Annotated in this window: 55 protein-coding genes (1 of these 55 running past the window's edge); 34 read left to right on the plus strand and 21 right to left on the minus strand. The window is 45.9% G+C overall.

Going from position 1 to position 57671, the window contains the following annotated elements:
- Positions 1–497, plus strand: a 497-nt coding sequence (locus tag ABDW16_RS19700; protein WP_343672115.1) for a M28 family peptidase, incomplete at its 5' end; no start/stop codon positions are given.
- A 71-nt stretch (positions 498–568) separates the two neighbouring features.
- Positions 569–853, plus strand: a complete 285-nt coding sequence (locus ABDW16_RS19705) for a pyrimidine/purine nucleoside phosphorylase (RefSeq protein ID WP_343672117.1) — start codon at positions 569–571, stop codon at positions 851–853.
- Positions 854–886: 33 nt separating this feature from the next.
- On the opposite strand, the gene ABDW16_RS19710 is transcribed toward ABDW16_RS19705, so the two are convergent.
- Positions 887–1288, minus strand: coding sequence for an NUDIX domain-containing protein (locus ABDW16_RS19710; protein WP_343672119.1), 402 nt, complete (start codon positions 1286–1288; stop codon positions 887–889).
- A 96-nt stretch (positions 1289–1384) separates the two neighbouring features.
- Here ABDW16_RS19710 and ABDW16_RS19715 point away from each other — a divergent pair, with 96 nt between their 5' ends.
- Together ABDW16_RS19715 and ABDW16_RS19720 are read left to right on the plus strand one after the other, a co-directional pair.
- Entirely contained in the window at positions 1385–2266 is an 882-nt protein-coding gene (locus ABDW16_RS19715) for a glucose 1-dehydrogenase (RefSeq protein ID WP_343672120.1), read from the plus strand.
- 185 nt (positions 2267–2451) lie between these two features.
- Positions 2452–3648, plus strand: a complete 1197-nt coding sequence (locus ABDW16_RS19720; RefSeq protein WP_343672122.1) for an NAD(P)-dependent oxidoreductase — start codon at positions 2452–2454, stop codon at positions 3646–3648.
- A gap of 42 nt (positions 3649–3690) precedes the next feature.
- Here the strand turns inward: ABDW16_RS19720 and ABDW16_RS19725 are convergent, their stop codons facing one another.
- From ABDW16_RS19725 to ABDW16_RS19740, 4 genes are all read right to left on the minus strand, one after another.
- Positions 3691–4737, minus strand: coding sequence for a mechanosensitive ion channel family protein (locus tag ABDW16_RS19725; protein WP_343672123.1), 1047 nt, complete (start codon positions 4735–4737; stop codon positions 3691–3693).
- A gap of 21 nt (positions 4738–4758) precedes the next feature.
- On the minus strand, positions 4759–5484 hold the full coding sequence (locus tag ABDW16_RS19730; protein ID WP_343672124.1) for a methyltransferase: 726 nt from the start codon (positions 5482–5484) through the stop codon (positions 4759–4761).
- Positions 5485–5486: 2 nt separating this feature from the next.
- Positions 5487–6491 (minus strand): tRNA (adenosine(37)-N6)-threonylcarbamoyltransferase complex transferase subunit TsaD, encoded by a 1005-nt coding sequence (tsaD, locus tag ABDW16_RS19735; RefSeq protein WP_343672125.1) that lies wholly within the window; start codon positions 6489–6491, stop codon positions 5487–5489.
- A gap of 115 nt (positions 6492–6606) precedes the next feature.
- A complete protein-coding gene (locus tag ABDW16_RS19740) occupies positions 6607–7854 on the minus strand; it encodes an ABC transporter permease (protein WP_343672127.1) in 1248 nt (415 codons plus the stop codon).
- Between the two features lie 107 nt (positions 7855–7961).
- On the opposite strand from ABDW16_RS19740, the gene ABDW16_RS19745 reads away from it, so the two are divergent.
- Complete coding sequence (locus tag ABDW16_RS19745) at positions 7962–9545, plus strand: peptide chain release factor 3 (RefSeq protein ID WP_343672128.1); 1584 nt, start codon at positions 7962–7964, stop codon at positions 9543–9545.
- Positions 9546–9816: 271 nt separating this feature from the next.
- On the opposite strand, the gene ABDW16_RS19750 is transcribed toward ABDW16_RS19745, so the two are convergent.
- From ABDW16_RS19750 to ABDW16_RS19770, 5 genes are all read right to left on the minus strand, one after another.
- Positions 9817–10302 carry a DUF6265 family protein gene (locus ABDW16_RS19750; RefSeq protein WP_343672129.1) on the minus strand — a complete coding sequence of 162 codons (486 nt, stop codon included), beginning with the start codon at positions 10300–10302 and terminating at the stop codon, positions 9817–9819.
- Positions 10274–12199 carry a menaquinone biosynthesis decarboxylase gene (locus ABDW16_RS19755; RefSeq protein WP_343672130.1) on the minus strand — a complete coding sequence of 642 codons (1926 nt, stop codon included), beginning with the start codon at positions 12197–12199 and terminating at the stop codon, positions 10274–10276. Before ABDW16_RS19755 ends, ABDW16_RS19750 begins: the two co-directional genes overlap by 29 nt.
- A 232-nt stretch (positions 12200–12431) precedes the next feature.
- Positions 12432–12758: a hypothetical protein gene (locus ABDW16_RS19760; protein ID WP_343672131.1), complete on the minus strand. Its 327-nt coding sequence runs from the start codon at positions 12756–12758 to the stop codon at positions 12432–12434.
- 63 nt (positions 12759–12821) lie between these two features.
- Complete coding sequence (locus ABDW16_RS19765; protein WP_343672132.1) at positions 12822–13088, minus strand: hypothetical protein; 267 nt, start codon at positions 13086–13088, stop codon at positions 12822–12824.
- A gap of 259 nt (positions 13089–13347) precedes the next feature.
- Positions 13348–14196: a DUF6089 family protein gene (locus ABDW16_RS19770; protein WP_343672133.1), complete on the minus strand. Its 849-nt coding sequence runs from the start codon at positions 14194–14196 to the stop codon at positions 13348–13350.
- A gap of 483 nt (positions 14197–14679) precedes the next feature.
- Here ABDW16_RS19770 and ABDW16_RS19775 point away from each other — a divergent pair, with 483 nt between their 5' ends.
- From ABDW16_RS19775 to ABDW16_RS19790, 4 genes are all read left to right on the plus strand, one after another.
- Entirely contained in the window at positions 14680–15609 is a 930-nt protein-coding gene (locus ABDW16_RS19775; protein WP_343672134.1) for an AraC family transcriptional regulator, read from the plus strand.
- Positions 15610–15752: 143 nt separating this feature from the next.
- Complete coding sequence (locus ABDW16_RS19780; RefSeq protein ID WP_343672136.1) at positions 15753–16835, plus strand: AI-2E family transporter; 1083 nt, start codon at positions 15753–15755, stop codon at positions 16833–16835.
- The gene (locus tag ABDW16_RS19785; RefSeq protein ID WP_343672137.1) at positions 16832–17407 is read left to right on the plus strand and encodes a GNAT family protein; all 576 of its coding nucleotides are present in this window, start codon (positions 16832–16834) and stop codon (positions 17405–17407) included. Before ABDW16_RS19780 ends, ABDW16_RS19785 begins: the two co-directional genes overlap by 4 nt.
- A gap of 285 nt (positions 17408–17692) precedes the next feature.
- On the plus strand, positions 17693–18184 hold the full coding sequence (locus ABDW16_RS19790) for an N-acetyltransferase family protein (RefSeq protein WP_343672138.1): 492 nt from the start codon (positions 17693–17695) through the stop codon (positions 18182–18184).
- Positions 18185–18194: 10 nt separating this feature from the next.
- Here ABDW16_RS19790 and ABDW16_RS19795 read toward each other — a convergent pair whose 3' ends face one another.
- Positions 18195–18854 (minus strand): metalloregulator ArsR/SmtB family transcription factor, encoded by a 660-nt coding sequence (locus ABDW16_RS19795; protein ID WP_343672140.1) that lies wholly within the window; start codon positions 18852–18854, stop codon positions 18195–18197.
- Positions 18855–18978: 124 nt separating this feature from the next.
- On the opposite strand from ABDW16_RS19795, the gene ABDW16_RS19800 reads away from it, so the two are divergent.
- From ABDW16_RS19800 to ABDW16_RS19835, 8 genes are all read left to right on the plus strand, one after another.
- Positions 18979–19536 carry an NADPH-dependent FMN reductase gene (locus ABDW16_RS19800; RefSeq protein WP_343672141.1) on the plus strand — a complete coding sequence of 186 codons (558 nt, stop codon included), beginning with the start codon at positions 18979–18981 and terminating at the stop codon, positions 19534–19536.
- Between the two features lie 30 nt (positions 19537–19566).
- Complete coding sequence (locus ABDW16_RS19805; protein WP_343672142.1) at positions 19567–19896, plus strand: iron-sulfur cluster assembly accessory protein; 330 nt, start codon at positions 19567–19569, stop codon at positions 19894–19896.
- A 45-nt stretch (positions 19897–19941) separates the two neighbouring features.
- On the plus strand, positions 19942–21384 hold the full coding sequence (sufB, locus tag ABDW16_RS19810) for a Fe-S cluster assembly protein SufB (RefSeq protein ID WP_343672144.1): 1443 nt from the start codon (positions 19942–19944) through the stop codon (positions 21382–21384).
- Between the two features lie 56 nt (positions 21385–21440).
- Positions 21441–22205 carry a Fe-S cluster assembly ATPase SufC gene (gene sufC / locus ABDW16_RS19815; protein WP_343672145.1) on the plus strand — a complete coding sequence of 255 codons (765 nt, stop codon included), beginning with the start codon at positions 21441–21443 and terminating at the stop codon, positions 22203–22205.
- A 38-nt stretch (positions 22206–22243) separates the two neighbouring features.
- Positions 22244–23569: a Fe-S cluster assembly protein SufD gene (gene sufD, locus ABDW16_RS19820; protein ID WP_343672146.1), complete on the plus strand. Its 1326-nt coding sequence runs from the start codon at positions 22244–22246 to the stop codon at positions 23567–23569.
- Between the two features lie 81 nt (positions 23570–23650).
- The gene (locus ABDW16_RS19825; protein ID WP_343672148.1) at positions 23651–24898 is read left to right on the plus strand and encodes a cysteine desulfurase; all 1248 of its coding nucleotides are present in this window, start codon (positions 23651–23653) and stop codon (positions 24896–24898) included.
- A gap of 157 nt (positions 24899–25055) precedes the next feature.
- Positions 25056–25481 carry a SufE family protein gene (locus ABDW16_RS19830; protein ID WP_343672149.1) on the plus strand — a complete coding sequence of 142 codons (426 nt, stop codon included), beginning with the start codon at positions 25056–25058 and terminating at the stop codon, positions 25479–25481.
- Positions 25478–25780 carry an iron-sulfur cluster assembly protein gene (locus ABDW16_RS19835; protein ID WP_343672150.1) on the plus strand — a complete coding sequence of 101 codons (303 nt, stop codon included), beginning with the start codon at positions 25478–25480 and terminating at the stop codon, positions 25778–25780. The genes ABDW16_RS19830 and ABDW16_RS19835 overlap by 4 nt, the downstream gene beginning before the upstream one ends.
- A 197-nt stretch (positions 25781–25977) precedes the next feature.
- On the opposite strand, the gene ABDW16_RS19840 is transcribed toward ABDW16_RS19835, so the two are convergent.
- A complete protein-coding gene (locus tag ABDW16_RS19840) occupies positions 25978–26613 on the minus strand; it encodes a hypothetical protein (RefSeq protein ID WP_343672151.1) in 636 nt (211 codons plus the stop codon).
- Positions 26614–26733: 120 nt separating this feature from the next.
- Here ABDW16_RS19840 and ABDW16_RS19845 point away from each other — a divergent pair, with 120 nt between their 5' ends.
- The 4 genes from ABDW16_RS19845 to ABDW16_RS19860 all read left to right on the plus strand — a co-directional run bounded on the left by ABDW16_RS19845 (position 26734) and on the right by ABDW16_RS19860 (position 34829).
- Complete coding sequence (locus ABDW16_RS19845; RefSeq protein ID WP_343672152.1) at positions 26734–27243, plus strand: hypothetical protein; 510 nt, start codon at positions 26734–26736, stop codon at positions 27241–27243.
- Between the two features lie 120 nt (positions 27244–27363).
- Entirely contained in the window at positions 27364–28470 is a 1107-nt protein-coding gene (locus tag ABDW16_RS19850) for an efflux RND transporter periplasmic adaptor subunit (RefSeq protein WP_343672154.1), read from the plus strand.
- Positions 28471–28501: 31 nt separating this feature from the next.
- The gene (locus ABDW16_RS19855) at positions 28502–33139 is read left to right on the plus strand and encodes an efflux RND transporter permease subunit (RefSeq protein WP_343672156.1); all 4638 of its coding nucleotides are present in this window, start codon (positions 28502–28504) and stop codon (positions 33137–33139) included.
- A 118-nt stretch (positions 33140–33257) separates the two neighbouring features.
- Positions 33258–34829 carry a response regulator gene (locus tag ABDW16_RS19860; RefSeq protein ID WP_343672158.1) on the plus strand — a complete coding sequence of 524 codons (1572 nt, stop codon included), beginning with the start codon at positions 33258–33260 and terminating at the stop codon, positions 34827–34829.
- A 203-nt stretch (positions 34830–35032) separates the two neighbouring features.
- On the opposite strand, the gene ABDW16_RS19865 is transcribed toward ABDW16_RS19860, so the two are convergent.
- Positions 35033–35599 (minus strand): chemotaxis protein CheB, encoded by a 567-nt coding sequence (locus ABDW16_RS19865; RefSeq protein ID WP_343672160.1) that lies wholly within the window; start codon positions 35597–35599, stop codon positions 35033–35035.
- 60 nt (positions 35600–35659) lie between these two features.
- Positions 35660–36511 carry a protein-glutamate O-methyltransferase CheR gene (locus ABDW16_RS19870; RefSeq protein ID WP_343672161.1) on the minus strand — a complete coding sequence of 284 codons (852 nt, stop codon included), beginning with the start codon at positions 36509–36511 and terminating at the stop codon, positions 35660–35662.
- A gap of 376 nt (positions 36512–36887) precedes the next feature.
- On the opposite strand from ABDW16_RS19870, the gene ABDW16_RS19875 reads away from it, so the two are divergent.
- Entirely contained in the window at positions 36888–37697 is an 810-nt protein-coding gene (locus tag ABDW16_RS19875; RefSeq protein ID WP_343672162.1) for a hypothetical protein, read from the plus strand.
- Positions 37698–37816: 119 nt separating this feature from the next.
- On the opposite strand, the gene ABDW16_RS19880 is transcribed toward ABDW16_RS19875, so the two are convergent.
- From ABDW16_RS19880 to ABDW16_RS19890, 3 genes are all read right to left on the minus strand, one after another.
- Entirely contained in the window at positions 37817–40045 is a 2229-nt protein-coding gene (locus tag ABDW16_RS19880; RefSeq protein WP_343672163.1) for a cation:proton antiporter, read from the minus strand.
- A 145-nt stretch (positions 40046–40190) separates the two neighbouring features.
- The gene (locus ABDW16_RS19885; RefSeq protein ID WP_343672165.1) at positions 40191–40559 is read right to left on the minus strand and encodes a hypothetical protein; all 369 of its coding nucleotides are present in this window, start codon (positions 40557–40559) and stop codon (positions 40191–40193) included.
- Positions 40560–40585: 26 nt separating this feature from the next.
- Positions 40586–41038 (minus strand): MarR family transcriptional regulator, encoded by a 453-nt coding sequence (locus ABDW16_RS19890; RefSeq protein ID WP_343672166.1) that lies wholly within the window; start codon positions 41036–41038, stop codon positions 40586–40588.
- A 117-nt stretch (positions 41039–41155) separates the two neighbouring features.
- On the opposite strand from ABDW16_RS19890, the gene ABDW16_RS19895 reads away from it, so the two are divergent.
- The 8 genes from ABDW16_RS19895 (at position 41156) to ABDW16_RS19930 (ending at position 52063) form a co-directional block, all read left to right on the plus strand.
- Positions 41156–41725 (plus strand): YeeE/YedE thiosulfate transporter family protein, encoded by a 570-nt coding sequence (locus ABDW16_RS19895; RefSeq protein WP_343672168.1) that lies wholly within the window; start codon positions 41156–41158, stop codon positions 41723–41725.
- Positions 41722–42132 carry a DUF6691 family protein gene (locus tag ABDW16_RS19900; protein ID WP_343672170.1) on the plus strand — a complete coding sequence of 137 codons (411 nt, stop codon included), beginning with the start codon at positions 41722–41724 and terminating at the stop codon, positions 42130–42132. Before ABDW16_RS19895 ends, ABDW16_RS19900 begins: the two co-directional genes overlap by 4 nt.
- Before the next feature lie 382 nt (positions 42133–42514).
- Complete coding sequence (locus ABDW16_RS19905; RefSeq protein WP_343672172.1) at positions 42515–43288, plus strand: SDR family oxidoreductase; 774 nt, start codon at positions 42515–42517, stop codon at positions 43286–43288.
- Between the two features lie 273 nt (positions 43289–43561).
- Positions 43562–44368 carry a phytanoyl-CoA dioxygenase family protein gene (locus ABDW16_RS19910; RefSeq protein ID WP_343672174.1) on the plus strand — a complete coding sequence of 269 codons (807 nt, stop codon included), beginning with the start codon at positions 43562–43564 and terminating at the stop codon, positions 44366–44368.
- A 193-nt stretch (positions 44369–44561) separates the two neighbouring features.
- Positions 44562–46409, plus strand: a complete 1848-nt coding sequence (locus tag ABDW16_RS19915) for a contractile injection system protein, VgrG/Pvc8 family (protein WP_343672176.1) — start codon at positions 44562–44564, stop codon at positions 46407–46409.
- Between the two features lie 297 nt (positions 46410–46706).
- Positions 46707–50909, plus strand: a complete 4203-nt coding sequence (locus tag ABDW16_RS19920; RefSeq protein WP_343672177.1) for an RHS repeat-associated core domain-containing protein — start codon at positions 46707–46709, stop codon at positions 50907–50909.
- A gap of 18 nt (positions 50910–50927) precedes the next feature.
- Positions 50928–51494: a hypothetical protein gene (locus ABDW16_RS19925; RefSeq protein ID WP_343672179.1), complete on the plus strand. Its 567-nt coding sequence runs from the start codon at positions 50928–50930 to the stop codon at positions 51492–51494.
- The gene (locus ABDW16_RS19930; protein WP_343672180.1) at positions 51491–52063 is read left to right on the plus strand and encodes a hypothetical protein; all 573 of its coding nucleotides are present in this window, start codon (positions 51491–51493) and stop codon (positions 52061–52063) included. The genes ABDW16_RS19925 and ABDW16_RS19930 overlap by 4 nt, the downstream gene beginning before the upstream one ends.
- On the opposite strand, the gene ABDW16_RS19935 is transcribed toward ABDW16_RS19930, so the two are convergent.
- Complete coding sequence (locus ABDW16_RS19935) at positions 52056–52451, minus strand: helix-turn-helix domain-containing protein (protein ID WP_343672181.1); 396 nt, start codon at positions 52449–52451, stop codon at positions 52056–52058. The two genes, ABDW16_RS19930 and ABDW16_RS19935, sit on opposite strands and share 8 nt — an antisense overlap.
- A gap of 331 nt (positions 52452–52782) precedes the next feature.
- Here ABDW16_RS19935 and ABDW16_RS19940 point away from each other — a divergent pair, with 331 nt between their 5' ends.
- Genes ABDW16_RS19940 through ABDW16_RS19950 form a run of 3 tightly spaced genes read left to right on the plus strand, consistent with a single transcriptional unit; the run spans position 52783 to position 54313 of the window.
- Positions 52783–53355 carry a YceI family protein gene (locus tag ABDW16_RS19940; protein WP_343672183.1) on the plus strand — a complete coding sequence of 191 codons (573 nt, stop codon included), beginning with the start codon at positions 52783–52785 and terminating at the stop codon, positions 53353–53355.
- A 14-nt stretch (positions 53356–53369) separates the two neighbouring features.
- Positions 53370–53903, plus strand: coding sequence for a YceI family protein (locus tag ABDW16_RS19945; protein ID WP_343672184.1), 534 nt, complete (start codon positions 53370–53372; stop codon positions 53901–53903).
- A gap of 17 nt (positions 53904–53920) precedes the next feature.
- Positions 53921–54313 (plus strand): hypothetical protein, encoded by a 393-nt coding sequence (locus ABDW16_RS19950; protein ID WP_343672185.1) that lies wholly within the window; start codon positions 53921–53923, stop codon positions 54311–54313.
- A gap of 70 nt (positions 54314–54383) precedes the next feature.
- Here the strand turns inward: ABDW16_RS19950 and ABDW16_RS19955 are convergent, their stop codons facing one another.
- The 3 genes from ABDW16_RS19955 to ABDW16_RS19965 all read right to left on the minus strand — a co-directional run bounded on the left by ABDW16_RS19955 (position 54384) and on the right by ABDW16_RS19965 (position 56626).
- Positions 54384–54818 carry a VOC family protein gene (locus ABDW16_RS19955; RefSeq protein WP_343672186.1) on the minus strand — a complete coding sequence of 145 codons (435 nt, stop codon included), beginning with the start codon at positions 54816–54818 and terminating at the stop codon, positions 54384–54386.
- Between the two features lie 55 nt (positions 54819–54873).
- Positions 54874–56223 carry an acyl-CoA dehydrogenase family protein gene (locus ABDW16_RS19960; RefSeq protein ID WP_343672188.1) on the minus strand — a complete coding sequence of 450 codons (1350 nt, stop codon included), beginning with the start codon at positions 56221–56223 and terminating at the stop codon, positions 54874–54876.
- 142 nt (positions 56224–56365) lie between these two features.
- On the minus strand, positions 56366–56626 hold the full coding sequence (locus ABDW16_RS19965; RefSeq protein WP_343672189.1) for a hypothetical protein: 261 nt from the start codon (positions 56624–56626) through the stop codon (positions 56366–56368).
- A 235-nt stretch (positions 56627–56861) separates the two neighbouring features.
- On the opposite strand from ABDW16_RS19965, the gene ABDW16_RS19970 reads away from it, so the two are divergent.
- Positions 56862–57671 carry the 5' portion of a HAMP domain-containing sensor histidine kinase gene (locus ABDW16_RS19970; RefSeq protein WP_343672191.1) on the plus strand. 525 nt of this gene lie beyond the right edge of the window, so only the first 810 of its 1335 coding nucleotides appear in the window; its start codon is at positions 56862–56864; its stop codon lies off the right edge, out of view.

Below are 57671 nucleotides of genomic sequence, written 5' to 3' on the forward strand. Positions count from 1 at the left end.
GTGCCCTGTTCGTATGGCATGGGGCAGAAGAACGGGGATTGTTGGGTAGTTATTGGTTTGCAGAACACCCCACTGTGCCAGCAGCATCGCTGGTGGCAGTGCTGAATGCCGATATGATAGGTATGAACTCGCCTGACAGCGCGGCGCTGCTGGGATCAACACCGCCCCACCTCAACTCGTCTGACCTGGTAAATATTGCACTTGCAGAAAACACCAAAGGACCAAAATTCAAGCTGGATACAGCATGGGATAAGCCTTCTCACTTTGAAGGATTCTATTTCCGCAGCGATCATCTGCCCTATGTGCGAAAGAATATACCAGCAATATTTTTCACCACCCTCACACATCCCCGTTATCATACACCAGCCGATGAAGCTGCAACTATCAATATTGAGAAGTTAACAAAAATGACATGGTGGATGTATTTGACAGGGTTCAATGTGGCAAATGCTGCTAACAGGCCCAAAATAGTAGATGGGTTTAAGTTGGAGAAATAAAGAATCATTTCAATACATTACCTGAAATCAGGGAATAAATTAATTTTGCCCTTTAAAATAAAAATCAAACTATGAGTACAGTATCGCACAATGTATATTTTGAAGGGAAAGTGCAAAGCCTGGGTATCGAGGTAGAGAAAGGAAAAGCCACTGTAGGCGTGATGAAAAAAGGGACTTATGTATTTAATACCGGTTCGCCCGAAACCATGGTAATTATTTTAGGCAACCTGAGTGCACAGGTGAAGGGTGGCGACTGGATCAAATATACAAAAGGCGATAGCTTTGAAGTAGCCGGAAATTCTTCTTTTGAAGTAAAGTGCGATACAGATGTAGCTTATATCTGCTACTATAATTAAGCAGCTATAACGCCGGAGCTGCTGTCTCCGGCGTTATACCAGCCCATCTTCCTTCAATTTCTCAAACGCTATCAGCACTCCGGGTACCTGGTGCTCCTCTTTCTTATACTCCTCCAAATCAAAATACCTGACATCCCCTATCTCTGCCGAAGGCACCACTTCCTGCTTTAACTCATGCAGGAAGCAATCCTGCTCCATTATCAACTCCACCTCGCCAAATGCAGGTGCTGTAATATGATAATACCATTTCAACTCTTCCTGTGGAATTAAAATATTCAGTTCCTCCTGTACTTCTCTCTGCACAGCCTCCACAGCCGTTTCCCCGGCATCCATCTTCCCGCCTGGTAAATACCATGCCTGCTTGTTCTTACTAAAAGCCAATAATAATTTCCTGTTTTGTACGACTACCAATCCGGCTGTATATATACACTTCATCCTACAAAAATAAAAATATCGCCCAATTAAAGATTATGATCCCTCCTCCTCATGGCATAATAATCGCACAATACCTACTATAAAAAACATAATACCATGGCAAATACATCGTTACAAAACCCGGTTAAAAAACATCCATCCGGATTTCCGCCACAGGAACAATCCCTCCCTGGCTCTGAACAGCAAATGCAACCCAGGCCCGATCATGGTGAGGAATCATACAAGGGCAGTGGTAAACTCGCCGGTCGCAAAGCCATCATCACAGGCGCAGATTCAGGCATTGGCAAGGCAGTTGCGATCGCCTTTGCCCGGGAAGGGGCAGATGTGGTGATCTCTTACCTGAATGAGGAAGAAGATGCAAAAGATACGGCTAAGTTTGTAGAACAGGCAGGACAGAAAGCAATACTGGTGCCTGGTGACATCAGTAGTGAAGAACATTGTAAACAGATAGTGGACAAAGCGCTCCAGGAATTCGGCAGCATCGATATTATTGTCAACAACGCTGCTTTCCAGGTTACACATGAGTCACTGCAGGATATACCCAGTGATGAATGGGACCGTACTTTTCAAACGAATGTGCATGCCATGTTTTATATCCTCAAAGCCGCAGAACCGCATCTGAAGCCAGGCAGCAGCGTTGTCAATACCACTTCCGTGAATGCATATACCCCTAAGCCTATATTGTTGCCATATACGGTTACAAAAGCGGCTATACAGAACTTTACGGCTACGCTTGCACAGTTATGGGGCGAACGGGGTATCAGGGTCAACTGTGTAGCCCCCGGCCCCATCTGGACACCATTGATTCCGGCCAGTTTTTCTGCTGAACAAACCGCTGAATTTGGAAAGAATTCACCAATGAAACGGGCAGGTCAGCCTGCTGAACTGGCACCGGTGTATGTGTTGCTGGCATCTCAGGAGGCTAGTTATGTATCAGGGGCTACTGTACCGGTTACAGGCGGGCAACCGACAATTTAAAGAGTGGATAATTACAAAAATGGAGCGCATTCAAAAATGAAGCGCCCCATCCACCTGTTACCTGCAATACAATTTTTAGTAATGCCGTATTATTGAAACCAATTCAAACCATATACCATCAAAAATTCCAGCCGGCACTACTTCCTGTATTTTTTCCGATATTTGGCCTACACCAAATCGCCAGTATGTTATATATCGCACTGATAAGAGAAGAAAAACTGCCCCATGACAACCGCGTCGCCTTTACCCCACAACAATGTCAATGGATTGCCCGTCACTACCCACAAGTGACCATCGTCGTACAGCCCTCCCCATGGCGCTGCTATAAGGATGAAGAATATGAACGGGCCGGCATTACCCTGTCCGAAGATCTTTCTCACTGCCAGATTTTGCTGGGTATTAAAGAAGTGCCTGCCGAAAAATTACTGCCCGGCAAAACATATTTATTCTTTTCTCATACACGGAAAAAACAACCGCAAAATCAGCAGATGCTGAAAACAATCCTGGAAAAGAAGATTAACCTCATCGATTATGAGTGCCTCGTTCACCCGGATGGACAGCGGATCCTCGGGTTTGGTTTCTTTGCAGGGGTGGTGGGCGCACACAATGGGTTGCTCGCTTATGGCCGGAAAACGGGAACATTCTCACTTACGCCGGTGTATGCCTGTCATGATTTTAAAGAACTGATCAATCATTATTTCGGGGCCAAATTACCACCGCTTAAAATTGTGATTACCGGTTCAGGCAGGGTGGCTGCAGGTACCCTGGAAGTAATGGGATTGCTGGGGATTAAATACCTGCCACCAGAGGAATTCCTCATTAACTCCTATACCTACCCGGTATATACACAGTTAAAAGCCGGTGAACTATACCTGCGGAAATCTGATAAGACTTATAGTCGTGAAGACTTTCACCTGCACCCGGATCAATATGATTGCCGGTTTTTGCCTTTTGTGACAGCGTCGGATATTCTCATGAATGGGATTTACTGGGATGAACGCATTCCACCGTTGTTTACATGGGCAGACCTGGAAAAGAGTAATTTCAGGATCAGGGTGATTGCCGATATTACAGATGATACAAACGGGTCGGTGCCCTGTAATCTGGGTGACTGTACCATTGATGATCCTGTGTACGGTGTAGACCGCCATACAAGACAACAGACAGCTCCATACCTGCAGGATACAGTCGATATGATGTGTGTGAGTAACCTGCCGAACGAACTGCCGCGGGATGCCTCGCAATATTTCGGAGATCAGCTGATGAAGTATGTGTTCGACGATTTGTTAAAGGCGGAAAGTCATGTTATTCTCAATGCTACTATTGCTTCAAATGGGACGCTTACAGAGCGGTTCAGTTATTTGGAGGATTATGTATCATAAAATAGTAAAGAGCGCGGACCAAACGTTCCGCGCTCCTTACTATCAATTACCCGCATTCAATATCGTCTGTGTCGGATAAGCAAACTGAATATTCCGCTCCGCAAACGCTCTGAATATCGCAAAGTTGATCGCCTGGTGTATATCCATATACTTATTATAATCACCTGTCAGCACATTATACACCACCTCAAACTTCAAACTATATGCCCCATAACTCGCAAAATGCGCTCTGTCAAATGCAACCCCTTCCTGTGCAGTGATAATCTCCGTCAATAATGCAGGTATCTCTTCTATTACCTCCGCCGGCGTTTCGTACACCACATCCAATATAAACGCAATCCTGCGCTTTTCCATCCTTTTGAAGTTGTGAATACGGGAATCCGTCAGCGCCTTATTGGAGAAAATCATTTCCTCTCCACTCGTACTGCGGATGCGGGTTGTCTTCACCCCAATCTCCATTACCGTACCACTCTTATCCCCCACCAGGATCGCATCGCCAATCTCAAACGGTCTGTCAAAAAAGATCACGAAATAACAAAACAAATCACTCAGTATGTTCTGCGATGCCAGTGCAATGGCCACACCACCAATACCCAGACTCGTGATGATCGTCGTGACATTGTACCCGAAATTATCCAATAAGAATACGATCGCAATACACCATAATACCAGGTTGACAATCATCAGTACCCCCTTGACTTCGCTCCTTTTTGGATCTGCATAATGCCTTTTCTTCAGGTAAGAAATTAATGAATACTCTATCACCATCGTCAGCACCCGCAATACAAAAAAAGTATTCACCAATACCAGCACCCCGCGTAATCCGCCGGCCACCTTATCGGGCAGTGTGAGATAATGAATGCCGCCATAAATCACCGAAATATACAGCGCCGGCATTATCGCGCGGTCTATCACGCTGATCAGGAAATCATCTACTGTATTGACGGTTTTCTCCGCCCATTTCCTTAACCTGTGTAATATGATACTCTTAACGATGCGCAGGACAACCAATCCAACTACGATAATTCCCAACGCAATGACATAGGCATACAAAGTATTCCCCCAAAAGATCTGATTTAAACCTTCCATGCTGTGATGTTCTAACTAAATTTATAAATACAAATAATAAGGCTGTAACAATGCCCTGAATGCGGCTGTGTAATCATTCCCAGCTTCCTTTATAGCCATTACCTCTTCATTGCGGGGCACATTTTCCCGTCCGAAAACAGCGATGGTGCGGAACTTGTCATGATTCACACTTTGCTTTACGTGCAGTACTTTGCGGGGATAAAATCCTTTTTGTGTGGCTAATACTTCAAAAGCGGCATAAGGCTTATAGGGTAACAATACGGAGAAAACGCCGGTAGGCGCAAGATGCTGATCTATTATATGTAATAACTCTTCATAGTTCAGGGTGGTGGTATGCATGGCCTGATTCCTTAACTGATCCGGACTTTTTAAGTCTGATTCATAAAAAGGTGGATTGGTGATGATGAGGTCATATTGAGCATCTAATGATAAGGAACGGGCATCGCCCACCAAAATGTTTAACCGGGAGGCCCAGGGAGATACGGTAAAATTTCGCGCCGCCTGACCTGCAGCTGCGGTATCCAGTTCTATGGCAGTGATAGGTGATAAGGGAAAACGCTGCGCCAGCATCAGGCTCAATAAACCTGTGCCGGTACCAATATCTAAAATCCGGGGGGTCGGTAATACATTGGTATCCACATACCACCCCGTATACGCTCCCTGCAAACAGGCATCTGTACACACTTTCATGGCACAATCTTCCTGGTTGACTGTAAACTGTTTGAAACGAAAAAATTGATTCGCCATACCTAAAATGCTGCTCTTGCTCCAGGCACTGCATCCAGCCCCACAAACTCCTTTGCCTGGTATTTATAATATGCTGTTATGGCTATCATAGCTGCATTGTCCGTACAATATTCAAACTTAGGAATGTAAGTCTTCCAACCATACTTCTCACCATTGGCTTGCAACGCCCTTCTCAACCCACTATTCGCACTCACGCCACCGGCAATACCAATCTCTTTAATCCGCGTTTCTTTACTTGCCTTCACCAGTTTATTCATCAGTATACTGACAATCCTGTGCTGAATAGACGCACAAATATCCGCCAGATTATTTTGCACAAAATCTGCCTCCTGCTGCTGCTTTTCCTGCAGAAAATAAAGAATGGATGTCTTCAACCCGCTAAAACTGAAATTCAGTTCCGGGATCTGTGGCTCAGGGAATTTAAACCGGTTCGGGTCTCCCTGTTGCGCATATTTATCAATCAAAGGACCACCCGGATAAGGCAGGCCCAGTAATTTAGCACTTTTATCAAAAGCCTCACCCGCTGCATCATCCAGTGTTTCCCCAATCACTTTCATTTGTAGCGGACTATCCACCCGCACTATCTGCGTATGCCCACCGGATACAGTCAGGCACAAAAACGGAAATGAAGGAACAGGATCTTCGATGAAATTGGCCAGTACGTGGGCCTGCATATGGTGAACAGCTATCAATGGTTTGTTCAGCGCCAGCGCCAGTGACTTGGCAAAGCAACTACCTACCAGCAAAGCGCCTATCAGGCCGGGCGCCTGTGTAAACGCAATGGCATCCAGTTCTTCCTTACGAATGCCCGACTGCTTAAGGGCATAGTCTACCACCGGAACGATATTCTCCTGGTGAGCGCGGGAGGCCAGTTCCGGCACCACACCGCCATATTGCTCATGAATAGTCTGGTTAGCTATATAATTGGAAAGGACCTTTCCATCTACCAGCACAGCAGCACTGGTTTCATCACAGGACGACTCTATCGCGAGTATTTTTACTGACATGACTGCAAACTTAAAAAGAAAATCCGCTTCTACCTAAGGTAAAAGCGGATTTTCGCAGGGGGATCAATCCGAAGAGAATCCCCCTATATCGATTAAACAACATCCAATTCTCCCATCACGTGCTCCTGATCGCCACCACCGGATCCAGCTTCGACGCCGACCATGCAGGAATAAACCCTGCTATCACCCCCACCACCGTACTCACACTCAATCCTATCATAATATTCTTCATCGTCAGCGCCACCGGAAATACATCAAACATATTCAGTACCAATGTAATCATATATACCAACAACAACCCCAATCCACCTCCCACCAGGCACAACATGATCGCTTCCAGCAAAAACTCCATCAAAATCACCTTCTTCCTCGCCCCAATCGCCTTTTTCAACCCAATAATATTCGTCCGCTCCTTCACCGTCACAAACATAATATTCGCAATCCCAAACCCACCTACTATCAGGGCAAACATCGCTATGATCATCCCCCCTATATTGATCTTGATAAAGATACTCTCCAGGTTCCCGGACGCCGATGTGATCTCATTCAATGAAAAATCATCCTCCTCCGTAGGGCGCAACCTGCGCACAGCCCGCATCACTCCGGTCAGCTCATCCTTCATCTCCTTCACAGATACCCCCGGCTTTGCCTTTATGGTAATAAACGGATCCCCATACAACCGCTCATCTACCACCGTTTTGCCAAAGGCATAAGGCACCATCACCGTATTATCATAGTTAATGGCATCCATGCCAGACCCTTTTTTCTTCAGTACGCCAATCACCTTCACCGGCCTGCCGGCCACCCGGATCACCTTGCCCAGCGCGGCTTCAGGACTCCCAAACAACCCATCCCAGATATTCCCCCCCAGGATGGCCACATTCGCCCCATCATTCTCCTTCCCGGCAAAATACCTGCCCCCGATAATCTTCAGGGACTGGATTTTAATATAATCCTCCGTCACGGGCAGGAACTCCACCCCTTCCATAGATTCACTTTTATAATCGATCCGCTTATTGCCGGATGAAAACGCAAATGCCGCGAACTGCACAGTATGGGTCTTTTCCGTCATGTAACGCAGCTCTTTGTACTCCGGCTGCGGACGGTTCACAAACTTCCACCACGGCATATCCGGCCCCCCATCCCATGGCCACTTCTGAATAAAAATCACATCAGACCCCAAAGCCTCCAGGCCTTTACGGATATTACTTTCCAAACTATTTGTAGCAGTAAATACAGCGATGATACAGAATATACCAATAGTGATACCTAAGAGGGATAAAAACGTACGGAGCTTGTTCATTCTGAGCTCCTGGGCTGCCATTTTCAGGCTACTCCATAATATTTTAATCGTAGCAATCATAGCGTTGTGGCAATCATAGATTAAATGTAAAGTAATGATAAATTGTGAGATTACATTCATTTCATAATTCATTCGTACCTTCGCACACATTTTTGGTACAAACGCATATGAAGTACGCAAGCGAAATCAATAAACGAAAGACATTTGCTATTATAGCCCACCCGGATGCCGGTAAGACCACTTTGACGGAAAAATTCCTGCTCTTTGGTGGTGCTATCCAGACCGCGGGCGCCGTAAAGTCTAACAAGATCAAGAAACATACGACCTCCGACTTTATGGAAATCGAACGGCAGCGTGGTATCTCTGTGGCTACCTCTGTGATGACTTTCGAATACCGGGATATGCTGGTGAACCTGCTCGATACCCCGGGTCACAAGGACTTCGCGGAAGATACTTACCGTACCCTGACAGCCGTAGACAGCGTCGTGCTGGTGATCGACTGCGTAAAAGGGGTGGAAGAGCAGACCGAACGCCTCATGGAGGTATGCCGTATGCGCGATACCCCGGTGATCATCTTTGTCAACAAGATGGACCGTGACGGTAAAAACCCGTTCGACCTGCTGGACGAGCTGGAAGAAAAACTGAGTATCAAGGTGCGCCCCCTGAGCTGGCCAATCAATGGCGGTACCGACTTTAAAGGGGTGTATAACCTGTATAATAAAAGCTTTGTGTCTTTTGCACCTAACAAGAAAGCGACGGATGATGATATCGTTCCGCTGGCGGACCTGAGCAGTGATTTTGTCGATAAGACTTTCAACACTACTGATGCGGCACAGCTGCGTAATGACGTGGAACTGATTGAAGGCGTGTATGATACCTTCGAGAATACGGAATACCTGGAAGGGAAAATGGCCCCTGTATTCTTTGGCAGCGCCGTGAATAACTTCGGGGTAAAGGACCTGCTCGATACTTTCGTAGAAATCGCGCCTACCCCAAGAGATCGTGAATCCAGCACCAGGACGGTGCCGGTAGCAGATGATAAATTCAGTGGTTTTATCTTTAAAATTCACGCGAACCTCGATCCAAGGCACCGTGATCGCATCGCGTTTTTACGTGTATGTTCCGGTAAGTTTGAACGGAATAAATTCTATCACCATGTGAGACTGGATAAGGATGTACGGTTCAGTAACCCTTATACCTTCCTGGCACGGGAAAAGAATGTGGTGGATGATGCGTTTCCGGGGGATGTGGTAGGTCTGTTTGATACGGGCAACTTTAAGATCGGGGATACACTTACGGAAGGTGAGAACTTCTATTTTACAGGTATTCCAAGCTTCTCTCCTGAGTTGTTTAAAGAGGTGGTGAATAAGGATCCGATGAAGACCAAGCAGTTGGAGAAAGGGCTGAGACAGTTGACGGATGAAGGTGTGGCGCAGTTGTTTACACAGCATGGTGGTAATCGTAAGATCATTGGTTGTGTGGGAGATCTGCAGTTTGAAGTGATTCAGTATCGTTTGCTACAGGAGTATGGAGCGTCTTGTATGTTTAATACGTTGCCGTTTTATAAGGCGTGCTGGATTACGGGGAATAAGGATAAGGTAGAGGAGTTTATTCGTTTTAAACAGGCGAATGTGGTGGAGGATAAGGATGGGCATTTGGTGTACCTGGCGCAGAGCGAGTGGTATTTGAATACGGAAAGGACAAACAATCCGGAAGTAGAGTTCCACTTTACGTCCGAAATTCACAAATAGCGTGATTGAGGTGCTTGCTTCGCAAGCACCTCAATCACGTAACGCGAGGATTTTGAGATGAGCAGCGCTCATCTCAAAATCCTCGAAAAGAACAAAAAAATAGCCGCATCCTGTGATCAGGCGCGGCGTTATAATAAATTGTACGACCAACTCAAATGAAGTACAATTGCAGACTGTCCTTAGACTTGTAAAACAACAAGGCAAAGCTATTACAGCTTTGCCTTTGTTATTTATACATTTGGGAAATTGATTTACGCAAATGGGAAATCCACTATTTCCTTTTGTATTGCAATATGATCTCACTAAATGTCTTCTCCTTCTCACCTTTAAAATGAACCTCCAGTTCATCTTCCTTCTTCCACTTATACACTATCTTCTGCGGATAATCACAATCCGGGTTCTCTGCCACAAAACCATTATTTTGTATCACCGTTACCCTGAACGGCACCCGCTTTCCACTCTTTGGATCTGTCACGGCAGCAATGCTGAAATACAAATCCGTCCCGCTTCTCACCAGTTCCATATGATCCATCTCCACACTATCTTTACCGGCTATACGATGCGTTACCCCCTTCCAGGTATTCTCATCCACCTTCTGCCAGTATTCTGTAAATGTACTCCGTTTGGTAGGCATACGCCAATATCCCAGGATGTGATCTACGTACTTAAAGTCGGCCGGCTTTACCTGGGCGATGCTGTTGCTGCAAAACAGTAACAGCAGCAGGTATTTACTGTGGTACCACAGCTTCTTCCCCATACATTTGTGGTTTATATTTTAGCGATGGCGATGGCAGGAAAGGACCAATGTTTAAAGCCTCCCACTTTTCGTCTACTTTGCGGATCGTTTCATCATCAGCTACGACAATATTTGGCCAGTCACGCTCAAAACCGTCCAGCAGTCTTGTTTTCAGCGTACCGTCCAAACCTATACCAGCCCATTCTTTACCAGGCTGGCCAGGTACCGGGTTGCGCACCACGAAGCTATCTCTTCTTGGATCCAGGTTGTTACAAAAGCGCCACAGGGTAGTTGCCAGGTCGCTCACATCCACCGTATGCTCTACAAAGATGATCATCTTAATGCCCAGCATTTCAGGTAGTGCATACAGTTGTTCATTCAGTTCTTTGATGTGCAGTGGGCGTGCTTTCTGTACTGCTACGAAGAGACAAGGAATGTCCATGGCTAGCAGACTATCATTGATCCCTTTTATTTCAGGGAATCGTTTTTGCAGTTCAGCTATATTGATGCCGGCAGGTTTGAGATCCTGCGGATGACTATCCAGCATTTCTTCGTCGTACTTGGTAGTAGCGTCGATACACATCTTACCACCAAAACCCATTTTGGAGCAGGAGTGGTCGAGTACATCCATCGGTCCCTGGCTGAAATAGATGTCTGTAGCAGGGTTCAGGTGCTTAAACATATACTGCGCCAGTGCTTTGTAATCACTGATGGTCGTGTGCTGATCGGCCACTACCAGTATTTTATTGAACATCATCTGACCGGCGCCCCACATCGCATTCATCACTTTTTGCGCCTGGCCGGCATATTCTTTCTTAATCTTGGAAATCACCAGGTTGTGGAATACCCCTTCCACCGGCATTTCCATATCGATCATTTCAGGCACCATGGCCATTTTGATCGGCGCCAGGAAAATCCGTTCTGTCGCTTTGCCAAGGTAAGCATCTTCCTGTGGCGGAATACCTACGATAGTAGCAGGATATACAGCATCTTTACGATGGGTGATAGCAGTCACATGAAAGCGGGGGTACCAGTCTGCCAGGGAGTAGTAACCGGTATGGTCACCGAATGGTCCTTCCCAGATCAGGTCTTCTTCCGGGTCTACGTAACCTTCTATTACGAAGTCAGCATCGGCGGGTACTTCTATATCCGGCTGTGAAATACATTTTACCAGCTCTACTTTCTGCTTGCGCAGGAAACCGGCCAGCATGTATTCATCCACATTTTCAGGAAGGGGGGCCGTAGCGGAATAGGTATATACAGGGTCGCCACCGAGTACAACGGCTACCGGCATGCGTTTTTTCAGTGCCTTGTATTCATTGTAGTGCCTGGCAGATACTTTGTGTTTATGCCAGTGCATACCCGTCAGCTGGCCATCGAATACCTGCATACGGTACATACCCACGTTGCGGATGCCGGTGTTCGGGTCTTTGGTGTGGATGACGGGAAGGGTGATGAACGGACCACCGTCTTTGGGCCAGCATTGGATAACCGGTATTTTGGAAAGGTCCGGGTTCGTCATGACTACTTCCTGGCAGGCACCTTTGCCGCTGACTACTTTGGGCATCCAGCTGGCAAATTGGCCTAGTTTAGGAAGCATGGCCAGTTTATCGAGCATACTTTCCTTAGGTTTGGAAAGCATTTTGAAGAGGTCTTCGATCTGGTGAGCGATGTCATCCAGTTCATTGACACCCAGGGCCAGGCACATTCTTTTGTAGCTGCCCATGGAGTTCATGAGAACGGGGAAGTCCGTACCGGTGTTTTCAAAGAGCAGGGCTTTGCCGCCACCGGGAGATTTGCTGACCCGGTCAGTGATTTCGGAGATTTCCAGGATCGGGTCTACAAAGGTCTTGATACGGACCAGTTCTCCAGCCTTTTCCAGTGTGTCTATGAAGTGTTTCAGATTCTTATATGCCATACCAGGATTCGAAAATTTATGCGAAGGTAAAACCAAAATAAATACTTTTGCCTACGGCAAAAGTATTTATTTTGATGCAGATGACGCTGTGGGCTGGCCGGGCAAACGGCAATCTCCTCGCCTGCAAACGACAATCATCCTCCTCACCCAAAACAACAGTCACCCTCTCCCCCAAAAGCAAAAAGGCCATTTCCAAAGGAAACGGCCTTATTCTAACCTAATGATATATTGATTATAAGCTGATATTTGCATTAATCACCACTCTTGGTCTCTTCACATATACCACTTCAGCCGGAGGCGGTGGTGGTGGCACTGGCGCATAAACCACTGGCGCAGGCACCGGGGCATATACTACTGGTGCTGGTACTGGTACCACTCTCACACCCGGACGACAATCATAATAAGCACCGCGATAGCTTCTATTGCAATCTTCCCAACGACCTTCATGAACACGATAACCTCTTCCATATCCATATCCGTTTCCACGATGTCCATGCTGTGCCTGTGCACTTACTACGGCTCCGCCCATCAGCAGCATCATTATTATTATCTGTTTCATACTGTTAGATTTAGTTTTTGGTAAAATTGATTGGAATTAAAATATAGGAATTATAATATATACTTAAACGTTAAAAGCGTTACTTAAAGTGTGCGCAGGCATACCAGCTTGACTATACACATGGTGGTGATAACGATGTGGTCTGTGGTGCCTTACATGATGCCAGTGGCGATGATGTGTCATCCTGTGCGGATGCGGTGGCAATGGCGGATGTGGTGGCAAATGCCTGTGATGCCTTACATGATGTGGATGCGGTGGCACCGGCGGTTGGGCATCTGACACGACGAACCCTCCTAATATAAATAAGATGATAAATAATATCTTTTTCATGATCCTAACAGTTTAGTAAATAAAAGTTAGCGCGATCGGATCTTCATGAGGAGAGTAAGGTTAATCAACAGGGAAGAAAAGCGTACAACCATCACAGTGCTTTCTTATTCTCTACTCTCTCCGCGATTTCTGAATTCGTTCGCTCCATGATCAGTTGTCTGCCGCTTTCTCTTTATTCCTGTGTTGCCTATGAAAATTCAAGAAGTATGCCAAAAACGAAAATCCTTGAAGATCGTTGACCAGCACCGACTTACACTTACTAAAACTTTGGACAGTTTGAAACTTTCTGTTTCCGCCAGTGATTATATGGTCCCTTTGTACCGCCAAAACGGTAGGCTAGCGTGAATCCGGTAAACACATACCAGTCATCATACTTTTGCGACCCTCTCGGGAATCCTTCCACAGGATACGCGCCGGAACCCCTGTAGGCATATTGTACAGTCTTTGTACCATAACCAGCCAGCAACGTATTATAATCTGCATATCCTTTGCTCACATCATCCAGGTAGTCGGTAAACGTTTTGCGCAATCCTATTTCAAAACCGGCTACCAGGTCGTCACGAATCAGGAACTTTACCCCTGCGCCAAATGGAATGGAAATGTTTGTCAGGTTATATTGCTTACGGTCAGGATACTGGGCAAGCCCCTGCCCTTCTGTGTTCAGACCTCTCAGCTTTACTACGTCGCCACTGCTATCGCGGGTGGTAGGATAAAAACTGAATATGCCAACACCGCCGAATACATACGGTGTCCAGCCCTTGTCGTCTATATCAAATAAATTCAATTCCAGTCTGACATGAAATTCCAGTATAGGTGAACGGAAGCTCAGGTTCCTGTTTTTCAGGTCTGCATTCCTGTTGGTACTGTCTGCCCCGGCTATACGCGCATAAGTCAACCCTGCGCCCAGTGTGACGTGCGGAGTGAGGTCCCGCTTTGCAAATAACCCCAGGTGATACCGGGTATAACCCATATCTACCCGTGATTCTGATAAATCACCACTGTAATTACTGATCCCTAATGCACCACCAACCTGCCAGTACTGTCCAAAAACGGCAATGGGAAGACAAACAAACAAAGTAACAAGTACCTTCTTAGATATAACACTCATAAAATGGTTTCTCAATGCAATTAGATTTGGCATCAACTTACGTGATTGATTAACGACCTTTTTTCATCGCATTTCGATAGGTATTTGTAAGGGGTATCAGGACATTGTTTTATAACGAAGGAGACTGGCATAAAATTGTAAAGAGGCATTCTCATTCTAAACAACGGTCGCTAAAATAAGACTTTTTTGCAGGCTGAACAACTAACTCATCAAATAACGAATACTCAAATAATTATTACCGGTCCTTCAAATGCGGACTTACATATAGATCAATATACTCACATATTATCTTTAAATGTTTAGTATCAACGCATGTAGGTTTATACATTTGTTGAAACGTTTTTTTTTATTATCTGCCGCTAATACCTTACTTTCGAATAGTATCAGTCTATCATAAAATACTATCTGTCCTTCTATGCAATGACAGGTTACAACAAACCTCATTTAGCCCTTATCGATCGCTCTTTATTTAAACGTTCAGCTATGAAACAAAAACCTCCCGCCCAGGAGCAAATGGAGCTGTTAGCACTTAAGGCACTGTGTTTTGCAGATGATCATGTCTCTGACTCTTTTGAGATGAAACACGTTTCCGAATGGCTCGGAATATCCTACTCTTATTTTTATCACAGTTTTACAGCAGTCATAGGAGAACCTTACTGGCAGTATGTAAAACGACACCGGCTGGAGTTGTCAGCCGGATTGCTCAGGCATAGCGGATACAATATCAGCGAGATCGCAGAGCGGTCCGGATATGCTACCGTAGCCGCTTTTACCAAAGCGTTCACACAGTATTTTGACAAAAGTCCCAGAAGCTTCAGAAGGATTCCGACCCTGCCGAATGAGCAACGCACACTGCACCTGGTCGATGCGATCGTGCAGGCGTTTGATAAAAAGGGAGATAAGATTACCTCGTATTTTAATTTTGAGCGCACGGAGATGGAGTACCTGCCTGAGAGTATGCTGTATTATACCATCTTATCGAGGGGACAGGACCCGGTGGCACAGATGATTATGAAGATGACAAGGGAAGAAATCCGGTTACGGAAAATCCTGGAGACCCTCGAGTTGCCGCAGGCAAAGGTGATTACAAGTACGCTGGATTCCGTGCCGGTCACTTCGTACGAGCAAATGAGTATGTTCGCAGGGATCTTTTTACCTTGTAAGGATGTGACGGCCGGGTTGATGACTACGGCGACTACAGAGAACCTGATGGCGAAACGGATACCGGCGGGGCATTATATTAAATTGCCAGTGCCGATAGACTTTGCCATGGCGGGGATTCCCATGTATGAGTTTATAAACAGGTATGTGAAGGAAGGCGTGTTTAAGATGAGTGGGAATCATTTCTTTATTTCGATGGTGGGACCAAACCAGAGTGAGATATTTATTCCTTATATGAAGCAGTTGCTGTAAAGCGCAATGACATATATAAAATGCAGAAGGTTTTGCCTCGCGGCAAAACCTTCTGCATTAAACCCAAAAGTGCATAATTGGATTTCTTGCATATTTATTGCACTTTTTTCCCTTCCTTTATAAAAAATACTTAAAACCATCCCATGAATGAAGTAAAGCTTCCCTTTAACGCAAGACTTGCTTTCACCCTCCTATCCCTCATCCTGCTGATGTACATCGCCAGGTTAGGACACGAGCTGCTGGTACCGCTGGCCTTTGCTTTTCTGATAGCTATCATGCTCCTCCCCATCGCCACTTTTCTCGAAAAATGCCGTTTTTCCAGAGCCCTTGCCGCCCTTACCTCTATCTTATTAATCGTCATTCTCCTCTTTGGTGTAAGCATGCTCCTCGCTACCCAAATGGGCTCATTTGTTGCCGATTTTCCACACTTACAACAGCAACTGCTACATACCATTACAGAGCTCCAGGCCTGGATCAACCTGAAATTTCATATTAACGCCGCCCGCCAGATGGATTATTTAGAACAACTGGCTATGGGTACTTTAGGCTCTGCCACTGCTTTTGTAAGTACTACCCTGCTTTCGCTGTCATCCCTGCTGATCTTTATTATTTTCGTACTATTATATACGTTCTTCCTCCTGCTCTATCGCTCCTTACTCGTTACCTTCCTCATTACCGTATTCGATTCAAAACACCGCGAGACCCTGCTCAGCGTGATTGTGGAAACACGCCTGATCATCAAAGGATACGTTACAGGACTGATGATAGAAATGGTGGTAGTTGCGTTCGTGAACTGTACCCTCTTCTGGATACTGGGTATCAAATATGCAACACTGTTAGGCATCATGGCCGCTATCTTTAATATCATTCCTTATTTAGGTATTTATGTGGCAACCGTCATTTCTATGTTGCTCACGCTGACGAACAGTTCTTTGGGCACCACATTGCAGGTGGGTATCGGTCTGCTCGTGGTCCACTTCCTGGATAGCAATGTTCTGCTGCCACGCATTGTAGGTAGCAAGGTGAAAATCAACGCCCTTGTCACCATCCTCGCAGTCGTAGCCGGCAACCTGCTGTGGGGCATTCCCGGTATGTTCCTCGCCATTCCGTTCATTGCAATTTTGAAAATTATATTTGAGAATATCGAACAAATGAAGCCGTGGGCCATTTTATTGGGTGACACTGCCATCAAAAAAGTGAAGGTGCGCCGGAAAAGTCAAGCATGAATAATCAATATAAAGAGGTGGAAGTTCCTGTCCTGCCAGCAGATGGTTTACTCCTGCGGCCCATCAGTGAAAAAGACATCGCCGCATTGTTCAATTTATTTTCTTCGGAAAAGGTGACCCGTTTTATGGATATAGAACGGTTCATCAATGTATCTGAAGCAGCACAGTTGGTCGCCTTTTTCAGGGAAAAACTGTTGAGTGGGGAAGGTATGCGCTGGGGAATTTACCAGCAGGACAATGATACGCTGATCGGGACCTGTGGGTTGCATCATATCAATAAAACACATTATAAGGCCGAGATGGGGTACGACCTGCTACCGGCTTTTTGGGGAAAGGGAATTATGACCACCGCCCTGCACCGGTTGCTCCAATATGCCTTTGAAGACCTGGCGCTGAACCGTATAGAAGCGGTGGTAGATCCGGCCAATAAACTGTCGCTACGCCTGCTGGAGCGGCTGGGTTTTCACCAGGAAGGGTTGCTGCGGCAGGCTTTTTTCCAGAAAGGGCATTTTGTGGATGCTTATATGTTTAGCCTTCTTTCCAGCGACTACAATTACGAGTTACATTATTAAATAAATAATTAACGACCCGGGCGCCGGCTATCGCTTTCGCGATAGCCTTTTTAGTGCATAACAAGTGGGGTAACCCGACTGTAATCCACAAGTAAGCCGTAGATATCCCGTATCTTTATAAATACGGGATATCTACGGCTTACCTACGGTATATATACGGCTTATATACGGAATACCTCCATGAGAACACTATGGACAGAGCGTCTTCACAGATTCACCAGGCACAATCCGCCATGGGCTGACCAAATCGGTTTCCTTTCCAAAAACTTTTTATTTTTGCTCCCTATGCAATTCAGAAACGCCACCACCCTCGACATGCCAGCTATTGTAGCCATCTACAACAGCACTATTGCCGGCCGTATGGTTACCGCCGACACAGAACCTGTATCCGTAGAAAGCCGTATGCCCTGGTTTAATATTCACAACCCGGAAAAACGCCCTTTATGGGTAGTAGAAGAAAATGGAGTAATGATAGGCTGGGTGAGCTTCCAGTCTTTTTATGGCCGGCCGGCCTATGACGGTACCGCCGAAATAAGTATCTATTTAGATGAGAATCAACGAGGTAAGGGTTATGGCAAAAAAATACTGGAATACGCCATGGCACAATGCCCGTCTATAGGCGTAAAGTCGCTGCTGGGATTCATATTCTCCCACAATGAGCCAAGTATAAAATTATTTGAGAAACTGGGTTTCACTTCCTGGGCACACCTGCCCAATATTGCCGTGCTGGACGGCGTAGAAAGAAGCCTGGATATTTTAGGAAAACGAATTTATTAATACTGGTTCCTTACGAAAGCGGGTTGACTAAAACGACAATCCTATATACACACCTGCGGGCGCCGCTGATGATATGATCAGCGCGCTCCACCTCCACTCCATCGCCCATCAATCCTTTAAACGTCTTCAACTCTGATTTACAGATATTTGCACAATTCAGCGCCGCATTACAGATTGGACAATGGTTTTCTATAAATATATACCCGCCTTCCCCGTCTTCCTGCACCTCAGCCAGGTATCCCTCCCGGGTACGTAGTGCGGCAAAGGCTTCCAGTTTTTCGCCGATATCTGTAATCCCTGACAGGGCATTAAAATATTTTTCATGCTGCTGCTGCTCCCGGGCAGCCACCACTTTGTCTAAAGCCGCTTCGCCGAGTTCAACCCGGATCGTCTCTAATAATTGTAAGGTAAATTCTGCATGTGTATCAGGAAAATGGGCATGCCCCACCGGGGTCAGGTCCCAGATCTGTACCGGGCGCCCTACCCCCTTTGACGTCGTTACCGACATCACCATTCCTTCTTCTGCCAGTTTCAGCAGCTGCAGCCGGGCGCCTTCTCCTGTAATGTTCAAAGCAGCCGCCAGCATAGCGGCCGACTGAGGCCCCTTCGTTTTCAGTAACTGCAAAAATCTATCTGCCGTTGCCTTCGTGATGGGTTTATAATTTTCCAAGTATTTACTTGTTTTATTCTCAAATGTCGTAATTTTGTAGGAGTTAAAAAAATTTGTTGCGACGAACAACGAGCTCCGCGGTCTCAACCACCGCCCTGCTACACCATAAAATGCTAGGACACAGATGAACGTCTTGATCTTCAATGGAACTATGGACAGCAGTCCTTATACCACGGCAAACAGACTGACTGGTTATTTTGAAGAACAGTTCCGCCAGAAAGGCTTCGCTACAGAAGTATTTAGCCCCAAAGGCGGTCATATTCCGTTCTTTGAATATCCCAAGGGCGATATGCCCGAGCCCGTAAAGGCCATGTGCGATGCCTTTTTAAAAGCAGACGTACTCGTATGGCTCACCCCCCTCTACCATGGAAGTATGACCGGGGTCATGAAAAATGCACTGGACTGGCTGGAAATGACCAGCAAACTCAGTCATCCATATTTAACGGGAAAGGTCGTAGCTTTGGTGTGCTGGGGAGATGGTCATCAGGCCATGCAGGGCATCAACGCGATGGATTCCGTTGCTAAAGCATTGAGGGCGTGGGTATTACCATATTCCGTTCCCATCATGAAAGAACACCTGTATAGCGCTGATGGTAAAGACTTTACCCAGCCATACAAAAATAAGTTCGATCGCCTGGTTTCCCTGTTAGGAGAATCCCAGGTTTTGAAACACATACAGTAATAGGTTAATATCATAAAATAGGAAGCAATTATGATAACAGTATCAGATAAAGCCAGCGTATATATTAAGGAGTTGATGGTGAAAGAAAACCATGCGGCTGATACCTTTGTTCGCGTAGGCGTAAAGGGAGGTGGGTGCTCAGGCCTGGAATATGTACTGAAATTTGAGGAGTCAGAAAAACAAGAAGGAGACCAAATCTTTGAAGATAAAGGCGTTAAGATAGTAGTACAGATGAAAAGCCTCTTGTATCTTTATGGCACAGAATTGGACTACAGCGACGGGCTGAACGGCAAAGGGCTTTTCTTTAATAATCCAAATGCTACCCGTACCTGTAGTTGTGGCGAGAGCTTCGCTGTTTAGTAATGATTAAAAACAGCCAGGCAGCATACTTAATTAATCCGGAAAATGAGAAATAGCAACGAAATAATTGACGACATAGCCAACAAGGAATACGAGTTTGGCTTTACCACCGACATCGAGATGGAAATGGCACCCGTTGGCCTCAACGAGGATACCATTCGCTACATCTCTGCTAAAAAGGAAGAACCAGAATGGCTGCTTCAGTGGCGCCTGAAGGGATTCGCTGCCTTTCAGAAAATGCAGTGGCCCGCATGGCAGCACTTTAAAATGCCGGAACTGGACCTGCAGAAGATCTCTTACTACGCCGCTCCAAAAAGAAAAGCATTAAAGAGCCTGGACGAAGTAGATCCTGAAATCCTGGCAACCATGGAGAAACTGGGTATCCCCCTGAATGAGCAGAAAGCGCTCACCGGGGTAGCGGTAGACGTGGTGTTCGATAGCGTATCTGTTGCTACTACTTTCCGCGAAAAATTAGCCGAACTCGGTGTCATCTTCTGCTCCTTTGGCGAAGCAGTACGTGAATATCCAGACCTGGTAAAGGAATACCTGGGAACCGTAGTTCCTCACTCTGACAATATCTTTGCCGCCCTGAATGCAGCAGTATTCTCCGACGGCTCTTTTGTATACATTCCAAAAGGCGTACGCTGCCCGATGGAACTGAGCACCTACTTCCGTATCAATGCGGAAAATACCGGCCAGTTCGAACGTACCCTCATCATCTGCGACGATAATGCCTACGTAAGTTATCTCGAAGGCTGTACGGCTCCACGCCGCGATGAAAACCAGCTGCACGCTGCAGTAGTGGAACTCATTGCGCTGAACCATGCAGAAATCAAATACTCTACCGTACAAAACTGGTATCCTGGTGATAAAGATGGTAACGGTGGTATTTACAACTTCGTAACCAAACGTGGTATCTGTAAAGGAAACAGCAGCAAGATCTCCTGGACACAGGTAGAAACCGGCTCCGCTATCACCTGGAAATATCCAAGTGTAATCCTACAGGGCGATGATGCAGAAGGCGAATTCTACTCCGTAGCAGTGACCCGCAATAAGCAGATTGCTGATACCGGAACCAAAATATATCACCTGGGTCGCAACACCCGCAGCCGTATCATTTCAAAAGGTATTTCTGCAGGAACCAGTGATAACACCTATCGCGGTCTTGTACAGGTAGGTCCACGGGCTGCCAATGCACGTAACTTTACCCAGTGCGATTCCCTGCTCATAGGCGATCGCTGTGGCGCTCACACCTTTCCTTACATCGAGTCCAAGAATAGTACCGCTACTGTAGAACACGAGGCCACTACTTCCAAAATCGGGGAAGACCAGATCTTCTACCTCAATCAACGTGGTATCAATACCGAGCAGGCAGTAGCCCTGATTGTAAACGGTTATGCAAAGGAAGTGCTGAACCAGCTCCCGATGGAGTTCGCGGTAGAAGCACAGAAACTGCTCTCCATCACACTTGAAGGTAGTGTAGGATAACAGACAAGGAAAGATATATTATTTACAAAGCAAACAACAGAGAAACAAAACATATCATGCTGACGATTAAAAATCTGCACGCAGAAGTAGACGGTAAGAAAATATTAAAAGGCCTGAACCTGGAAATCAAACGTGGTGAGATGCATGCCATTATGGGACCTAACGGTGCCGGCAAAAGCTCACTGGCGTCTGTGCTCGCTGGTCGTGAGAACTATACAGTGACTGAAGGTGAAGTGATCTTCGACGGCAAAAACCTGCTGGACATGGCTCCTGAAGACCGCGCCCGTGAGGGTCTCTTCCTGGCATTCCAGTATCCTGTAGAAATTCCGGGTGTATCTAACCTGAATTTTCTTAAGACTGCGCTGAACGAGATCAGGGCTTACCATAATCTGCCTGCAATGGAAGCGAAGGAATTCCTGAAACTGACCAAAGAAAAACAGCAGATGATGGACTTTAATGCTAACTTGATGAACCGCTCTCTGAATGAAGGTTTCTCCGGTGGTGAAAAGAAACGTAACGAAGTTTTCCAGATGGCAATGCTGGATCCAAAATTCGCTATTCTCGACGAAACTGACTCTGGTCTGGACATCGATGCGCTGCGCATTGTGGCAAACGGTGTAAATAAACTGCGCGGTGCTGACAAAGCATTCATGGTGATCACTCACTACCAGCGTTTGCTGGATTATATCGTACCTGACTTTGTACACGTACTGGCCGATGGTCAGATCGTGAAAACAGGTAGTAAAGAACTGGCGCTGGAACTGGAAGAAAAAGGCTACGACTGGCTGAAGGAAGATGTACATCAGAAAGAATCGGTATAAGTTTTTAACTCAGGCAATCGGTCTATAGATTTCAACACATGACTAGCGATATCAATAAATCATTTTACGACTTTATATCTAACGGGATACCGGGGCCTGAACAACAGGTAAACGCAAACAACGCCATCCTGCCGGTGCGCAAAGAGGCTTTCGGCCGCTTTCGCTCCCTGGGCCTTCCTACCCTCAAAACCGAAGAATGGCGCTATACTAACATACAGCGCTATCTGAAAGATGCATTTACCCTGGCAGAAGAAGAACAGGCAACTGTGACTGCCGAACAACTGGCAGGTGCCGGCATTCCTAAGCTGGACAGCTATACCGCTGTACTGGTAAACGGACGCCTGCAACCAGCACTGTCTCAACTACCTGCAGACGGGAAGATCACCATCTCCCGCATCAGCGATGCCGCCGGGAATGCACAACTCCAGGCCTGGTTTGACAAACACCCACACCTGCAAAAACAACCTTTTGCAGCCCTCAATACAGCCTTCTTTGCCGATGGCCTGTTCATTGAAGCAGGTGTAAACGCCAGCCTCGATAAACCACTGCACATCATTCATGTATATACAGCCGCTGTAAACGCCTTTATTCAGCCACACCACCTGGTGGTACTGCATAAAAGCGCTACCCTCGAAATCATCGAGAGCTCAGTAGGGCTGAATGAAGAAGCAATTACTTTTGTAAACAGTGTAACGGAAGTCATACTGGAAGAGAATGCGGAACTCTGGCACTACAATGTACAGAGCACTATCAAAAACAGCCGCCACATCTACCACACCTCTGCCCTGCAGAAAGCAGACAGCCGCTACCATCACTTTAACTTTACCCTGCCTGCAGCTGAGCTCACGCGCAATAACCTGAGCGTGGCCCTCACCGGCAGCAATACAGAGACCAACCTGCATGGCCTCTTCCTCGCTACCGAACAGCAGCATGTAGATAACCACACCTTCGTAGACCACCAGGTACCACATTGTAACAGTAATGAACTGTACAAAGGCGTACTGCTCGATAATGCCAAAGGTGTATTCACCGGCAAGATCATGGTGCATCAGGATGCGCAGAAAACAAACGCTTTCCAGCAAAATAACAACCTGCTGATGAGCGAAAAGGCAAATATTAACTCACAGCCACAGCTGGAAATATACGCTGACGATGTGAAGTGTAGCCACGGTTTTACCGTAGGCCGCTTTAGCGACGAGGCACTGTTCTATCTCCGCTCCCGCGGTATTGGAGCAGAAGCTGCCAAGACGCTGCTGGTAAATGCATTTGCTTTTGATATTACCGACCAGGTACATATCCCTGCATTACAGGAGTTCCTGTCAGATAAGATTCGCAGGTATGTAACCGGCGCTATCAATAATTAATTCCGTAAGAAATTACGATCTTTGCAGGAGGTCATGTCATCTTAGTATGACATGACCTCCGTCTTTTCAAAATTGAACACTATGCAACACGTTCCAGATATTGCTGCACCGGCATTAGATATAGATAAGATCAGAAAGGATTTTCCGCTGCTTCAGGAAAAGGTGTATGGCAAACCGCTTGTATATCTTGATAATTCAGCTACGACGCAAAAGCCACAGGTTGTACTGGATACGCTGGAACGATATTATAAGCATTATAACAGTAATGTGCACCGTGGGGTGCATCACCTGAGCCAGGTGGCTTCTGAAGAGTATGAAGCTGCCCGTCATATCATAGCAGGGTTTATCAATGCTGCGCACAGTGAAGAGGTGATTTTTACCAAAGGCACTACGGATAGCATCAACCTGATCGCGAATGTATTTGGCAGAGGAGTGATTAAACCGGGTGATGAAGTGATCGTTTCGGCGATGGAACACCACTCTAATATAGTGCCATGGCAGATTATGTGCGAAGATAGAGGTGCGGTGCTGAAGGTGATCCCGATGGATGAGAATGGGGAGTTGATGATGAGTGAATATACTAAGCTGCTTTCTGATAAGACGAGAATTGTGAGTGTGGCGTATGTGTCTAATTCACTGGGAACGGTGAACCCTGTGCGGGAGATTATTGCACAGGCGCATGCACGTAATATTCCTGTGATGCTGGATGCAGCGCAGGCGGTACAACATATGCCCCTGGATGTGCAGGAACTGGATGTTGATTTCATCGCATTTTCAGGGCATAAATTGTATGGTCCGACAGGGATTGGCATCTTGTATGGCAAGCGGGAATGGTTGGATAAACTGCCTCCTTACCAGGGTGGTGGCGATATGATTAAGACGGTTACGTTTGCGAAGACGACTTATAATGTGTTGCCGTTTAAATATGAAGCGGGTACGCCTGATATAAGTGGTGCGATTGGACTGGGGGCAGCGGTGAAGTATGTGCAGGAGATTGGGATTGAGCATATACATGCGTATGAGGAGCAGTTGGTGCAATATGCAGTAGAGCAGTTGTCTACGGTAGAAGGACTGCGGTTTATTGGGAATCCTAAGCATAGGTCTGGTGCGATTTCATTTTTGGTGGATACGATACATCCGTATGATTTGGGAGAGTTGCTAGATAAGCAGGGAGTGGCGATCAGGACAGGGCATCATTGTGCCGAGCCGGTGATGGATTTCTTTTGTATTCCGGGAACGGTGCGGGCGAGTTTTGGGATGTATACGAATAAGGAGGATATTGATAGATTGGTGGTGGCGGTGAATCGTGCTGCGGGGATGTTGAGATAGGAGGTGCAGCTGCCTTCGGCAGCAGATATTAGATTAAAAGGGAAGATAGGAAGAGGTAAGGCCACTGCGGTTATAAAAGAGGGAGTATTTCCCTTGGGGGATTTAAACCCCTGCATTTACATGCCGGCCGAAGGCCGGATTTCATTAAACAGGAAGTATGACGATCAACGAAAAACAAGACGAACTCATTTCCGATTTCTCCTTTATGGATGAATGGATGGATAAATACGAATACATTATCCAGCTTGGCAAGGATCTGCCGCTGATAGACCCGAAATATAAAACAGACGATAACCTCATCAAAGGTTGCCAGTCACAGGTATGGTTACACACAGACCTGGTAGATGGTAAACTGATCTTCACTGCAGATAGCGACGCCGTGATCACAAAAGGATTAGTAAGCCTGCTGGTAAGCGTTCTTTCCGGCCACACGCCAAAAGAAATCGCAGAATCTGAGATTTATTTTATCGACGAAATCGGCCTGCGCAGCCACTTGTCTCCTACCCGCTCCAATGGCTTGCTGAGCATGCTCAAGCAAATGAAAATATACGGATTAGCTTACCAGGTAAAATCGCAACAATGAACTTAAGAGATCAGATAGAAGAAGTATTGAAAACAGTATATGATCCTGAAATTCCAGTAAATATCTGGGAACTGGGATTGATTTATGAAGTTAAGATTAATGACAATAACAGGGTAGGTATCACAATGACGCTGACAGCCCCTGCCTGTCCGGTAGCAGGTGATATTGTACGTGAGGTAGATGAAAAAGTAAAAGCACTGGAAGGCGTGACAGATTGTGATGTGACGCTTACTTTTGAACCTGCATGGAATAAAGATATGATGAGTGAAGAAGCAAAACTGGAATTAGGATTTATGTAATTAGTTCCGGACTTGCCAGCTGCAGGTCATTTGCACGCCCCAAATACAGGTCTGACCTGTAATTGGGGCGGCGGCATTTATAGCAGCAACCTATTTATGCTTTGACTTTCTTTCCGGCGGATTTTTATGCAGCAGCCTATTTTGCTACTTCCAGTATATATTTCTGATTTTCTTTCTGGCAGCTTCTATAAAGCAACTTATTTTGCTTCCTTCAGTATATACTTTTGATTTTCCTGCTTCAGCGAATATTTTACCGTCTTCATATCCTTCCCCGCCAAAAACTTCCTCACCACATAAGGCTGCCGGATATAAAAAGTATCATTCCCCTTATACGCCTCAATACTATCATTATTATCCACATCTCCCGAAAAAATCCGCACAGGTTTGTGCTGTATAAATGTCAACCCATACACACTCCCCACTGCATCAGTCCCATCTGATTTTGTAAAAGCAAACACCTCCGGATTTCCATCTCCATCCAAATCACTCACTGCCGTACTCGTCACCTTTCCTTTTACATCATGTATAACCGTGCTATCAGCTGCCGGTTTCGTCGTATCTCCTCTCAGATCCTGCGATGCCACCGTAATTGTTCGCTCCGTACCATCTCCCTTCACCCGCACCACAAATTTATAGTTCCCTTTTATCATCGTGCCTGACCCCCGCAGCCCTTCTCCCTTAGCATACTGCTGTGCCTGCGTAGCAATCTCCTCACTGGATGGCTGACCTGGATTCTTATCCCTCTCTTCCTGCATCTGCGAAGGGCTTTTCACAGGGTTATTACAGGCTAAAGTGGCCATTATTACTATTCCCAAAAGTTGTAGAGCTTTCATCCTTGTTTCGCTTTCTAATATGTGCAACAAGGAATATGCCATCACCACTCATCCATTAGCTGTTTGATATGTAAGCTCAAAATTATATATTTGCCCATCAACTGACGATTGCGAACTAATATGCTTCAACTAAAAACCGATCATACCTTTCGGAACAGGTTTTTATTTGTTTTCCTGTTATTGACCATATTACATGGTCTGACAGCGGGTGCAGCAAACAGTCGTTTGGATGGTGCAGGCAGAAAGACAATACTGTCTTTCCGTACTCAGCCTACACACCGCCACCAGGCATTATCTTTCCGCCCACAGGCATCACACCGTCAGCATTTTGATCTCAACCCTTCTCATTTCTTTCTCCGTCTTCCCCTTTCTTTACTGGAAGACATACCAGAAGACCTCACTGCAGACCAGATTGCATTCATCTCCCGTGCACACGAATCTCGTCACAAGCGCAGGTTCTATATTTCTGTAAACTCTCAGCAATACTCATTTACAACACGCCTACAACAGTTACAGCTCCTCCTGGCCCAATATATTCCCGGAGATGAAAACAAAACCGGTGTCTACCAATGGCACGACGCGTTTCTACCCGCCTATTACAAGTTCCTCTTCAGGTATACCCTATTCTGATCAATTCCTCATTTATAGCTAATGAAATAGAATTGTATTACCATGTATACAATGCCCCCGTTATGAATGATACGTCATACGGGCATACTGTTGTATACAAAAAAATGATTACTACCTGTCATGCGCACAACTACTGTGATATTGATGAGCATCGCCCTTGGCGGATGTATTACCAAAGGAGAACAAAACAATACAACGGATAACCTGAATACTTATCCTGTAGTGCAGCTAGCACTCACAGACACTATATTACATAAGAACTACGTAGCAGATATCGAGGCAGTACGGAATGTAGAAATCCGTGCCCGTGTAAACGGCTTCCTCAATAAAATCTATGTAGACGAAGGTCAACATGTACAACAGGGACAATTGCTCTTTAGTCTGAACGACGAAGAATTCAGAGCTGAACTGGCACGTGCCAAAGCAGCACTCAGCAGCGCCATTGCAGATGCAAAAACTGCACAGCTGGAACAATCAAGGGTACAACTGCTGGTAGACAAAAAGGTGATTGCCAAAACTGAACTGGAAGTGGCCAGCGCCAAAGTAGCTGCTGCTAATGCAAGAGTAGAGGAAGCGCGCAGTGCTGAAACCAATGCCGCTACACGGCTTTCTTACACGTCTATCCGTGCGCCATTCACTGGTTATATAGATAGAATTCCTTCTAAAACCGGTAGCTTAATATCTGAAGGTTCTTTGCTGACCTCAGTTTCAGACATCCAGGATGTCTATGCATACTTCAATGTATCGGAGACGGAATACTTACAGCATAGCCGTAATACCCAGGATCATCAGCATGCCGAAGTACAGCTGGTACTGGCTGATGGTACCCTTTATCCATACACCGGCAAGATAGAAACCATCGAAAGCGAATTTGAAGAAAGCACCGGTTCCATTGCTTTCAGGGCGAAGTTTCCAAACCCGAAAGCATTGCTGAAACATGGCGCCAGTGGTAAGATACAACTCGCTGCTGACCTGGATAGCACTATGCTCATTCCACAGAAAGCAGTGTTTGAAATGCAGGATAAGAATTATGTATTCCTGCTGGATGCCAATAATCATGTAAAGATGAAAAGCTTTAACCCGGGCCCAAGGCTGAATAACTGCTATATAGTACAGGCAGGTCTGCAGCCGGGAGACAGAATTGTGTACGAAGGGGTACGCAGTCTCAGGGAAGGTATGCAGATCAATCCGGCACCAGTATCGCTGGATAGTATCAGGGCGCTCTAAAGCATTTTCTTTTCATCTTTTACATCATTTTATGTTCGATACATTTATCAAGCGACCCGTGCTGTCGCTCGTAATCTCATTAATTATAGTCCTGCTGGGCTTACTGGCCTTATTCTCTCTGCCAGTCACCCAATTCCCCGACATCGTACCACCATCCGTCACCGTTACCGCCAGGTACACTGGTGCGAATGCCGAAGTATGTGCCAAAGCCGTAGCCACTCCGCTGGAAAGAGCCATCAACGGCGTACCGGGTATGACCTACATGTCATCCGTATCCAGCAATACAGGTGTCACACTTATTTCCATTTCCTTCGCCGTTGGTACCGATCCGGACCAGGCCGCAGTAAACGTACAGAACCGTGTGGCCACCGTGCTCGATGAGCTACCTGAAGAGGTGATCAAAGCCGGTGTGAGCACAGAAAAAGAAGTAAACAGTATGCTGCTGTACCTCAACATTATGAGTGAAGACAGCACGCTCAATGAAAAATTCATTTACAACTTTGCAGACATCAACGTACTGCAGGAACTGAAGCGCATTGATGGAGTAGGTTTTGCAGAGATCATGGGCGCCAAGGAATACGCCATGCGCGTGTGGCTGAAACCCGATCGTATGCTGGCTTACAACGTAAGTGCCGATGAAGTGGTAGCAGCTATCCGCAAACAAAACATCGAAGCAGCACCCGGTAAAACAGGCGAAGCTGCTGACAATGATCCACAGGTATTGCAATATGTACTGCGCTATACCGGTAAATTTTTTGCACCTGAACAATACGCCAACCTTATCATACGGGCCAATACTGACGGTTCTATATTGATGCTGAAAGACATTGCAGACGTAGAGTTTGGTGCACTGAGCTATGGCATGGTGTCCAAAACAGATGGCAAGCCTTCGGCCTCTATCATGCTGAAACAACGCCCCGGTTCCAATGCGCAGGACGTGATTGCGAATGTAAAAAGCCGTATGGCGGAACTGAAGGAAACGTCTTTCCCGCCGGGCATGACGTACAACTTCAACTACGATGTATCCCGTTTCCTGGATGCCTCTATCCATGAAGTATTACGTACACTGGTAGAAGCATTCATTCTTGTATTTATCGTGGTATTCCTTTTTATACAGGACTTTCGCTCTACCCTCATACCTGCGCTGGCAGTGCCTGTAGCATTGATAGGAACATTGGCATTTATGCAGATGCTGGGCTTCTCTATCAACCTGCTCACCCTCTTCGCGCTGGTACTTGCGATCGGTATTGTGGTGGACAATGCTATTGTGGTGGTAGAAGCTGTGCATGTAAAAATGCATGATCACCACATGGCGCCCATGCAGGCTACACTGGCGGCTATGCGGGAAATAAGCGGGGCACTGGTAGCAATTACCCTGGTCATGTCTGCCGTGTTTATCCCGGTGGCATTCCTCTCAGGGCCGGTGGGCGTGTTCTACAGACAGTTTTCACTCACGATGGCGATAGCGATTGTGATCTCCGGTATCAACGCGGTGACCCTCACTCCTGCCCTGTGTGCCATCATGCTCAGGAATCATCATGCAGCAGGCAAACCACGTACCTGGCTGCAAAAGTTCTTCGATAAATTTAACTATCGTTATAATAAAACAGAAAAGAAATACCAGCACCTGGTAGGATATATTGCTGGCAGGCGCATGATCACAATCGGGATGCTGGTGTTCTTTTTCATTGCTACCTGGGGCACAAGCGCAATTTTGCCGGGTGGCTTCATTCCTGCAGAGGACCAGGGTATGATCTATGTGAATGTCACCACACCTGCAGGTGCTACGGTGTCAAGAACAGAGGCTGTGCTGGATGAAGTACAGAAAGTGGCTGCGAACCTGAAAGAAACAGAATCTGTGTCTACACTGGCGGGGTATAGCCTGGTGAGTGAAGTAGCAGGTGCTTCTTACGGCATGGGGATGGTGAACCTGAAACCATGGGAAGAAAGAAAGCGGTCAGTGAAAGAGATCATTGCCCAGCTGGAAAAAGATACCCGAAATATCGCTGATGCGAGTATTGAATTCTTCCCCCCGCCTACAGTTCCGGGTTTTGGTAACTCCAGTGGGTTTGAATTGCGGGTGCTGGATAAAAGTGGTAGTGGCGATTTAAGGCAAACGGCGGATGTGACACAGGCATTCATCAACGCATTGAAAGAAAGGAAAGAAATAGGAAGTGCATTTACCAGCTTTGACCCTGATTTTCCGCAATACATGATTCATGTGGATCAGGCCATGGCAGCGCAGAAAGGTGTGAGTATTGACAATGCCATGAGTACTTTGCAAACATTGCTGGGTAGTTATTATGCATCCAACTTTATTCGTTTCGGACAAATGTACAAGGTGATGGTGCAGGCTTCGCCCCGCTACCGGACAAAGCCGGAAGACATTCTGCATTTGTATGTGAAGAATGATAAAGGCGAGATGGTGGCTTATTCCAACTTCATCAAACTGGAAAGGGTATTTGGACCGGAGCAGCTTACACGTTATAATATGTATACGGCGGCAATGATCAATGGAGATGCAGCGCCGGGGTATAGTAGTGGCGATGCGATCAAAGCGATCCAGGAAGTGGCGAAGCAGCAACTGCCACGTGGGTTTAGTTATGAGTGGAGTGGTATGACGAGGGAGCAGATTCTTTCTGGTAACCAGGCGGTGTACATTTTTGCGATTGTATTGCTGTTTGTGTATTTGTTGCTGGCGGCACAGTATGAGAGTTTCTTATTGCCATTGCCGGTGATTTTGTCACTGCCGGCGGGGATTTTTGGGGCTTTCCTGACGTTGAAACTGGCAGGGTTGGAGAATAATATTTATGCGCAGGTGGCATTAGTAATGCTGGTAGGTTTGCTGGGTAAGAATGCGATTTTGATAGTGGAGTTTGCTATTCTGAAACATAAGCATGGAGCTTCGATATTGGAAAGTGCGAAAGAAGGTGCGGTGTCCCGTTTGCGACCGATTCTCATGACTTCGTTTGCGTTTATTGCGGGGTTGATTCCTTTGTGTGTAGCGAGTGGTGCGGGTGCGATGGGTAACAGGTCTATTGGTACGGCAGCGGCAGGTGGTATGCTGATCGGAACGGTGTTTGGCGTAGTGGTGATTCCGGGGTTGTATGTGTTGTTTGCAGGTATTGCGGAGAAGCGGCGGAAGCCGCATGTGGTGAAAGTGCATCATGTGGCGACGGTGTTGGTGTTGGGATTGTTGATAAGTGGGTGTTATACACCGAAGGCGGTGGAGTATCCGGATGCGGTGAAGGTGCCGGCGGGGTTTGATACGGTGGGAATGGCGGCAAGTGGTACTGTGGGTAGTGCTACCGCGACGACTGCCGCAGGTGGTAATGCTGCTGATAATAGTATCGCTGCTGCGACTTCCACGAAAGATAGCACAATACTTACCTATCAGCAGTTTTTCGCAGATCCTTACCTGAAACAACTACTGGACACAGCATTGCATAACAATACAGATATACAACTGGCATTGCAGCGTGTAGAAATGACAAAAGCACAATTGATGGTAGCAAGCCGTGCCTGGTTACCAGCTGTGAATGCCGCTGTGGATGCGGGTGTAGAAAGGTATGGTGATTATACGATGAATGGCGTTGGTAATTTTGATACCAATCTTTCGCAAAATATAGACAAAAATCAACGGATACCGAATCCAACCCCGAATTACTTTATAGGCTTGAAGAGTGCATGGGAAATTGATCTGTGGGGAAAATTGAAAAATGGGAAAAAGGCAGCACAGCAGCGCATGCTGGCGAGTGAGCAGGGAAAGCGACTGGTCACCACGCAGTTGATAGCGAATGTAGCAGGATTGTATTACCAGATACTGGCACTGGATAATGAACGGTCAGTGTTGGAAAGGAATATTGCCTTGCAGGAGACGGCGCTGGCTACAGTGCGTATTCAGCAGGAAGCAGGCAGAGCTACATTGCTGGCAGTGCAGCAGTTCCACGCGCAGTTGTTGAATACGCAGAGTTTGATGATGGCCATTAAACAACAAACCACGCGATTGGAAAACCAGTTGAATGCATTGTTAGGTCGGTTTCCACAGGCAATACCGAGAGATACGTCTTTGCTGACAGCGCCATTGCCCCCTTATGCAAGTGCGGGTATGCCGGCGAGTTTGTTATCGAATCGTCCGGATATTCAGCAGGCGGCATTGGAACTGGGTGCGGCAAAAGCTGATGTGGCAGCGGCGAAGGCGGCGTTTTTGCCTTCGTTGAATATCAATCCTTATGTAGGGTTTAATAGTTTCAGGGCGAATTTATTATTTAATACGGGATCGGTGGCGTATGGTTTATTAGGAGGTGTGACGGCGCCAATATTTAATAAGAAGCAGCTGGCGGCACAGTACCAGGTGAATTCAGCGGCAGCCTTGAGTGCATTTTATAATTACAGGCAAAGAGTGATAGATGGGTACCAGGAAGTGATGACGGCACTGAGCCAGTTGCATAATGGCCAGGAGGCATTCAGACTGAAGGAAGCGGAGGTGATCATGTTGAAAGATGGGGTGTCGACGGCAAATGATCTGTATATGACGGGGTATGCGAATTACCTGGAGGTGATTACAGCGCAGAAGAGTGTGTTGGAGGCCGAGTTGGCGCTGGCGAACAGCAGGAAAGAGTTGTTTTTGGGGACGATTGAATTGTATAGAGCGTTGGGAGGAATGTAGTAGTAGTTTTTATATAAGGATTGATGAAGTACGGCCTTCATTTGTTTCGGCAAGTGGGGGCTGTTTATCCTGCGGCGCGATTTTTGAGGTAGTCCCGTGGCCAGTAATTTATGGAAGAATGATATTAATCGTCGATGATAAGCCGGAAAATATTCTATCTCTTAGGAAGACATTAGAATTACATGATCTGGAAGTGGACACCGCGTTATCAGGAGAAGAAGCACTCAAAAAAATCCTTAAAAACAACTATGCACTCATCATCCTGGATGTTCAGATGCCTAGTATGGATGGATTTGAGGTAGCTGAAACCATTTCCGGGTATAGCAAAGCAAGGGACGTGCCCATTCTGTTCCTTTCTGCTGTTAATAAGGATAAAAAATTCATTGCCAAGGGGTACGCGTCTGGAGGTTTGGACTACATCACCAAACCTGTGGACCCTGATATTTTACTGCTTAAAGTAAAGACTTTCATTAAATTATATGAACAGAACCGGCAGTTGCAGGCCATGCATGAAAACCTCCGGCAGGAGGTAGAAGTGCGTAAGCAGGCACAGGCGGCACTGAATGCTAAAGTACAGGAACAGCATTCTATCCTCGAATCTTTACCCCAGGTAGCATTTACAGCCCGGGGTGATGGGGGCGTAGAATATGCAAACCGGCACTGGTTCTATTACTCCCCATCGCTGGACGATTTTCCGGTGACGTTTGACCAGGAGCACCAGGAACAGAAGGTATGGGAGAACGCTATCCTGGCGGGCCAACCTATTGAAAAAGAAGTATATCTACATAACAGGTTTACCCATCATTACAGGTGTCATTTGCTAAGAGCGATTCCTATTGAGGAAGATGGAAGGATTGTGAAATGGGTGGGGACGTTTACAGATATCGCGCATCAGAAACAGGCGAACGAGATCCTGGAGCAACGGGTAGAAGAGCGTACGCATGAGTTGCAGGAGATGAACCAGGCGCTGGAAGAGAGTAACTATGAGTTACAGCAGTTTGCCAGTGTGGCTTCACATGATTTGAAGGAGCCATTGAGAAAGATCCAGTTGTTTGGAACGATTCTTCGTGACAGGCATTTGGGAGCGAACCCGGATGCGTTGCAGTATATGGAAAGGATTGTGAGTTCTTCTGAGCGGATGAGTCGATTAATTAGTGATTTGTTGAAATATTCCAGGTTATCGGCGGATAATACGTTTGAGCCGGTGAACCTGAATGGATTGATCAATGAGATCCTGGCAGACCTGGAATTGTCTGTGCGGGATGCGGATGCGGAAATTGTGGTGGAAGAACTGCCAATAGTGGAGGCAATTCCCGGGCAGATCAGGCAGGCGTTGCAGAATATTATTAGTAATGCATTGAAATTCAGGAGGCCGGGTGTGAGGGTGTTGATTACAATAAAGGCGGAGATTGTGGAGGACAAGGATTTTGAGAGTGATGTGCTGGAAACCGGGAAATATTGCAGGATTGTGGTGAGTGATAATGGGATTGGGTTTGATGAGAAGTATTTGCCAAAGATCTTTACGCTGTTTCAGCGGTTGCATAGTACGGATGCGTATGAGGGAACGGGGATTGGGTTGAGTATTGCAAAGAAGGTGATAGAGAAGCATCAGGGGATTATTAGTGCGCAGAGTAGAGAGGATGAGGGGGCGAGGTTTATTATGATATTGCCGCTGAAGCAATCGAGTTGATTTTTGGGCCTGCGGCAGCGAGGAAGAAATTTTTTTGAGCCTGCGGCAAGGAAGAAATCTTTTTTATGGAGGGAATGCCCTTTTGTTGCAGCCATGTAAAAGGGACTATTTCATTAAGTGTGTAAGTTTCAAAATCGAGGTTTTAGACTGGTAAAATGTTTCCCGGCAGGCTGTTTCCCGGCAGGCTGCAGGCCATACCGCCTCTATAATGACATCACCCAATCTACCATATCCTTTTGCTTCAACACCCTATCCACCTTCACCACTGACATTGCATGCATCGGCATAAACGCTACCTCCGCCTCGGTAGGATCCTGCACCGCTATCACCGCACCCATCTCCTGTGCCTGCTGCAACCCTTCCCCACCATCTATATTCGCCCCTGATAATAACAAACAGGCAAGTTGGTCCCCCAGTACTTCCGCAGCAGCCATGAATGTCACATCTATACTCGGTCTGCTATAATTCACCTTTTCAGAATAATCCAGGGTAATTGTCCCATCCGGCTCGATTAATAAATGATAATCTGCCGGCGCCACATACACCATTCCTGCTGTCAGCAAATCCTTCTCCTCTGCTTCCTTTACAGGCAAAATACTCCTCGCCGCCAACAAATCAGATAATAATGAATCATTATCGCTCTTGCGGTGCAATACAATAATGATCGCCAGCTTACAGGCCGGATCTAACGACGGTAATAACTGTAATAATACATCCAGACTACCCGCGGATCCACCTATCACTAATGTTCGGGGAATAGAAACTATCATGTAGCTATTTTTCTTTAGTTATCGCTTTGATGTCCCTTGCCATGCGGGGAATAGAAACTATCATGTAGCTATTTTTCTCCAGATTTTTTCTTTTTGTGCCACTGATTTAAACAACGGCGCCACCGTTGTAAACCGCAATGTCTCCTTAGCACCCAGCGCCATAAAACCCAACTGCTCCAGGCTTTCGCTAAACAGGTGCAATACCTTGTCCTGCAATTCTTTGTTAAAATAAATCAACACATTGCGGCAGATAATCAGTTGAAATTCATTAAAGGAACGATCTGTTACCAAATTGTGCGCGGCAAAGATGATCTTCTCGCTCAGACTCTCAGAAAACTTCGCATATTCATAATTAGCCGCATAATATTGAGAGAAATCATGCTGCCCGCCCGACTGCAAATAATTCTGTGAATACTGCTGCATATAGGCTAAAGGAAAAATCCCCTTCCGGGCTTTTTCCAACACACTTTCATTGATATCAGTTGCATAAATTACAGACTTGTGCAACAGGTTCATCTCCTGTAGCAGGATCGCCATTGAATAGACCTCTTCACCAGTAGAACACCCTGCATGCCAGATCCTGATAAATGGATACGTAGCCAGCACCGGCAATACCTCCCTGCGCAGTACCTGAAAAAATGCCGGATCACGAAACATCTCTGTTACATTTACGGTGATCTGCTCCATCAGGTACGTGAGGTAACTACTATCCCACCTCACTCTATAGCGAAATTCAGCAAAGCTGGGGAACCTGTCATTAATAAATACTCTTTGCAATCTCCGCTTCACAGAAGCGAAAGAATAATCGGTAAAGTCGTATCCGTATTGTTCCAACAAGTCGTTTAACAATAAATTTACTTCCTCATCCTTCAAATGATGCACGTTCTCCTTCATTATCGATTCATTATTCATTTATGGCTGTTATCCTTTTACTTCCGTTATCCCTTCCTCCCGTTATCCTTTCACTTCCGTTATCCCTTTCCCGGATACAATATAGTGGGGCACACATCGCAGAATTGTTATCCTTTCACTTCCGTTATCCCTTCCCACGTTATCCTTCCTCTCCGTTATCCTTTTACTCCGGGGGTAATTTCGGGAAGTTTCCCGGCATTTGTGTAGCGTTCGCCAGACTCCATTGCACAATGTGAGAAAGTTCCTCACCACATTCCGCCACAACCTATAACATATTTACCCCATTACATATATAAAATACTTATCAAAAATCCAACTTTGGGGGTATTCCGTAAGTATTTTCGAGAATTATCTTTATAACCTAACTATTGCCAACATGAGTTTATCCTTACACAGGGGAGCGCTGAGCGCTACCATACTGTCTGCAGCATTGGCCATCAGCGCATTTAAGCCTGCAACTACCGGCAACAATGGAGGCCTTCTCCACGCCATTTCTTCGCCGACTGACAAAACCATCATCGAGTACAATGCAGACAAAAGTATTGCCAAAATGATCACTACCCACGCAATGGGCAATGATCCCTATACCGATATACGCATTCCTGTATATCAATCCGGCAAACTGGTAAAAACCATGAGTACTGCCGATGAAAGTCAGGCATCTACCCTATTCTCTGCTTTTGGATACGACAGCAAGGGTCGTATTGACAAGATCAGTTATTATGAAGAAAACCACGTATCTGGCTATGATTCACTGGTGTACGATACCAGGGGGCAGCTGGCCGCAAGGTATTTCTTTGTAATGCCAGCTGGTAAGCAGGTATTTGAAAATCACTATTGCCAGTTGTACACCTGGGACCAGAAAGGAAATATCATCCTGCAGGAAAACATGGGTCGTGCCACTGACAATGCTGGTTTTGCATTAAGTTCAACTGTGTCTTACAAGTATGATGACAAGATGAATTCACAGCGTAGTGTACCAGACTTTGGATACATTACGGATCTGAATGCGGTAAATCTTTCTGCGAACAACATCGTTTCGGAGGTGATTACACCTGCTAATGGGGCGAATGTTGTTTCTAAGAGCTATGCATATGCTTACAACAATAAGCAGTATCCGGCACAGGTGACAGCTAAGAATAGTGGGAATAATGAAGAAGTGATTACGGAGCTGACCTGGGAATAAAATGCATGCATTTTAGCAAGGGGTAAGTCATTATAAATGGAAACCTGGTTCCTGGTATATGAATGGAAAGCGTGTATCTTTCTTTTAGCGTACACGCTTTCCTAATTTGAAGTCGTTTCCTATTTCGCATTTATCTCCTTCAGCCACGCATACAATCGTCCCCCACTGCCTGCAATCCACACAATATCACCCGCCTGCAACACCGTAACCGAAGTAGGATTCAGTAACCGCTGTCCCTTTCTCTCTATCCCCAATACAATTCCGCTGGTCCGCTCCCGAATCCCGGCTTCACGAATCGTCTTCCCTTCGAGTACAGATTTCTCTGCAACCAGGAACTGTCTCAGTGCTATCGGATCCCCATCCTGCACCGGCGCTGCTACCGTAGAATTTGAGGGCTCCAGGTAGTCATCGAATTGCTGTAACTGTTCATCAGTACCTATCGCCGTCACCACATCGCCCGGAAATAATCGCGCATATTTATCAGGTGCATACATCTTGATCCCACTCCTGTTGATCAAAGCGATATTGATTCCATATTTCTCCCGCAATTGCAACTCCTCCAGTGTAGCACCTACAACCGGTGAAAGTGGTTTGATCTCTGACACGGCCAAATGCGCATCCCAGGGGGCTAATACCGACTTGTTGATATTCCCCACTTTTGTTTCCCTTGCATTGAAGTTGGAAAAGAACCGCTCTTCGATCGTGGTATAAAAATCCCCAATTTTATGGCGCAGCACGAAGATGAGTAAAATCATAACCGCCGTCACCACCAATGCCACTGAGTAAGAGAAGAACCGGTCGATGAAGAAGCCCAGCAGGAACACTGCTATCACAATACGTGCAATGCGCAGCAGCATCAGCGGCCCCCTGTACTTTTTCTGTTCCCAGATGCGATTGGACGCAGCACTGCTGATTCTTCTGAAACCCAATGCCCATAAAAACGGCATGAGCAGGAAGAAAGTAACACCTGCACTGGCAATACGTCCCCAGTTATATTTACCCGCCATCGGCAGCAGGTAGTAGGACGATAATAATATTATAGCCAGCAAAACGACGGTATAAATAATGATGTTCGTAAAGTAACTCCTCAATAATATTTTCCAGTCACTCACTACCGAAATGGTTTGTGCCGCAGCACTATACCGGTTGATCGCCGTTTTCCAGCGATGCGGCAACAGATCTGCCAGCTTTTCATAAACGGGGCCAGATAATTTGATCATGTACGGAGTAGTGAAGGTGGTCACTGCTGATACTGCCACTGCAACAGGGTACAGGAATTCACTGGTTACATTAAGCGTCAGGCCGAGTTGGGCAATGATGAAAGAGAACTCCCCGATCTGTGCAAGACTCATCCCTGCCTGAACGGAAGTCTTTAACGGCTGCCCGGAAAGCAGGGCACCCAATGCGGTACTGAGTGTTTTACCGACCAGTGTCACCACGGTAATGATCAGCACAGGTACTGCATATTTCACCAGCATAGCCGGGTTGATCAACATGCCAACGGAGATAAAGAAGACGGCACCGAATAATTCCTTGACCGGTTTTACCAGGTGTTCAATCTTCTCTGCCTGGGTAGTTTCTGCAAGTATAGAGCCCATGATGAAGGCGCCCAATGCAGGGGAAAAACCTACCTGTGTAGCCAGTACCACCATGAGCAGGCACAAGCCTACGGAGGTGACCAGCAGGGTTTCTTCATTCATGATTTTCCGGGTGATGCGCAGCAGGGTCGGGATGAAAAAGATCCCGGTTACAAACCATGCAATGAGGAAAAATACGAGTTTGACGACGGAGATCAGCATTTCTCCACCTTCGAACTGCCGGCTTACGGCCAGGGTAGATAATAGTACCAGCAGTACGATGGCGACCAGGTCTTCAACGACGAGGATGCCAAATACGAGGCCGGCAAATTTCAGGCCTTTTACCCCCAGTTCTTCGAAGGCCCTTATAATAATAGTAGTGGAAGATATGGATATAATACCCCCCAGGAAGATGCTGTCCATAGGTGACCATCCCATGATCTGGCCCAGCAGGTAACCGAGGGCGAGCATGAAAATGACTTCTACGATAGCGGTGATAGAGGCGGCTCCGCCTACTTTGATCAGTTTCTTAAAGCTGAATTCGAGACCAAGGCTGAAGAGTAAAAAGATAACACCTATTTCAGACCATATATGGATATTCTTTTCATCGGAAACGGTTGGAACAAGCGAGACGTGTTGGCCTACCAGCAGGCCAGCTACGATGTACCCTAGTACCAGCGGCTGACGGAGGCGCCTGAATATGAGGGTGGTAACAGCTGCTGCTATCAGGATTAATGCCAGGTCTTTAATTAATGGTGCTAAATGAATCATCGGGTCGTGTTAGTGGTTAAAATTCCAATGTGAATGAATCGGCGAAGAGTAGACTGTTGCCTTCGGCAACAGTCTACTCTTCGCGGGGCGGAATGGCCTGCGGCCGGCTAAAAAGAGAATACCGGGAAGCCTGTAATCAACACACCTACCAGAAAATATGTTTAGGGAATATCAGCGTTCTGACAATAGCATGAATATCTACCAGGAGTCTTCCTGTAGACAACACCGCTGCATACAATGGCAGCCGCGGTAAAAAATACGCACTGAAATGACCTGTACCAGGTCTATAATCACACTTATTAGGGAAGCTAAAACAGTTGTTGAGATCAACAATGGTCTCCGGCAAATATCCGGCACCGTTATGCCATCCGGGTTTGGGAAGGCTCTTTACTACTTTCAGTACAGTGGTTACAGGTTTCCTATTCGCTACAGCTTCACATTGTTTTTTGCACACATGCGCACCCGCCTGGCAAAAAGAGAACAATATGACGATATAAAGAAGAAGGCGACGCATTAGCGCGAAGATACGTTTTTCTGCCCCTATCTCCGCACCTTATCCAGCAAATCGCTCAGCTGCGCAGCTTCTTCAGCATTTAATCTCTCTGCAATGTCATTATAGAAATTATCCATTGGCACGTCTACTTCATCCAGCAGTTTCAAACCTTTGGCTGTAATGTTGATGTCCATCTTTCGCCTGTTGTGCGGGCACAATCGACGCTGTACATACTCCAGCTTTTCCAGTTTGTCGAGTAACCGGGTCACATCGCTCGCCTTGTCCAGCATCACGTCTTTGATGCTACCTGCAGATACAGGTTCCGGGTGGCGGCCACGGATAATGCGTAAAGCATTGTAATGCTGGGGAAGCAGCCCATAGCATTTCAGGTTGGCTCCGAGTGAATCTCTCAGCCAGTTACCCGTATAAAGGAGGTTCACAACCATCTTGTGGTGATCATCCTTAAACTTGCGCTGATTAATTGCTTGTTCAATTCTCATGTCCCAAAGATAAGGAAAATGCGTGTTGCAACATATTAGGAGTATTCCATTCTATTAACATTATGTGGATATTTATGGTTGATTATATTTGTATATACATCCTCCAACCATAAAAATATGCTGATAAAACTGATCTCTTCGCCATGGCCCTGGTACGTAGCGGGCCCTATAATAGGTCTCACGGTACCCTTGTTGTTATTGCTGGGCAATCGCTCTTTTGGTATTTCTTCCAGCCTCCGTCATATTTGCGCCGCATGTTTTCCGGCAAAGATTCCTTTTTTCACTTATGAGTGGAAGAAGGAAATCTGGAATTTGTTCTTTGCGGCGGGCATTGTGATCGGGGGATTTATAGCTGCGCACTGGCTAACCGATCCTTCTCCGGTGCAGATCAGTCCAAAGCTGGAAAGCGCTTTAGGTGAATTTGGCATCACCGACCACAACGACCTGTTACCCAGCCAATTATTTAACTGGCCAGCACTATTGACGATCAGGGGTTTTATCCTCATTATTGTGGGTGGATTCCTGGTTGGATTTGGAACAAGGTATGCCGGCGGGTGTACTTCGGGCCATTCAATCATGGGGTTATCAACTTTGCAATGGCCATCTTTGGTCGCTACCTGTTGTTTTATGGCGGGTGGTTTTATTATGTCAAACCTGGTTTTACCTTTTATATTGAACTTATCATGAAGAACATAAAATATACATTCGCCGGGATGCTTTTTGGCATTGTGCTGGTGAAATCGCAGGTATTGTCCTGGTTTAGAATACAGGAAATGTTTCATTTACAGTCGTTTCATATGTATGGGGTGATTGGGTCGGCGGTAGTTACAGGTCTTATTTCCGTAACCATCATTAAGAAGTTCAAAATCAGAACGTTCGGTGGTGAGGAGATTACCATTCCCAAGAAGCCTTTTTCGAAGGGAAATATCTATGGCGGGTTATTGTTTGGGTTTGGCTGGGCATTGACGGGGGCATGTCCGGGGCCGTTATTTGCCCAGGTGGGGGCAGGATTTACAGTGATGGCGGTAGCGTTGCTAAGTGCAATATTGGGGACATGGGTATATGGGGCGGTGCGGGAGAAGTTGCCACATTAGTTAGTTAATAGAAGGTTAATCGTCTTTACTTATATGAGTACTAGTTCCTTAAATCGAATGCAATTTTGTTAATTTTTAGTTAACGAGTGTTATTTCATGACGTTTACCAGATAAAATATATCCTTTACCAAAATTGATTAGGCGGCACCGGTGTGTCGTATATCTTTGGTTCAGGTTTTTCATAGGATATGGTTAAAAAATTAAGGGCGGTATTCTTACCGCCCTTCTCATTTCCTACAGTCTTCATTTTCAGTGATTTTTACATTTCTCTTACAGTAAAAAATTAAATTCCTTCATTATCGCTTCCATAAATAACTTATTTTTGTATTTTGTTCTCAGCTGTTCCTGTATTCCTTGAGCACAACGGCTAACCAGTTTTATTATGAATTATGCACTAATTACAGGCGCAAGCAAGGGGATTGGACGTTCCATAGCCACCGTATTGGCTGAAAAAAAATATAACCTGATTCTTGTAGCCAGATCCGCCAGTGAGTTGCAGCTGGTAGCCTCGGAGTTAACGACCAGATACGGAGTAAAGGTTGACTACCTTGCGCTGGATCTTTCTGCGCCAACGGCACCCGGAGAATTGTTTGAATGGGTTCAGAAAAACCAGTACAACATTTCCATCCTGATTAACAATGCAGGGTATGCGGTATGGGGTGAGTTCGACAAAACGGTATTAGAAGACCAGAACAGGATGTTGCAGGTAAACATGCAAACACCGATGGCGCTGTGTCATCATTTTCTGCCTATGCTGTTGCAGCAACCTGCTGCTTACATTATGAACGTGGCCAGTACCGCTGCTTACCAGGCAGTACCAACACTCAGTACCTACGCTGCTACCAAAGCTTTCATGCTATTATTCACCCGGGGTCTGCGGGCAGATCTGATGGGTACGAATGTATCGGTAACTGCCTTATCGCCCGGACCGGTGAATACCAACTTCATTGACAGGGCCGGCATGCAGGCCATCAAAGCCACTGCAGAGAAGTATGGTATGACGCCTGATGAAGTGGCACGGATAGCCGTAAAAGGTATGTTTGCAAAGAAATCGGAGTTGATTCCCGGGGCGCTGAATGCAGCCACAGCATTTTTCACCCGATTGGTTCCCAAGGCGATGGTTGAAAAAATTGCTGGTAATCTATATAAAAAATAAGTAAATTCATCCCTCATTAGGGGTGCATTTTATTATTTTGATATACGATAAAATACAATTACCTTTACCCTACAAACTTAGTAGACTAAAAAGATGCGTTACAGATTACTATCAATAAAAATACTGCAGCTAACCTGCTTGTCGCAAAGTAAATGGTGTCCGTATTGTTGAGAACAAAGACCTATTTACCCTGTACTGACAGGGATTTACAAAAATTAATTTATTTTCAATAATTCGTGATCAATCACCAATCATCTATAAATTTACCACATCATGTCTACGGCTTATACTACGTTTACACTAGGTGATACGCTAACCGAAGAACAAAGAGCATTTTTTGACGAGCATGGATATATCCACTTTTCCAGGTTCTTTACTCCTGAGCAAGTTCAGGAGATCATCAAAGCATCTGAAGAAGTACAGCAGAAATGGATCGCTGAAAAAAGAGAGAAAGTAAATGGAGTTCCCATCAAGTATGGTAAAGACTTGGATGGCAACCCAATTGTGCAACGCTTTGCATTCATCAACCAGCACGCACCTGTATTGGCCGACGTTCTGAAAGACAAACGTTTCGATGCGCTTTTAAGCCTGATTGGTCCTGGTGCCCGCCTGGGTATCAACGAAAAAGACGGGATGGTGTTTAACCACTACGTAAATGGACCAGAAAGCAAGTTCACCAAAATGGGCTGGCATACAGACGGTCTGCGTGACATCTTTATGGGTGGTAAACTGAACCCGATGCTCAATGTAGGTTTACACCTGAGCACTTTGAAAGTTGAGAACGGTGGCCTGAGAATCATTCCGGGTACACACAAACAGAGCAGGCTAAGCATGCTGTTCAAGAAGAAATACTTCATTGACCATGCGCCTGACAAGAATGAGATCGCTATCACACCTACTGCCGGTGACTTAACCGTACATGACGGCCGCCTCTGGCACCGTGTGGCGCTGAGCTCCGTAATAGGTGAAGAAAGCCGCAGAAGAGTGATCTATGTACCTATCATTGCCGGGAAATATGCTCCCAAAAATGAAAACAGTCCTACCCAGTTCTATCAGCGCTTTGCTGGTATCGTAAAGTAAGGGCCAGGACCAAAATAGGGATATGCGAACATTTTCTTCAAAGTTTTGAGGCAGGAATTCTATTATCTTTTTTCATAAATATTAAAAAGCCTTCGGATTAGATATCCGAAGGCTTTTTTTCTTATTTTCGTATTAACCATATTTTGTAACCTGTTTACCCGTATGCCCCATTCTTTGAAGAAAAACCCATATTATGGCACTCAATACTGCAACCTCATTTTCTATTGCCGGCAATCAGTTCTACACCTTTCAGTCTATAGAATTAAGGCAATACATAAATGGCCACCACGAATTTGAAATATACGTTAGCTACGACTGGTTTGAGAAACTGGGAGGCGGTATCTCCGGCGCCTCGTCCAAATTCCTGGGAGAAGAGATTGAAATCAATGTTGCTCCTGCCGAACAGCTCCCCGGGGTGCAAAACCTGATCTTTAAAGGAATTGTGATGCAGATCGCCACTGGCAAACAGGGTGACGGCACTCATGGTAATTGCATCATCAGGGGCCAAAGCCCCAGTATCCTGCTGGAAGATGATTACCACACTGCTTCGTTTGAAAACAAGTCGCTCCCGGATATTATTGCCGCCACTACCCAAAGTTACCCTCCTAACCTGCTGCGTACCAGCATTAACCCCGACACCAAAGAATCACTGAAATACATTGTTCAATACAAAGAAACCTCCTATGCCTTCATTAAAAGGCTTGCGGAAAGATATGGGGAATGGTTTTTCTACGACGGACAGCAACAGATATTTGGGAAGTTCAGTCCAAAGACGACAGTATTGACACACCAGGTGGATCTGCTGGAATTTAATATCGAAGTATCGGTGGTACCGAACAATGCTAAGTTCAACGGGTATGATTACAGGCAGGACAGTGTAGTGGAAGACACTACGAACTCCAAAGCAGCGGGTAAAATGAATTCCTATACGCAGCATGCGAGCGATGTGAGTGCTAAATTATATAATAAAGAGGGATTGTTTAAAATGAACTACCCGTTTACCAGTAGTGCCAGGGCACAGCTGGATAAACTAACGACCCTGCAAAAGAAAAGCAGGGTTTCGAAGATGGTGCAGTTGAAAGGGAGTAGTACGAATCCTTCTTTCAGAATCGGAGATACTGTGAGTATTAAGGATTCCGCGTATGCACAGGAACAGCATCATGGTGAGTTTATGATTACAAGTGTGAAACATTATTGTGGCGCGAACGGAAGTTATTACAATGTGTTTGAAGGATTGCCTGCGGATGTGGCAGCGCCACATGTGGATTATACCAATATTCCTTATTGTGAGCCACAATCGGCTACTGTGACGGACAATAATGATCCGAAAGGATTGGGACGTGTGCGGGTGAGATTCCGTTGGATGCAGTCGGGACAGACGCCATGGATCAGGGTGGTTTCTGCTTCGGGTGGCGGTGATAAAGGAATGTTTATTATGCCGGAGGTGGGTGAAGAAGTGATTACGGAGTTTGAGGGTGGAAATGCGGAGCAGCCTTTTGTGCTAGGTGCCACTTACAATGGGAAAGCAAAGAGTAGCTATGGGAATGCGGGGAATGATATGAAAGCCCTGAAGACCCGGAGTGGGAATACGATTTTGCTGAATGATGCAGCCGGGAGCGTGACGGTGACGGATAAGAACGGGAGTTCGATGGCGATGGATGGTGCGGGGAATATTACGATTAATAGCCAGACCCTGGTTACAGTAAAAACTGATGATCATATTATAGTGGATGCGCCAAATAAGATTGAGTTCTTATCGAAGGAGATTCATTTGAAAGGAAGTGAGTTGGTGGTGATTGGTGAAGGAGCGGCGCAGGTAAAGGTAGATAATAAGGGGAATAAGATTACATCGGCGGCGGATAAGATTACGCATAATGCGGTGACGCTGCATGAGACGATTAGTAGTGCGAATATCAGGATGCAGAGTGAGGTGTATAATGTGAATAGTGGGACGAGTATTGGGATGGCGAGTAAGTCGGTGTTGGTGAATGGTGAGGCGGATACGGGGATTATTGGTGGGACGCTGAAGTTGAATTGTTGAGGGTAAATGGCCTGCGGCAGCAAGGAAGAGGGCTTTTTTTATGGCTGACGCCGGGTGGTAAGAGCTTCTTTGCAGTGGGATGGAAAGGGTGCCATTTGGCTTTTTAGGCTGACGCCGGGTGGTAAGGGCTTCTTTGCAGTGGAATGGAAAGGGTGCCGTTGTTTTTTTTTATAGCTGGCGCCGGGTGGTAAGGGCTTCTTTGCAGCGGATGGAAATGGTGCCATTTGGCTTTTTTAGGCTGACGCCGGGTGGTAGGGTTGGTACAACTCTCTAATTGTCTTATTAAAACAGAAACTTATGCTCATCAGCAATAAACACTTTGTTCCCGTCATCGGACTTGATATTCACATTGTTATTCTTTTTGGATTCCCCATCCCCCTCCCCCATCCATACATTGGTTTTGTAGTGGACCCCATGGATTACATTCCATTTCTCGGCGCCTCCACCAAAGTCAACCATGTACCAAGGGGAGTGAGTGATACCAGTGGTATCATCATCATTTTCATTCACTTTCCCATGGGTGGCCCCTGGCTCCTGGCCCCCCTCATCGGCCATGACTCTGTGAACTTCTATGGCGCTAAAAACACCCTTGCCGAAGGCAGAATGCTAAGTCCCACCGGTCATATGCTCATGACCTGCAACGATATTGGTCTGCCCCTCTCCATGAAACCCGGCAAGAAAATGATCCCTAAACCCAGCATGTACCTGCCTACTTCTTTTTCGATCCCGCTCTCTTTTGGAAAACCCGTGCTGGTAGGTGGGCCCTATGTACCTGATTGGGCAGGAGTGCTCATGAACCTTATTATGTCGTATGGCTTCGGAGCCTTGCTAAAGGGCATTGGCAAACTTGGGAAAAAAATGACGACCAAATTTAACCATGCCCTGAAAGGGAAACTGGGTAGTAATAAACTAAGCAAGTTCCTGTGTAAACATGGTTTTGAACCTGTAGACCTGGTACAGGGCATCGTGATTTCTGAAGGACTTGACTTTGAAATGCCCGGTCCTATCCCACTGGTATGGGAGCGCACGTGGAATAGTGATAGCCAGCATAATGGGATAGCAGGACATGGTAATCACCTCCGTTACGATATGCGGGTACAGGAGTTTCCATCTGACAATGCTACGGTGGTACTACTCGGAGATGGCCGCAGTGCAGTGTTTGATGCCCTGCCCTACAGCGGTGACAAAGAATATAACAGGCACGAAAAATTGCTGCTCACCCGTACAGATGCAGATGAATATGTACTGTACGATTATGAAGACAAGCTCTTTTATACGTTTAAAAAGATCCGCGATTTTGATGAACAATATAGACTGTTCGCCATTCACAACAGGATGAATTTCCTGGTGACCCTGCATTATAACCAGAAAGGTCATTTATTGCGCATCACGGATAGCGTGGGCAGACAACTACATATTAAGAATGACTTCGAAGGCCGTATTACCAGCGTAACCGCACATCACCGCGGACAGGAAAAACTGCTGGTATCTTATGCATATAATGAGGAAGGAGACCTGGTTTCCATTGCAGATGCATTGGGACAGGCCACCCATATCTCTTATAAGCATCACCTGATGGTGTCCAAAACAGACCGTACCGGACAAACCTTTTATTGGGAATATGATAAGCAGGGACGTTGTATTCATACCTGGGGCGATGGCGGTTTGCTGGAAGGTTTTATTGCATACCACCCACAGGATGGTTATAACCTGGTGACCAATTCCCTGGGGCAAACTACCACTTATTATTATTCCCCCGACTTTGTGATTAACCAGGTAAAGGACCCTATGGGCAATTCCACCTTTATCAACTATACCGAAGACTTTGAAATCTACCAGGAGATAGACGAAGAAGGCACTGTAGCCGGATACACCTACGATGATATGGGAAATGTGGCAAGTGTGGTACAACCGGATGGCAGCAGTTATTCATTCCTGTATAACGCCGACGGGAATATGATTCTGGGAATGGATGCCGAAGGCAATAGCAGTACTTATACCTATTACCCTGAGAATGGGCTGTTGCATACCAACACCCGCCCTGATGGCAGTATACAGATTATGCGGTACAATGCGCAATTGCAGCTGGCAAGTGTGGAAGATACAGATGATAATGCCACTACGATGGAGTATGATGAGGACCAGAACCTTGTGCGGATGATCCTGCCGGATGGCGGTGTGGCTACATGGACGTATGATGTATGGGGACAATGTACCAGCACGAGCAATCCTGCACAGCAGGTACAGCGATTCAGGTACGATGCGCTGGGACGTATTACAGAAATAGAAACACCGGATGGGAATCTTATCAGAATGGAATATGATGCATACTTCCAGGTACTGAGGGCAGTCGATAAGCACCATGATGTGAAGTTCTCATATACCCCGCTGGGTAACCTGCGTAGCCGGGAAGAGAACGGGGCAAAAGTTAATTACATCTATGATACGGAGTGCAGGTTACGTACCATTATCAATGAAAAAGGGGAATCTCACCAGTTCGTACGCAATGCACGGGGGGAAAGTATCCGGGAGACAGGGTTTGACGGCATCAGTCATAGTTTTGTACGGGATGCTACCGGTAAGGTGATCAGGGTAAACAGACCTGGCAACAGGCATACATTGTATGAATATGATTATAATGGCATGCTGGTGCGTGCTGAACATAGTGATGGCAACTGGTCTTCCTTTGCATACAACCGGAACGGGCAGATGATAGAAGCGATCAATGAGAATGGAACGGTGAGTTTCAGGCGGGATACGATGGGAAGAGTGATAGAAGAGCGGCAAAACGGACATGTGGTGAGTACACGGTATGATGATAATGGACGCAGGGTACAGTTGCAGACGTCATTAGGTGCAAAGGTGAATTTGTTGCGTAACCGCATGGGAGATATTACGGGAATGCGGGCTATTGTTGAGCAGATGCGGGGAAGTATGCCAACTTCTGCCGGTGATGTAGGAAGCATTGCAAACGGCTTACCACCTGCTGACCCATGGACCCTGCAGGTACAATATGACCAGCTGGGCATGGAGACAGATCGCCAGCTACCCGGCGGCATCACCAGCAGCTGGACTTATGACAAAGCAGGCATGCCGGCTTCTCAGACAATCAATAGTAATAGCCGTACGATACGTAAAACCTATTATCGCTGGGATGCCAATCAGCGGCTACGTGAAATGGTGAATGCCCTGAACAACAGCAGTGTGAAGTTCGCACACGATGATTTTGGCAACCTCGCATGGGCACAATATGAAGATGGGCATTTTGATTACAGACAACCAGATAAGGTAGGCAACCTGTTTAGATCCGCCGCACAAAATGACCGTAAATATGCTCCCGGCGGACAATTGCGGGAAACACCAGATGCGCGGTTTGAGTACGATGCCGAAGGATTTATGATCAAAAAGATCACGGCGGACCTGCAGGTATGGGAATATGAATGGACAGGCAGAGGTACTTTACAACAGGTAACCAGGCCGGATGGCAGAACTGTTCGTTTTGAATACGATGCATTAGGCAGAAGGACTGCTAAGATATTTAAAGGCCGGATCACCCGATGGGTATGGGATGGCAGGAACCCGGTGCATGAATGGACCTACGCCATGGATGAGCGCCCGCAGATCCGGATCGATGATATGGGCAACATTACGCAGCCGGAAGAACCCGTGCCGGCAGAGACTTTGATCACCTGGGTATTTGAAGGAGATTCCAGTATACCAGTGGCGAAGATTGAGAATGGTAAACAATATTCTATCCTTTCTGATTATCTCGGCGTACCTTTTGCTGCATACGACGACACTGGCGGGGAACGATGGTCCTGCGAATTGGATATTTATGGAAAGGTTCGTAAGTTAGCAGGGAGTAAGGGTTTCATCCCCTTCCGCTACCAGGGCCAGTATGAAGATGTAGAGACGGGATTATATTATAACCGTTTCCGTTATTACAGTCCGGACGAAGGGATGTACATTAGTAAAGACCCGATTGGACTGGATGGCGGTAGCAGGTTGTATAGTTTTGTGAATGACCCGACAAGCCTGTTCGATCTGCTCGGGTTGCATCCCATCTTTGATGATGAGCTGGCGGAAAAAGCAAGACAGGCACATAACCTGCTGAAGCGAAATATAGAAGGAAAGCCGGAGATTGGGTTTAACCAGTCCACGGTGTCTATTGGGGAAGGTACGCTACCTAGTGGGGAGAAACAATTGTTTGCTTCGGGGAATGGGGCTTCATTGACACCGGCACAGCGAGCCAAATTGATAGAACTGGGGGTACCACCAGAGAATATTTACAGTGGTGTGGCTTATAAGAAAAAACCGATACCTAAGACGAAGGTAAAGTCTGTAAGGAAAGCTTACAACCTGGAAAACCACGCAGAGAGAGTGATAATCAGAAATGCACCGGAAGGAACTAAGTTTACAAGGTGGGGCATTTCGTGGGCAAAGTACCAAAGAAATGAGCCGTGTAAGAATTGTAAACCACATGTGGAATGTGCATCGTAAAACAAGTAATCAACATAAATGGCACTACCTTATTCAGCGTACAAAAAGAAAATTCAACCAGAGCTGGCAAAACTTTCACCTGAGCAATTGCTCTTTGTTGGTACATGGATAGCAGATTACCTGGACAGAAATTATGGTCCTTACCTGGATGGCGATGGGCATGCAAGAGAACATGAAGTATTGCAGGATGCGATTGGATTTTTGTGGAATGGTGTGGATGATCCGGCAAAATTGACGGAAGCGGATGTGAAGAAGCAATTAAAACATGTGAGGAATATTGATATTGATGACCTGGATTTTGCCAAGCCCAAAGACTGTGGAATGCTGAAGTTAATGGAGGCGGTAGAAAGTACGCTTAGTTATGCAAAGGAAAAGAAACTGGATTATATACTCACTACCGCGTGGTTTCCGATGGATGTACTGAATGCGGTGAAGGATAGTGAGTTTGTGATGAAGGAGACGCCGCCGAAGTATAAGCTGGATGATCCGTTTTTTGCGGAGGAGCTGGGCGCGCAGACGAAGCTGATTGCACAGTTGCAGGAAGGGAAAAATCTCACCAGTACCGATAAAAATATTTTTCGATGATAGATCAACTGACCTTTTCTTCTTTTGATAAGGCGCTAAAGGAAAACTTCTCGAATTTGCCATTTGAACAATGCCTGTTCTTTGGTACATGGAATGCAGAGTACCTGTATAAAAAATACAGCAGTCACCTGCTGGAGCTGGAAGATGAAGAAGGCTATGAAATTGTCACAGAAGCCCTTGCCTACCTATGGGATGTTGTAGACCAAACTGTCAATATTGAAGAAGAGGAAGTAGACAGCCACATCCTGCGCCTGCATGATATCGATATTGACCAACTGGACCTGGACGAAGCCAAAGGCACAGGGGTCATGAAACTGATGGAATGCCTGGAAAGTGCGTTGGTATATATAGAGGAAAAGAATTTCGAATTTATAGCAGCCTGCGCATACTTCCCGCTGGATGTAGCAGATGTGATTATGACGAATGAATTGGGATTGGATACCAATGATCCCAATAAGCATATTCAACACCCTTTAATGCAGGCGGAGTTTGAGGCCGAGTTCAAAATGATGGAGTACTTACAAACTGGTGCAACCGTGAGTAGTAAGGATAAAAGTCTTTTCAGGTAGCTGATATTTTTTTCTTCTCCTTTTCCTCCTCGTACCGCTTCCTGTTATCCAGGATAGTTTCCAGGTGCGCCTGCCCCCAGTCCATCAGGTTCTTAATGGGAGGAATAAGGCTTTTTCCCAGTTCAGTGAGCTCATACTCTACTCTCGGGGGTATTTCAGGGTAAAACGCCCTGGATATCAATCCATCCGCCTCCAGAGAACGAAGTGTGACGGTTAGCATTTTCTGTGAAATATCTCCAATACTTGTCGCGATCTCGCTGAACCGCATCCGTCCTTTGTGAGACAGCAATTCCACTACCAGGATGGACCATTTATCGCCAAACCGATCCAGCACATGGCGTATCGGGCAAAAGGTTGGTATAAATTTCCCAGAATTATTTTCAATCATAATACACTGATTTTCAATATTGGTTACCGTTTGGTAAGTTGGGCGCCGGCAGGTGCCTTCTTTGTTAGAAGTTACACACTATTTACCTTTGGCTCTCCAAAAGAGAGTGACTCTCTATTTCTAAGTAAAAGTAGAATAAATTATCAAATAAATAACAATAAGGTTTAGGGTAACCAGTGCGCAAAAGGCCACCACAGGGGATTTATATTAAAATATATGTTGAAACACATTTTATTTAAAAAAGTATATATCTTCGGTCCTGAATTGAGGAGAACAGACAGAACAAGAAATTCAATTAAATACAAAAGCAATCTAAAAACACCAGTTTAACATGAAAAAAATCTCAATCGTTGCATCAGCACTGTTATTATCTGCAACTGCATTCGCTCAAAACACCTGGACTGTAGACAAAGCGCACAGCAGACTGGGTTATGGCATTACCCACCTGGGTATCTCTGAAAGCGAAGGTAATTTCAAATCTTACGAAGCTAAGATCACCGCTACTAAAGCAGATTTCTCTGACGCGGTAATCGAAGTAACTGCAGACGTTAACAGCATCAACACTGACAACGAAATGCGTGACAAGCACGTAAAAAGTGCAGATTTCCTGGATGCTGAGAAATTCGGTACCCTCACTTTCAAGAGCACTTCTATCAAGAAAGCAAGCGGCAAGACTTTCAAAGTAACCGGCGACCTGACCCTGCACGGTGTAACTAAACCAGTAACCCTGGACCTGACTATCAACGGTACTACTACTAACCCTATGAGCAAAAAAGAAGAAGTAGGTGTAAAAGTAACCGGTACTTTCAAACGTACTGATTTCGGTATTGGTGCTTCTATGCCAGCCCAGATGCTGAGCGACGAAGTTGTACTGAAAGCTAACGGCGAATTCGTAAAAGAATAGGTTAAACAACGGCAATGAAAAGATTATTAATATTTTCAGGAACACTGCTGCTGGCAGCAGCAGTGTTTGCCTTTAATATCGTATCTCCCTTGTGGAAAATCACTGACAAGTACAATGTTGCATTCAGTAGCAATGAAGTAGGTGGTATCTTCAAGAGCTTTAAAGGCACAATTAATTTTGACGAGGCGAATCTGGCAGTTTCTAACTTTGACGTAACTGTAGATGTGGCTTCTATCCAGACGGGCAATGCACTGCAGAACAAGCATGCAAAGAGCGATGAGTGGTTTGATGCAGCAAAATATCCTGTCATTCACTATGTATCTAAAAAAATCGTGAAAGCGGGTGCGGGTTACCAGGTAACCGGTGACCTGGAGATTCATGGTGTGAAGAAGGAATTTACCATTCCTTTCAGCTTCGTGAGAAAAGGAAATACAGCGACCTTCAATGGTACCTTTAATGTGAACAGGAACGATTTCCATATTGGTAAACCAGGTGGGGATGTGGCTGATGTAATTAAAGTACAGCTGGCTGTGCCTGTTACGAAGTAATTTTTTAAATTGAACTTATGCTGAAGAAATTATTAATATTAGCGGTAGTTTCAGGTGTGCTGGCCGCAGTGGCGTGTTTGGTATATCAAAAGGTGTATGCGGAGTCACTGGGCGATGGGTTTAAGAATATCGTTTCGCTGCAAAAGATATTTGCTGCCTGTATAGGAGCGAATGTAGTGGCGGCAATCGGGTACTTTATACTCAGTAAGGTGCTGAAAGGGTATACAGAGGCGGTATTCAATATTTTGTTTGCCGTGGTAACGATTGCGACCATTGTATATCCGATTGGCTATAAGCTGCCACTGGATGTAGAGATGCCGGAATTGTTTCCTGGATTGGCGATTCCAATGCACTTTTTCCCAGTTTTGGGATGGATGACGTTGAAGCCGTTATTTGCTAAGAACATATAATCTTTTTGAGGCTGTCTCAAAAGAGGCAGCCTCTTTGGTTGGGTGCACCAGCGAAAGGAAACTGTTAACCTTACCCGTTATAACCGGGGTCAAACTCTATAATCCATTCAATACCATATTTATCCCTGAACATTCCGGCATAGGTACCCCATGGACTGTCGCCAATGGGTCCTTCCACCTCTCCGCCTGCTGATAATCCATTAAATATTTTATCTGCTTCTTCACGGCTTTCGGCATTCACGTATATTTTAGACCGGTTTTCATTTTCGCTTACCTGCCCCATAAATCCGGGAACATCGTTGGCTATTAACACATTGTTTTTGCCAAGCGGCAAGCCGATGTACATTATTTTATTTGCCTCATCTTCGGCTACCTGAAACTCCGGGCCTGATAAGTCTTTAAAACGGGTGATTTTTGTAAACTCGCCGCCAAAAACTGATTTGTAAAAAGTGAATGCTTCTTCGGCATTGCCATTGAAGTTGATCCAGGGATTAATTGCTCTCATGAGTTTTATTTTTAGTTTATTTTGTTTTAATTAATGCTGCGATGAGAGGGCCTTTTTAAACGAATGCACTAAAACCAGTGATGGCCCGGCCTACTATCAATGAATTAATTTCCTTTGTTCCCTCATAAGAATAAATAGCCTCCGCATCTGCCACAAAGCGGGCTACATTGTATTCCAACAGGATTCCGTTCCCGCCCATTACTTCTCTTGCCCTGCTCACAACATCCCGTGTACGAAGCGAACAGAATACTTTCGCGATGGATGCATGTTCATCATCCAGCAACCCCTGGTCCTGCAACTGGGATAATCTGAATGTCATTGTCTGCATGGCCGTCAGGTTAGAGAGCATTTCTACCAGGTGGTTTTGTATTAACTGGAAGCTGGCAATCGGTTTGCCAAATTGCTTCCGCTGGCGGGTGTAGGTCAGGGCATTTTCGTAGGCTCCCCGGGCGCAGCCCACGGCTAACCAGGCCACCCCTGCCCTTGTCATTCGCAATACTTTGGCTGTATCTTTAAAAGAATTTGCATCGGCCAGACGATCACTTTCTGCTACCTCACAGTCCTGCAGGGTGATGATTCCATTCTGTACTATGCGAAGGGCCATCTTATCATGCATTTTCTCTACACTAAACCCGGGCGTACCTTTGCGTAAAAGGAAACCTTTCACCTGGTTATCATCCACATCCCTTGCCCATATGACCAGCACATCAGCAAAGGTGGCATTGCCAATCCATTTCTTCTGACCATTCAGGATCCATTTATCTCCTTGTCTTTTTGCGGTGGCAGTCAGCCCACCAGCCGCACCGGAACCGACTTCAGGTTCAGTGAGCCCAAAGGCGCCGATAATTTTTAATTGCTCCATGCCGGGAAGCCATTCTTTTTTCTGGGCGTCAGAGCCCAGGGTATGAATGGAACCCATAGCCAGACCATTCTGTACACCAAAGAAGGTAGCAATGGAGCAGTCTACCCGCGCCATCTCCATAGCAATGATACCTTCCATCACGAAGGAATAATCTCCCCTGACGGTGCCACCACAAATATTTAACTCAGCGAGTTTGGGAATAATCTCAAAGGGGAATTCAGCTTTGAACCAATACTCATTTACAATGGGCTGAATTTCCGTTTCCATAAAATGGCGGACTTTCAGTTGTAGTGCGCGCTCTTCGTCTGTGAGCATGGCGGCAAGGTCATAGAAGTCGCCGTTTACCGGGGGCAGTTCTTTCTTGTGTGCACCACTGCTGGTGAGCATTTTCATCAATCCGGCCAGCTGCTGGTCATTCATCCTGCCTACTGCGGCCATTACTTTTGGCAGGTCCACTTTTTCGGCAATATGACCGAGCTGTTCGAAATCAATACTTTTGAGTAAGTGGAATGCCTGTCTGATAGTGGAAAATTTAACTGCCATATGGGGACGTTTTTTATAAATATAAGAAAATCCTCAGCTAGCTTTCGAAAGCCGGCTGAGGATACATTTATCCGCATGAGCGAATACCTTAATCTTGTAGCAGTTTCAGGATTTACCTGGCCTCATAAGTGGATGCAATACATCAGACAATTGAAAATAACAACCTGGCTGGTACCTCCGTTGCCAGTTTAATGTACTTAAATTGTTCATTTACCAATTCTTCAATTTTCTTTTTTCCAAACATACTGTAAGGAAATCGTAATGTAATCTTGAATTTAATAGCAGGTTCATCGTCCTGCAACCGGTACCCAAATCGAATGTCTTTAATCTTTTCCTTACCTACCACATTGGTCAGATACTGGACAATTTCTGCAGGATGCTCCAGAGTAGTGAGTTGTTCCATGGATGGTTAAAAGTTTAGGGCGTAAAACCACGCCTGTTTTTTCAATAAATACGCACTCTAAGCTTCAAAGGGGGGGATTAGGACTGGATATTGGGTATAACGGAAACAATGAATCGATTTAATCAACAAAACCGGTAAATTTGCATGCTATGCGCAACGACCTGATTTTAAAAAGACGCGTTGAAGGAAAAGTTGCATGATACCTTGTCAAGGAATTTACCTCGTCCAAATTTAGATGAAAATATACTTATTTACTGCGATCGAACAGCCCTTTAAGAAAGACTTTTATCAGCAGATCAGGTCTCAGAATATGCGGGTGACCGGCATTACGGCCACGATTGTATTGTTTACTACCCTCATTACTCATATTCTTACGCTGACGTTGCCTGCAAGACATGCTTTGCCCGAAGGGCAGGAAGATAACCTGATTGTTATCCAGCGGTTTTTGCTCTTAAGTTCGGCAGTGATTGCTACAGTTATCTATCTGATCCGTAGAAATCTGCCCTTATCACAGCAAAATCGATACCATTTTCTTGTAATCCTATTTGCCCTGTGTTTTATAGGTGGTTGTATGGGGCTCACATTTGTGTCGCAACACAATCCTAAAAACACGATGACTATGATGCTGATAGGTTTCCTGGTCATAGCCATGGTACAGGTATTTTCATTCAGGCAGCTTTTAGTTATTGGCCTGATAACGGGGCTTACGTTTTCCCTCTTTTTCCATCTTTTCCAGGTGGACCCGGTGCAGCTGGTGGGCAATATGGTTATATTCTGGCTGATGATGTGTGCATTTCTTGTGGTTTCCAGGTTATTATATTCTTACCATGCCAATTATTTTATCAAGATCAAAACTATTGAGCAAAAGAATGAGGAAATAGCGGCAGCCAATAAACTGAAAACGGAAATTTTGGGGATAGTAGCACACGATCTGCGGAGCCCCATTTCGGGAATTCGTTCTGTATTGCACCTGATGCAGGAATATCCTTTTACCCCGGAGCAGGAGGTTAAATACCTGGCATGGATCAGGGAAGCCTGTAGTACG

The organism is Chitinophaga sp. (assembly GCF_039596135.1).
Classification (GTDB): Bacteria; Bacteroidota; Bacteroidia; order Chitinophagales; family Chitinophagaceae; genus Chitinophaga.

Bases quoted from the DNA above. Each gene is read 5' to 3' on its own strand.
- ABDW16_RS19705 (WP_343672117.1), top strand. From the start codon at position 569: ATGAGTACAGTATCGCACAATGTATATTTTGAAGGGAAAGTGCAAAGC.
- ABDW16_RS19710 (WP_343672119.1), bottom strand. From the start codon at position 1,288: ATGAAGTGTATATATACAGCCGGATTGGTAGTCGTACAAAACAGGAAA.
- ABDW16_RS19715 (WP_343672120.1), top strand. From the start codon at position 1,385: ATGGCAAATACATCGTTACAAAACCCGGTTAAAAAACATCCATCCGGA.
- ABDW16_RS19720 (WP_343672122.1), top strand. From the start codon at position 2,452: ATGTTATATATCGCACTGATAAGAGAAGAAAAACTGCCCCATGACAAC.
- ABDW16_RS19725 (WP_343672123.1), bottom strand. From the start codon at position 4,737: ATGGAAGGTTTAAATCAGATCTTTTGGGGGAATACTTTGTATGCCTAT.
- ABDW16_RS19730 (WP_343672124.1), bottom strand. From the start codon at position 5,484: ATGGCGAATCAATTTTTTCGTTTCAAACAGTTTACAGTCAACCAGGAA.
- tsaD (WP_343672125.1), bottom strand. From the start codon at position 6,491: ATGTCAGTAAAAATACTCGCGATAGAGTCGTCCTGTGATGAAACCAGT.
- ABDW16_RS19740 (WP_343672127.1), bottom strand. From the start codon at position 7,854: ATGATTGCTACGATTAAAATATTATGGAGTAGCCTGAAAATGGCAGCC.
- ABDW16_RS19745 (WP_343672128.1), top strand. From the start codon at position 7,962: ATGAAGTACGCAAGCGAAATCAATAAACGAAAGACATTTGCTATTATA.
- ABDW16_RS19750 (WP_343672129.1), bottom strand. From the start codon at position 10,302: ATGGGGAAGAAGCTGTGGTACCACAGTAAATACCTGCTGCTGTTACTG.
- ABDW16_RS19755 (WP_343672130.1), bottom strand. From the start codon at position 12,199: ATGGCATATAAGAATCTGAAACACTTCATAGACACACTGGAAAAGGCT.
- ABDW16_RS19760 (WP_343672131.1), bottom strand. From the start codon at position 12,758: ATGAAACAGATAATAATAATGATGCTGCTGATGGGCGGAGCCGTAGTA.
- ABDW16_RS19765 (WP_343672132.1), bottom strand. From the start codon at position 13,088: ATGAAAAAGATATTATTTATCATCTTATTTATATTAGGAGGGTTCGTC.
- ABDW16_RS19770 (WP_343672133.1), bottom strand. From the start codon at position 14,196: ATGAGTGTTATATCTAAGAAGGTACTTGTTACTTTGTTTGTTTGTCTT.
- ABDW16_RS19775 (WP_343672134.1), top strand. From the start codon at position 14,680: ATGAAACAAAAACCTCCCGCCCAGGAGCAAATGGAGCTGTTAGCACTT.
- ABDW16_RS19780 (WP_343672136.1), top strand. From the start codon at position 15,753: ATGAATGAAGTAAAGCTTCCCTTTAACGCAAGACTTGCTTTCACCCTC.
- ABDW16_RS19785 (WP_343672137.1), top strand. From the start codon at position 16,832: ATGAATAATCAATATAAAGAGGTGGAAGTTCCTGTCCTGCCAGCAGAT.
- ABDW16_RS19790 (WP_343672138.1), top strand. From the start codon at position 17,693: ATGCAATTCAGAAACGCCACCACCCTCGACATGCCAGCTATTGTAGCC.
- ABDW16_RS19800 (WP_343672141.1), top strand. From the start codon at position 18,979: ATGAACGTCTTGATCTTCAATGGAACTATGGACAGCAGTCCTTATACC.
- ABDW16_RS19805 (WP_343672142.1), top strand. From the start codon at position 19,567: ATGATAACAGTATCAGATAAAGCCAGCGTATATATTAAGGAGTTGATG.
- sufB (WP_343672144.1), top strand. From the start codon at position 19,942: ATGAGAAATAGCAACGAAATAATTGACGACATAGCCAACAAGGAATAC.
- sufC (WP_343672145.1), top strand. From the start codon at position 21,441: ATGCTGACGATTAAAAATCTGCACGCAGAAGTAGACGGTAAGAAAATA.
- sufD (WP_343672146.1), top strand. From the start codon at position 22,244: ATGACTAGCGATATCAATAAATCATTTTACGACTTTATATCTAACGGG.
- ABDW16_RS19825 (WP_343672148.1), top strand. From the start codon at position 23,651: ATGCAACACGTTCCAGATATTGCTGCACCGGCATTAGATATAGATAAG.
- ABDW16_RS19830 (WP_343672149.1), top strand. From the start codon at position 25,056: ATGACGATCAACGAAAAACAAGACGAACTCATTTCCGATTTCTCCTTT.
- ABDW16_RS19835 (WP_343672150.1), top strand. From the start codon at position 25,478: ATGAACTTAAGAGATCAGATAGAAGAAGTATTGAAAACAGTATATGAT.
- ABDW16_RS19840 (WP_343672151.1), bottom strand. From the start codon at position 26,613: ATGAAAGCTCTACAACTTTTGGGAATAGTAATAATGGCCACTTTAGCC.
- ABDW16_RS19845 (WP_343672152.1), top strand. From the start codon at position 26,734: ATGCTTCAACTAAAAACCGATCATACCTTTCGGAACAGGTTTTTATTT.
- ABDW16_RS19850 (WP_343672154.1), top strand. From the start codon at position 27,364: ATGCGCACAACTACTGTGATATTGATGAGCATCGCCCTTGGCGGATGT.
- ABDW16_RS19855 (WP_343672156.1), top strand. From the start codon at position 28,502: ATGTTCGATACATTTATCAAGCGACCCGTGCTGTCGCTCGTAATCTCA.
- ABDW16_RS19860 (WP_343672158.1), top strand. From the start codon at position 33,258: ATGATATTAATCGTCGATGATAAGCCGGAAAATATTCTATCTCTTAGG.
- ABDW16_RS19865 (WP_343672160.1), bottom strand. From the start codon at position 35,599: ATGATAGTTTCTATTCCCCGAACATTAGTGATAGGTGGATCCGCGGGT.
- ABDW16_RS19870 (WP_343672161.1), bottom strand. From the start codon at position 36,511: ATGAATAATGAATCGATAATGAAGGAGAACGTGCATCATTTGAAGGAT.
- ABDW16_RS19875 (WP_343672162.1), top strand. From the start codon at position 36,888: ATGAGTTTATCCTTACACAGGGGAGCGCTGAGCGCTACCATACTGTCT.
- ABDW16_RS19880 (WP_343672163.1), bottom strand. From the start codon at position 40,045: ATGATTCATTTAGCACCATTAATTAAAGACCTGGCATTAATCCTGATA.
- ABDW16_RS19885 (WP_343672165.1), bottom strand. From the start codon at position 40,559: ATGCGTCGCCTTCTTCTTTATATCGTCATATTGTTCTCTTTTTGCCAG.
- ABDW16_RS19890 (WP_343672166.1), bottom strand. From the start codon at position 41,038: ATGAGAATTGAACAAGCAATTAATCAGCGCAAGTTTAAGGATGATCAC.
- ABDW16_RS19895 (WP_343672168.1), top strand. From the start codon at position 41,156: ATGCTGATAAAACTGATCTCTTCGCCATGGCCCTGGTACGTAGCGGGC.
- ABDW16_RS19900 (WP_343672170.1), top strand. From the start codon at position 41,722: ATGAAGAACATAAAATATACATTCGCCGGGATGCTTTTTGGCATTGTG.
- ABDW16_RS19905 (WP_343672172.1), top strand. From the start codon at position 42,515: ATGAATTATGCACTAATTACAGGCGCAAGCAAGGGGATTGGACGTTCC.
- ABDW16_RS19910 (WP_343672174.1), top strand. From the start codon at position 43,562: ATGTCTACGGCTTATACTACGTTTACACTAGGTGATACGCTAACCGAA.
- ABDW16_RS19915 (WP_343672176.1), top strand. From the start codon at position 44,562: ATGGCACTCAATACTGCAACCTCATTTTCTATTGCCGGCAATCAGTTC.
- ABDW16_RS19920 (WP_343672177.1), top strand. From the start codon at position 46,707: ATGCTCATCAGCAATAAACACTTTGTTCCCGTCATCGGACTTGATATT.
- ABDW16_RS19925 (WP_343672179.1), top strand. From the start codon at position 50,928: ATGGCACTACCTTATTCAGCGTACAAAAAGAAAATTCAACCAGAGCTG.
- ABDW16_RS19930 (WP_343672180.1), top strand. From the start codon at position 51,491: ATGATAGATCAACTGACCTTTTCTTCTTTTGATAAGGCGCTAAAGGAA.
- ABDW16_RS19935 (WP_343672181.1), bottom strand. From the start codon at position 52,451: ATGATTGAAAATAATTCTGGGAAATTTATACCAACCTTTTGCCCGATA.
- ABDW16_RS19940 (WP_343672183.1), top strand. From the start codon at position 52,783: ATGAAAAAAATCTCAATCGTTGCATCAGCACTGTTATTATCTGCAACT.
- ABDW16_RS19945 (WP_343672184.1), top strand. From the start codon at position 53,370: ATGAAAAGATTATTAATATTTTCAGGAACACTGCTGCTGGCAGCAGCA.
- ABDW16_RS19950 (WP_343672185.1), top strand. From the start codon at position 53,921: ATGCTGAAGAAATTATTAATATTAGCGGTAGTTTCAGGTGTGCTGGCC.
- ABDW16_RS19955 (WP_343672186.1), bottom strand. From the start codon at position 54,818: ATGAGAGCAATTAATCCCTGGATCAACTTCAATGGCAATGCCGAAGAA.
- ABDW16_RS19960 (WP_343672188.1), bottom strand. From the start codon at position 56,223: ATGGCAGTTAAATTTTCCACTATCAGACAGGCATTCCACTTACTCAAA.
- ABDW16_RS19965 (WP_343672189.1), bottom strand. From the start codon at position 56,626: ATGGAACAACTCACTACTCTGGAGCATCCTGCAGAAATTGTCCAGTAT.